The sequence below is a fragment of the Croceibacterium salegens genome (assembly GCF_009827435.1).
GTDB lineage: Bacteria > Pseudomonadota > Alphaproteobacteria > Sphingomonadales > Sphingomonadaceae > Croceibacterium_B > Croceibacterium_B salegens.
On the sequence record NZ_WTYM01000033.1, the window covers coordinates 1 to 55,287 of the forward strand.

The following is a 55,287-nucleotide window of genomic DNA, read 5'->3' on the forward strand; positions in this document are numbered from 1 at the left end:
GCCCACCACTCGTTCGCCGCTGAATTCGACCGTAACAAGCCGATCAAGCTGGAAGGCTCGGTCGTGAAGTTCGAGTGGGTCAACCCCCACTCGTGGATCCACATCAAGCTTCCCAACGGCCAGGTCTGGCGCGTTGAGGGCGGTGCCCCGTCGGCTCTGCTGCGTCGCGGCTGGAACAGGAACTCGCTGCCGGCCGGCACCAAGATCATCGTCCAGGCCTTCCAGGCCCGCGACGGCGATACCCGCGCCAGCGCCGCGGAAATCAGCTTCCCCGACGGCCGCGAGCTCTCGCTCGGCAACCCGACGACCGAAGCGGTCGCCGCCGCCGCCAAGCGCGCCGAAGGCAATTAGGTACCCCCCGCCAGGCCCGCACAGGGCCTGACGAAAAGAAGGCCCGCGAGTTCGCGCTCGCGGGCCTTTCTTCGTGCGCCGAGGCATGTCAGGTAGCGGTACTAGAGGAGACCAGACGCCATGACCTTCGACGATCCCGACGTGCAGGCAGTGTTTGCCGAATATGCCGCGAGGCACGAGGCCGATGGCGTGAAGGCACGCGAGCTTGGCGCGGAAATGTTCGCCCGGCGCGACGAGTTCCTGCTGCCGGTCGGCGAAGAGGCGGCATGGCTGCTCCACGCCCTGATCGTCGCCCGCGCACCGAAGCGGATCTGCGAACTCGGCACGTCCTACGGCTATTCGACGCTGTTCCTCGCCGACGCAGCGCGGCAGGTCGGAGCCGAGGTCGTGACGATGGATCTTGCCGACTACAAGCAGGCCCATGCCCGCACCCAGCTCGAACGCGCCGGCCTCGCCGACAATGTCGACTTCCGCTGCGGCGATGCCATCGAACTGCTGGCGCAGGACGACGGCCCGTGGGACTTCGTCCTGCTCGATATCTGGAAGGACCTCTACGTCCCGTGCTTCGAGGCGGTCTATCCCAGGTTGTCGGAAGAGGCAGTGGTCTGCACCGACAACATGATCAGCCCCGAAGCCGCCCGCCCCAACGCCCGCGAACTCCGCGCGGCCATCGCTGCCAAAGGAGACCTGCAGACGGCGCTTCTGCCGGTCGGACAGGGCATCGAACTGACGGTGAAATGGAGCGCGGGGAACGCGAGCCTGTAGAAGCGAAATCAGCCGGCCGCGAGCCGCCCCTCGGGCGGCAGCACGTCCGATTCCTTGCTCCCTTCGGGCGGCTTGCGAGCGCTGAACCCGAAGCCTATCCGGACCTCGTTGGCAGTGAGCGCCTTGCTGTAGAGCCAGCCTTGGGCGTTCTCGCATCCAAGATCGGCCAGGTGGTTGCGGATTTCCGCATTCTCGACGCCCTCGACCGTGATCGGCAACTTGAGTCCCTTGCCCAGCGTCGCCACAGCCTTGACCAGCGCATTGCTCGTCCCGCCCTCTTCGAGCGAGAGGATGAACTGGTGATCGATCTTGATGCGATCGAAGGGAAGCGCCTGAAGTTGCGTGAGCGACAGGTAACCCTTGCCGAAATCGTCGACGGCGATGCCGATCCCGACGTTCTTCAGGCTGGTGACGGTCGCCATGGCTGCATCGAGATCGGTCAGCAGGCACTTTTCGGAAATCTCGAGCTCCAGCCGCGCCGGGGGAAATCCTGTTGCGGTCAGGACCTTGAGAAGGCGCTCCGCGATCATCGGGTCGTTGAATTGCATCGGCGATACGTTGACGGCGATCTTGTAGCTTGACGGCCAGTCCCGGGTGATCTCGAGCGCGTCCTGCATGACCTTCAGCGAGAGATCGGAAATCATGCTGGTGTCTTCGGCAATGGCGATGAACTCGCTCGGTTCGAGCATGCCCTTATCGGGATGCAGCCAGCGCGCCAGCACCTCGAACCCGACCACTTCCTCGCTCCTCAGGTCGAGAATCGGCTGGAAGTAGGGCACGAACTCTCCGCTCCGGATGCCGCGACGAATGTCGGCTTCAAGTTCGTTGCGTTTGACCAGTTCGATCTCCATGTCGGAATCGAAGAACACGAAGCAGTTGCGCCCACGGCGCTTGCCTTCGTACATCGCGATGTCAGCGCGCTTGAGGAGTTCGCCGGGATCCTTGCAATTCTTCGACTGGATGGCGATGCCGATCGAGCCGCCGATAACCGCGACGATGCCCTTCACGCTGACCGGATCGTGCAGCGTCATGACAATCTCTTCGGCCGCATTGGAAAGCGCTTTGCTGGCGATGTCGTCTCCAGCGAAGAAGACGGCGAATTCGTCACCGCCCAGGCGCGCGCAACTTGCATCTGGAGGACAGGCGTTGCGCAGCCGCTTTGCCGCAACCGTGAGCACGGCATCGCCGACCGCATGGCCATAGAGGTCGTTGACGCGCTTGAAGCGATCGAGATCGAGCAGGAACAGCGCGCATGGCAGGCCCGCGGCCTGGCATTCGGCAATGCGTTCGCGGATGTAGCGCCGGTTGAACAGGCCGGTGACCTCGTCGATGTAGGCCAGATCATGCGCCTTGGAGAGCGCGGCGTCGCGTTCGGCGCTGGCCCGCTTGAGCGCAACCGAGCGTTTCCATGAAAACACGATCAGGGCGATGTTGAGCAGGAAGCCGGTTACGTCGTCGGGCCGTATGGCGGACGCAGCATCATTTCCGGCAATGATGAGCGGCAGGATACGCGACCCCGTGTAGGTAAAGACGGCAATCGCAAACAGCGCCACTGTGCCCGTGATCCAGCGACCATCGCTGAACAACCCGACGCGTGGAGCGATTCCTCCAGGTCCCCCGACCATCGCAACCTCCCGCGGTTCTGCATGGGAGGGTTTAGGTTGACGGTGTATATATTCGGTTAAGGGCCTGAAACCAACAGTATTAGTAGCGGTGCATGGGCAAGTATTCGCTCGAATTACCGGATCGCATTAATCTCAAACCGGACGGGATCTCTTCGGACCGACGGCTGAATGCTGCGCTAGCCGACCGGTGCGAGTTCCATGCCCAGATCGCTCGCCAGACCTGGGATCAGCCGGTGCACCTGCGCCGAGATGAAGAACGCGCCGAGCGGGTCTCCGAACATTCCGGCGGTCAGGGGACCGATGGCGCGCAGGGATGGCGCCGCCCTGCCCTGCTCCGAGACAAGACGATTATCCGCATCGGTCACGATGCCGAAGCCGGTCGAGTGCGGGGTCAGCATACCCTTGCGGCGCAAAGCGAAGAGCAGAGGGTTATCGAACTGGCTCGCGCGGTCGAAGCCGGTGCAATTGAGGACCGCATCGAAGGTGACCGTTTCGCGGCTTCCACCTGGCGCTTGCAACGTGGCGAGCAATGCCCCCTCTGCCGTCGGTTCGAGGCCGGCCAGCCGGCTCTTGCGGAATTCCACCTGACCGCGCGCTTCGTGCGCGCGCACCAGGGCGTCGGTCATCGGCGGGGTGCGGAAGCGGTGCGCGTCGTATTGCGCGCGCAAGTGGCGCAGCGCGCGTTGCTTCTCGGCCAGCGGCAGGCGCGGCCAGATGCGCGACAAGGGAAACGCCATCGCGTCGAACGCGGCCTGCCAGCCGAGCCCTTCCGCCGTGGTTTCTGCGGCATGCTTGCGGACGCCGCGAAGGATTGAGAGTGCGCTCAGGTCCTCCGCTGCAAGGTAATCGGGCAAGTCGCTCTCCAGCAGGTCGAGCGGGATGACCGGCGGCGGTGGAAGGTCGGTCAGCGGACTGACGATTCGAGCCGGCTGCGGCTGGGGACGTAAACCGTGGCGCGAGATCGCGGTGATCGTCCCACGATGGCCGCGCCCGAGGAGCGAGGCGATGATGTCGAGCGCTGTCAGACCCGCTCCCACGACCAGCAACCGCGCATCCGGCGCGACATCGGAAGTGCCTGCATGCAGCGGATCGAGGTGGATGCCCGGGTGGCCAGCAACAGCGCCCGTCATCGCCGCCGGATGACGGAAACGTGGATTGCCCGTGGCCAGGATGACCTGCTCGCCGGCCAGCTTGCTACCGTCGTCGAGGACCACGGTCGCGCCCGTACCGTCCATTACGCAATCCACTGCCCTGCCCCGCACGTGGCCGATCCGCGTGCCGTTCGGCATAGCAGCGTGCGCCGCCACCGTGTCGCTCAGATAGCGCCCGTAGTCGCTTCGGCGCGCAAAGACCTCACCGCTGGCGACGCCCGCGCCGGGATCGCTCTTACGCAGGCCCTGCGCATCGAACCAGCGGGTGAAGTGCCATGGATCGGCGACGTCGATCGAATGCGCCAGAGATATGGCGTTGAGCCGGTAGGACGGGTCGGCGGTGTCGTAGGGCAATCCCGGCCCGATCGAGGCAGCCGGCTCGATCACGACGATTTCGAGCGGTCCGGCGATCGTGCGCGCCAGTTGCACGGCTGCCGTTGCGCCGCTGAACCCGCCCCCGACGATGATGATCCGCGGTGCTGCCATCGCCAGCCATGGTTGGCGCAACCGCCGACCTGCTACAAGCCGGGGATGCAAAACGTCGTTGCGGTGGTGGCAATTCCTCCGCATGGTTTACGCGGGGGTGCCAGATGACCGACAATTGTTCAGAAATCCGCGCCGCATGAGCGAGAGCGGCTCGAAAAGAACGGGCCAGCTCGGCCTGATCGCCGCCACCGCCCTCGTCATGGGCAACATGATCGGCTCGGGGGTCTACCTGCTGCCGGCGAGCCTCGCGCCCTACGGCTGGAACGCCATTGGCGGCTGGATCGTGACCATCGGAGGGTCGCTCGTGCTGGCCTGGGTCGTCGCCTGCCTGACGCGGCAGGTGCCTGAAGCGGGCGACCTCGTCGGCTGCATCACCAAAGCCTACGGAAAGCTGACCGCGTTCCTGGTCGGCTGGATCTATCTCGTCACCGTCTGGGTCGGCGTCGTTGCCGTCGCCGTGGCGGCCATTAGCTATCTGTCGAACCTGTTCCCGGGCATCGAGACAGTGCCGTTCGGCCCCGCCATCGGTGCGCTGGTGATCGTCTGGGCGATTACGCTCATCAACCTGCGGGGTGTACGTTCGGCGGGCGATTTCCAGGTGCTGACGCTCGCCATCAAGCTGATCCCACTGGTCATGGTAATCGTCATTGCCGCCGCCCTCCTTGCGGGAGGGAATGCGGAAGTCGCGCCTCTGCAGTCGCACGAAATCTCCTTCTCCGCGATCTCCGGCGCCGCCACGCTGACGCTGTTTGCCCTGCTCGGCTTCGAGGTGGCGGGCGTCGCGGCCGAGCGGGTGCGCAATCCCGAGGTCAACGTCCCGCGGGCGACGATGTGGGGCACCGCACTGACGGGATTGATTTACCTGTTCGTATGTTCCGCCGTCGCCCTGATGCTGCCGCAGGACGTCGCCACCACCTCTGCCGCGCCGCTTGCCACGTTCGTCGAACGCTACTGGAGTGCGGGACCGGCGGCGCTGGTTACCGTGTTCGCGATCGTCAGCTGCTTCGGAGCGATCAACGGCTGGATCCTGATCCAGGGCGAAATGCCACGTGCCATGGCCGAGAAAGGCGAATTGCCCGGTTGGTTCGGGGTGACCGACGCGCAAGGCACGCCGCGCCGCGCACTAGTGACCGGCTCGGTCATCGCCAGCGTCTTCCTCCTGCTCAACGGCAGCCGGTCGATGCACGGGCTGTTCGACTTCTTCCTGCTGCTGACGACCTCCGGGGCGCTGTGGTTCTACCTGGTCATGGCAATGGCGGCGTGGCGGCTGAAGGTCGCGAGGCCATTCGCCGTGGTCGGTGTTGCCTACTCGTTGTGGACGTTGTGGGGCGCCGGGCTCGAGGCCGACCTGTGGAGCTTCGCGCTCATGCTGGCCGGTCTGCCGCTCTACTGGTGGACCCGGCGTGATCAGGCCGCCCGGCCCGCGGCCTAGCTCCCGGGCGCGAGCCGTTCGGCGATATGCGGGTCGCGAAAACGGATTTCGTTCTGCGGGAAGGGAATCTCGATCCCCGCCGCGCCAAACTTCTCCAGCAACGTGAGGTAGAGTTCAGAGCGCACACGTCCCATCTCGCGCACGTCGTCAATGTAGGCGAAGACCCTGAGCGCGAGCGAGCTGGCGCCAAGTTCGGTCACCGTGACGCTCACCGGCGGTTCGGACATCACGTTCTCGTGCGCTTCGGTGACTGCCTTGGCGAGTTCCATCGCCTTGCGCACGTCGCTCTCGTAGGCGATCCCGATCACCAGCTCGACGCGGCCGTTGGTGTCGGCGAAGGTCTTGTTGTGGACGATGCCGGCGATCAGTTCGGAATTGGGCACTATCACGTCGTCGCGCTCGAACGACTTGATGCGCGTGGCGCGCACGGCGATCTTCTCGACCACGCCGCTGACCGAACCGACGGTGATCCAGTCGCCCTTCTTGATCGGCCGTTCGATCAGCAGGATGATCCCGCTGACGAAGTTCGCGACCACCGACTGCAGGCCAAAGCCGATGCCGACCGAGAGCGCGCCGAAGACTATCGCCAGGCTCGACAGGTCGAGGCCCGCAGCGGCAATCGCCACCAGCAGCGAGAGCAGCAAGCCGACATAGCCGACCCCGGTCACCAGCGCGCTGCGCGTGCCTTCGTCGAGGCCGATCTGCGAGAACAGCGTGTACTGCAGGATCCGCTGGGTCCAGTGCGTGATCACGTAGCCGGCCAGGAACACCCCGAAGAAGATCGCCACCGTCTTGAACGAGATCTGCATGTCGCCGATCTGGATGCCGTCGCGCAGGTAGGCCAGCAAGTCGAGCATCTGCGCCGCGCGCACGCCCCAGAATGTGGAAATGAACGGCATCGCGACCAGCAGCAAGGCCACCGCGATCAGGAAATGGGCCACCGGGTGGTTGCGCGGCGTTTCCGGGCGCAGGCGGTCGATGAAGCCATCGCTGAGCTGGCAAAGGCGCCGCCAGGTGATGAGCGTAAAGGCAACGACGGTCAGCGTCTCGATCGTCGGCAGGAGGATCTGCCGCGACAGCGCGATGTATCCGATGCCGCCGGTCACCACCGCAGCTATGCCGGCGAACGCCATGGCCTTTGCCAGCACCGGCACGAACTGCACGTCCTGGTGCGCCTCGGGCAGTTCCAGGCTGCTTTCCGTCCCTTCAGGTGAAATCTCGGGCTGCACGCGCGATGCCTTGAGCACGCTGCCGAGGCGGAACAGGAGGAACGCCATCGCCAGTATCAGCAGGAATGGCGCAACGGACGCCGCGCGATCGCCGTAGGGATTGGTGACCTCGACCAGTTCGAGACCCGCCTCGAGGCTGATCACCACGCCAAGCAGGATGAAAACGACCAGCGCCTTCTGCGCGCCCGAATTGGTGATTTGCAGCTCGCGGATCTGAGGGACATCGGGCGACAGCAGGCTCTGACCCAGCCAGTAGGCGATCACGGTAGGCAGGCCGATCACGAGCATGATCGATGCCGCTAAGTTGGCCATCTCCGGACTTGTCGCCAACGACAACGCAAGCGCAGTCGTGGCGCCGACACCGGCAAGCAGGATTGCCAGCAGGACAATGTCGCGCGCAATCGAATAGCCGAAGACCGCGATCCTCCTTTCGCTCAACTCAAGTCGTCTGCGCACGAACTTGAGCCAGTATCGCTGGACGTAATAGGTCAGCCCGAGACCGACGATCATCGGCACGAATGTCGCCAGCAGTGCGCCGAGGCCGGTCTGCTCTTCACCCGACCGCAAGGCGGCAAGCTTGCTCCCCGTTTCGCCGGCGAAGGAGACCCAGGCCGCAGGGTTAAGCGGAGTCGGTGAGCGAGCGAAGAGCTGGTCCATCTTGAGATCGGAAATCTCGTCGTCGAGCTGCTCGACCTGTATCTGGTAGCGCAAGTAGTCGCGGCGAATTGCGAGACGCGGCGCTTCGAGTCTGCGCAGGCGGGTTTCGAGATCGAGCCGCTCGCTCTCGATCAGCGGGGATTCCGTTTCCCCTTCGGCCGGGCGCGGTCCGAGGTCCTTGATCGACGCATCGAGCACGAGCGCATCGAGGCTGCGCTTCTCGCTCATGACCTTGGTGCTGTCGCGCAGCTTGGCGAGTTCGGCGCGCCTTTTCTCGAGTGCCTCGATCCGCTCGCGAATACGTAGCGCGTCGCTCTTGGATTCTACGGCTGGTGCTGCTGCCGTAGATGCCGGGCCGGGTGCGGCGGCGGCAAGCGGTGCTTGCAGCAGCAGGCCCGTTGCAACCGCCAGCAAGGCGGCCAGCAGGTGTCGGAGCACAGGCTTCGGCTTCAGTTCGGAGAGAATTCGAAAATCCCCCCGTCCAGCTTCAGGGCGAGGAACAGGTGACCGTCACGCATGGTATAGCTCGCCACGTCGGAAAGGCGCGCCGCGAGCATTTCGCCCATGTCGGGCGGTGGGCACAGGGCGCGGGTGACGGCGGCAGGCCCGAACGTCAGCGATCCTCCAGTCGCGCTCGTGTTGCCGACACTGTAGTTGGCCGAGCCGCGGTTGCAGTCGAGTTGCATTGCTGCCCTGCCGTCGGTGCCAAACGCCAGCGTGTAGTCTTTCCCGGCGGCGGGCTTGGTTGCCCCCTGCGCATCGTCCATCGACTGGAAGGAGACGAGCTTCCACGAAGTGCCTGCCAGCCCTTCCGCCGCGCCCCCGTCTGGCGTGGTGGCACACCCTGCGAGGCCGAGCGCGGACACAGCTGCTACGGCAATTGCGAAATGGCGTGTCATGGCACTTCCTTTCATAACGATAGGCTGCGGCCCGTTCAGATTTCCCCCTCGTAGGACTTGGGCGACTGCAATGGCCTGATCCACGTCACCGATTCAACCGTCCAGCGCGGATCGGCTTTCTGAAGCAGCGGGATGATCCCCTTGAGATGGTTGGCGCCATAGGTGATGTAGATCTTGTCATGCGGGTCGCTAACGATCCGCTCCACCAGCTTGCGATTGCGGAAATCGAGAATGATCTTTTCGATCTGGCGCGGATCGCTTCCGCCTTTGGCGATGTTGCTCATCATGTAGCGGCAGACGTAACCGCTGAGTTTCTTCTGGTCGGGCGTCAGCGTTTCGGCGACGTTGACAGCTCCCACTTCGGTGCTGCCGGCCTCGGCCTCCGCGGCGCGTTCCTTCGCGTATCCGGCGGCAAAGGTCGGATCGGTCTTCATCAGCCGCTCGAATTCATTCTGCATATCGAGCGTATCGACATCAGCCGCCACATGTCGGTCGGGATGCTCCTTCATGTCCTTCTGCAGCATGCCGAAGTAATCTAGCTGGAACTGCAGGCCGCAGGTCTCGCCCAACATCTTGTAGTTGGCCGAAAGGTCGCCCCCGCCCGCAAGGTTGTCGGAGAACCACTTGTCGCCGGCCGGGTTTGGCTGGACACCCTCGTAGTAGAGCACATAGCCGTCCGATAGCGCCTGCTCGGCATCGTAGACCACCTGCTTGTAGAACGGCTCGGACCCGATGTGCATCATGCCCTGGTAGACGACCGTCTTCTCGCCGTTCGTCAGCACAGCGCGCGGCAGCAGCGCGGGATCGGTCTCGGCCTTGACGGCCATAAAGTAGATCGGCGCCGCGCAAAGGATGCACAGCACGCAGAACGTGGCGAGCGCGAACTTGAGCCAATCGTGCAGGAAGCCGTGCACCGGCCCGGCAAAACGCCGGTAGAGCCAGGCGAAAGCGGCGCCGAGGAGAACCGCCAGCACTATCGCCAGCACAACCAGCACGGCGGTTGCGTCGAACATCACTGGCAAGGCCAGCAGGCAGCCGATGATCAACAGGGCCCAGAGGATTGCGGCAATCCGTATCTTCCACAGCGTTGCCTCAGGCAAAGCTGCCACCTGCGCTCCCGATCCGGCCATAGAGACACTCCCCAAGAGTTGTGGCAGTGTGCACCGCGCCCGGGCACCTGGCAATATTCCAAAAGGTTGCCTCTGCCGGAAGCTGCCCTACTCCCAGAACGCCACGCTGCGGCACTCGATGCTTTCGCGGATGTTCGCAGCGGCAAAGCTCGGGTCGATGAAGGCGGTGTGCGGGCAGCGCCAGGTCTTGGAGTGGTCGCTGTCGTGGAACTTGAACAGCAGCGCGTCGTCGGCCTGCATGTTCGAGAAGTACCACCAGCGCATCGCCGGATTGTGGCTGAAGATCGAGGCGGCGAGCATCTTGTCCTCGCCCTCGACCGGTTTCTGCGCGTCTTCCTCGCTCGGGAACTCGTCGACAATGAACAGGGTGTTCGATTTCTCTTCGCCGCCGAAGCTGGTGCGCCCGTCGCAGACCGCCAGTGGCACGTCCTGAGGCGGGGGTGAGAAGGTGCGCCAGAACGAACTGACGAGGAACCGCTTGTAGCCTGAGCCATCGGGGAAGTGCTTCTTGTATGTCGCATCCGCCATCATCCGCGCGGTTGCGGTGTTGGTGTCGACGTGGGCCTCGCCCGCCGGAGGCTGCAGGCCGCCGGAGTGCGTGTAGCCTTCGACCTTCTTGCTGGCGTGCTCGGTCAGGTCGGCCGAGGTGCGGAGCATCCAGCCCCGCGCGACGACCTTGTCGGCGCCGGTCAAGCGCTTGACCGCCGCCTCGACCTCGCTTTCGTAGAGCCGCTCGACCATCTCCTTGTCGTGGAAGTCGGTGACCGCCGTCGGGCACCTGGCGATGCGGAACCCATGGACGTCGAGTTCGAAGTGGTCGCGCATCGGCATCCCGTCGCGCACCGTGACCTCGTGGTCGGAATAGGTCCCGGTGTTCATCTCCTTGCCCGCGCTGACGTAGCGGCGAGTAAGGAAATCACCCGGATCGACGAAGCGGATCATGGTGCGCACCTGGCGCGCAGAGTCCTCGATGTCGTCGTACGGGATCGCGGCGGTGGCCATGGCGGGTCTCTCCGTATCGAACTATTCTATCGTTCGTTACGATTGTGCATTGGGCAAGCGCGTTGCGCAAGCGTGCAGGCGCCCCGCTACGCCGGCAGGTCAGCCGGTCACAACACCCACTGGATACGCGTGAGGATCGTGTCACTTTCGCCGGTGAGGCCGTCCCGGTCGAGCCAGGTGTGGCCCCAGGTCACACCGAACTTCCAGCGGGTCGTCGCCCACCAGTTGAGGCCCAGCATGGTCTTCTTGAAGCTGCCGCCGTTGATGCCGTTGTCGTCGAGGTCGACCTGAGAATAGCGGGCGACGAGTTCGGGAGCGCCCCAGCGCCCTTTCGGGATCACCCGCCGGGCATAGCCGACGTTGCGATCGTAAGGACGCGTTTCGCCGGTCAGGACCCAACTGCCGGTGATGTACCAGCCCGTAAACTTGGGATCGCCGTAGAACGGCGAATGTACCTTGGCGAGGATGTATTCGCCGAGGAACGAGACCGGGCCAACGTTGAACAGTGCCTCGCCGCCGAAATGGTTGGCGTTGTCGGCGGCGAAAGTATCGGTATCCACCGCATTGTCACCGGCATTTGTTTCGGCGCGACCCTTGTATCGGATGGTCCCGTCGGCCGCGACGTGCCGGTAGGACAGGCCAATGTGGAAGAACTGGTTCTGGTCAGGCACATCCCATAGCAGGCCGGTGGCGCGGACCGTGTAGTCCCACCCGCGGTCGGTGGTGCTGTTGAAGTCCCACTTGTCCCTGAAGGCGCCGACAGCAATCGTCGCGCGTTTGTCCTCGCCAAGGACCTGGATGATCTTGAAACCGAAATTGCGCGAGACGAAGAACGGATTCAGCACGCGTTCGTTCTGCGGCAGGTTGGCGGAATCGCCGACCATTTCGTAGGAAAAGGTCTCCTTGGTCTTGCCCACCGTCAACTTGGCGTTGGCGCCCAGCGGGAAGGTCAGCGCGGCGTCGGTCAGTTGCCAGTCCTGCGCCGGATCGGAGGCGAAACCCTTGTACTCGCCGCTCACCTGGAAGCTCACACGATATTCCCCGCCAATCGAGCCCGAAACAGTCAAGCGGGCCGAGCGGACCTGGAATTCGTCGTCCTGCACACCGATCTGCGCGATGTTGTTCGCGTCCTGGTGGAAATCGGTCCAGTCGCCGATCCCGACCAGCCCGAACTTGATCTTGATGAACGGCAGCGGCTTGTCCGGATCCGGGGCCTTGTGCGGGGGAAAGTCGGGAATGATGTAGTGCGGCGTCTCGTTGACGGTCGCAACGTCCTTCCCGGTGTGATCGCCTATCGGTTCTTCCAGCGATTCCGTATTCTGCGCCCTGGCGGGAAGCGCGAACGCACAGGCCGTGGCCAGCGCGATGGGAAAGAAGACAGGCTTACGGCAAGCGCGGCTCAGCATGGTCGATGCCCCGACGTGATTTGCGTCTGGATCGTCCCAATCGCTCCGCCACAATATCGGGTGAATTACCGATCCGACCTCAATCCGGCCTTGCCTTATCGCGGGCCGGCGCGAACGGAACGCCCGCGCCGGCCGCGCCGGTCAGGACCTTTTCTCGATGTTGCGCGCGGCGAGCATGAGGCCCTTCGCCTCAAGCTGGGCGGCAGCGTCGGCCAACAAGCCGGTCCGGCATCGGTCGGCCGATTGCAGGTCGCGAACTTCGCTCAGCCGGCCGCAGGCCCTGCTGACGTCGAGATCGATACGCTTGGCCAACTGCCTTGCGCCTTCGGGCGTGGCGACATCGCGTGTGTCAAACTCGATCGGCACGCGCAGGTCCTGTGCCTGGGCGGGAATGGCCGCAGGCGCGCAGGCGAGAGCGGCGACGGTGGCGGAAGTGAAGACAAACTTGGTCATGGGGAAAATCCTGAATTTCGTTTAATCCCTGCTGCATGACCAAAGATAGGCTCCGGACCGCGGCCGACTACGAGCAAATTGGCGTAAATTGGCGCAGAATGTAGCGTTGCACCGGGATCCCGCGACATCGATGAACGCCGGATGACTCTCAGTACCTCTCGCAGGCATTTCCCGATTGCGCCGGCGGGTTCGCCCGGCCATGATTTGGATAAAGTCAAATAGGGGGAGATTCGGGATGAGCGCACTGCCGCCGACCGTCGACGATCGCGAAATCTGGGATGCCTGGCTCAGCATGTTCAAGCTGCCGATCCTCAACACCGCGATCGCGGTGGAGTTGTTCCCGGCCATCTCCGACAAGGGACTGACGACCGAAGACCTGGCGGCACAGCTCAAACTCGACGCGCGGGCGCTGGCCATGTTCCTCGCTGCGCTATGCGACATGGGCTACGTCGAGAAGAGACTGGGCAAATGGCAGGCGACGAGCCTGGCGCGCACCTGGTTCCACCCCGACGGCAAGGGCAACTGGAGCCACTTCTTCGACGCGATGGATCGCAACGAGCACCTGCGCAGCCGACTGCTCGAATCGATCCGCACCGGCAAGCGCCCGGCCAGCGGGACCGACGAACGCCCGGTCGGGTGGGAACAGGGCACGATGCCGCAGGAAGTGGCCGAAAACATCGCCCGCTTCATGCAGGCACACAGCCAGGCCCCCGCTCTCGGCGCCGCGCGCATGCCGGTCTGGGGCGAGGTCACGCACCTGATGGACGTCGGCTGCGGCAGCGGGGTCTACGGCATCGAGATCGCCAAGGCCTGGCCGGACATCGCCGTGACACTGATGGACCTCAAGGAGGTCGCCTTCGAGGCGGGCAAGTACGTCGCCGCGGCCGGTATCGGCGACCGGGTCGGAACGGCGAGCGTCAACATGTTCACCGAGGAATGGCCCGACGGACCGGACGCGCACTTCTTCTCCAACGTGTTCCACGACTGGAGCGACGAGACCTGCGCCGATCTTGCCGCCCGCAGCTTTGCAGCGCTGCCATCGGGCGGTCGGATCTTCCTCAACGAAATCCTGATGAACGACGACTACACCGGCCCGTTCCATGCCGCCGCGTTCAGCCTGCTTATGCTCACCGGCACGCTCGGCAAGCAGTTCAGCCTCGCCGAGTTCAAGGTCATTCTCGAAGGTGCGGGCTTTACCGATGTTTCCGCGCAGCGCACCGGCGGCGGCTATTACTCACTTGTCAGCGCGCGTAAGCCCTAGAGGCATGATTGGGCCAACCGGCGCAAAGACTTACGCTCTGTCGCAAATAGATGTATGCCCATAGGACTGGCGCGACACCGTGGCGTCAACTTGAGCCATGGAGGGGGCTGCGTCCAGCTTGGGGAGTGTTCGTATGCATAGCTTGCGTGGAATGATTTCGTGTGCCTGCGCCGCCGCACTTGTCGTGACGCCCATCTCGGCAACAATCGCCTCAACACCGTCGGGGCTGCGCGATGTCGTCGGCATGCGCGGCAGCAGCGGTGAATCGGAGCTGCAATCCCGGGGTTGGCAGGCAACCGACAAGTGGTCGGAAGCCTCGAACGGCAAGTACGTTTACTGGTGGAACAGCTCGAAGAAGAAGTGCGTGCGTGTTTACACCACCGATGGGCGCTACGCAGCGATTGACGAAGTCGGCAGCAAGGATTGCGGCAAGAACGATGACGGCACGGCCATAGCCGTCGCTGTCGGCGCGGCAGCGCTCATCGGCGCCATCGCCCTCGCCACCAGCGGCGACAAGGACAAGGATCGCTACGACAACAATCGTGGCCACCTCTACAACCAGGGCTACGGTGACGGTTACGCCGGCCGCCGCTACAACGGCAGCGGCAACGAGTACTCCGAGGGCTACGGCGCCGGCATGCGCGCGCGCAACGGCAACGGTTCCTACGGCTATGGCGGCTGGCGTGACCTCGTCGGCCGGTCGAACGACTATGCCGATTCCGAATTGCGCAACCGCGGCTTCCTCTACCAGGGCAAGGACGAGCTCAGTTCGGGCCACGAGCGGATGTACTGGCAGCCGCGCAGCGAGACCTGCCTGCGCGTCCGCACCGAAAGCGGAAACGTCCAGAACATCGACGTCGTCCGCAAGCGCAACTGCCGCTGAGGAACCGACGGTAGGGCGGCGCGGGCGGACAACGCCGCGCCGCCCAATGCAAGGCCCTCACCGCTGGCCTTCGGTTATTCTTCCCCCATCCGCAACGCCGCAATAAACGCCTCCTGCGGGATGGAGACGTTCCCATATTCCCGCATCCGCGCCTTCCCCTTCTTCTGCTTTTCCAACAGCTTCTTCTTGCGCGTGATATCTCCGCCGTAGCACTTGGCGGTCACGTCCTTCCTCAGGGCGGCGATGGTTTCGCGGGCGATGACCTTGCCGCCGATGGCGGCCTGGATCGGGATCTTGAAGAGGTGGCGCGGGATGAGGTCTTTCAGGCGCTCGCACATGCCGCGGCCGCGTTCCTCGGCGACGGAGCGGTGGACGATCAGGCTGAGCGCGTCGACCGGCTCGTTGTTGACGAGGATGTTCATCTTGACGAGGTCGCCCTCGCGCAGGCCGATCTGTTCGTAGTCGAAGCTGGCGTAGCCGCGGCTGATCGATTTCAGGCGGTCGTAGAAGTCGAACACCACCTCGTTCAGCGGCAGCTCGTAGGTCACCTGCGCGCGGCCGCCGACGTAGGTCAGGTCGCGCTGGATGCCGCGGCGGTCCTGGCACAGCTTGAGGATCGCGCCGAGGTATTCGTCGGGGGTGTAGATCGTCGCCTTGATCCACGGTTCCTCGATCGTCTCGATGCGGCTCGGGTCGGGGTAGTCGGCCGGGTTGTGGAGCAGCATCTCGCCGGCGTCCTCGGTGCGGCTGGCGCGCAGCTGGATGCGGTAGACGACGCTCGGCGCGGTGGTGATGAGGTCGAGGTCGTATTCGCGGCTCAGGCGTTCCTGGATGATCTCGAGGTGCAAGAGGCCGAGGAAGCCGCAGCGGAAGCCGAAGCCGAGCGCGGCGCTGGTCTCCATCTCGTAGGAGAAGGAGGCGTCGTTGAGGCGCAGCTTGGCGATGGATTCGCGCAGTTTCTCGAAGTCGGCGGCGTCGACCGGGAAGAGGCCGCAGAACACCACCGGCTGGACTTCCTTGTAGCCCGGCAGCGCCTGGGTGGCGCCGTGCTTGACCGTGGTGATGGTGTCGCCGACGCGGGCCTGTTCGACTTCCTTGATCTGCGCGGTGATGAAGCCGATCTCGCCGGCGGCGATTTCGGCGAGGTCGGCGCGCTTGGGGGTGAAGCAGCCGACGCGGTCGATCAGGTGCTCGGTGCCGCCCTGCATGAACTTGACGTTGAGGCCCTTTTTGATGACCCCGTCGAGGACCCGGACGAGGATGACCACGCCGAGGTAGGGGTCGTACCAGGAATCGACCAGCAGGGCGCGCAGGGGGGCCTCGCGGTCGCCGCTGGGGGGCGGGATTTTCGCGACCACCGCCTCGAGCACGTCCTCGATGCCGATGCCCGACTTGGCGGAGGTGAGCACCGCCTCGCTGGCGTCGATGCCGATGATGTCCTCGATCTCGGCGCGGACCTTGTCGGGTTCGGCGGCGGGGAGGTCGATCTTGTTGATGACGGGGACGATCTCGTGGTCGTGCTCGATGGACTGGTAGACGTTGGCGAGCGTCTGCGCTTCCACGCCCTGCGCCGCGTCGACCACCAGCAATGCGCCCTCGCAGGCGGCGAGGCTGCGCGAGACTTCGTAGGCGAAGTCGACGTGGCCGGGGGTGTCCATGAGGTTGAGCTCGTAGGTCTTCCCGTCGTGCGCGGTGTAGTTGAGGCGGACCGTCTGGGCCTTGATGGTGATGCCGCGTTCGCGCTCAATGTCCATGTTATCAAGGACTTGCTCGCTCATCTCGCGGTCGGTCAGCCCGCCGGTGAACTGGATCAGCCGGTCGGCGAGCGTCGACTTGCCATGGTCGATATGGGCAATGATAGAGAAGTTACGGATCAACGATAGGTCGGTCATGGCGCGCCATTAGCCGCCTCGCCCCGCTCTGTCAGCAGATTGTGCTCAAGTAGCGCACAGCGCGGAAGCACACACAGGAAGGATCAGGCCGCGCGGCTTGCTCCCATTGCGACGTCGACCTGCACGAAGCGGCGGCCTTCGGATCGCTGGCCGCTATGTGAGGCATTGCGGCGTTCGGGCAGCGAATAGTGGCCCGGCGGCAGCGCTGCGAGCGGCATGCCTGCGGCGGCCAGTGCGTAGGGCGAGATGCGGTGTCGCGTGCACAGGCCGTCCGACCCGTCGCTGACCAGCGGAGTTTCGAATTCGACGCCCTGCGTCGCGTCCTGCGAACGGCGCACGCGGCATATCGCGAGCTGGCCTTCGCCGAGGTCGAGCACAAGGTCGGTGCCAACCGGGACTTCGAGCAATCCCTCGATCATCGCCCCAGTGCGCGAGAGATTGCGCAGCACGGCGTCGTAGCGGTGATCCTCGTGGATCACCCCTATGCGGCGGAATACGGTGCGGCGCTGCGAGCGCTGCTTCTCCGGTCCGTTCGCCTGGTAGATGAAGTTGCCGTCACTGAGCTTTTCGAGGACTTCCTCCTGCGGCACGGCCCGCGAAAAGATGAAGCCCTGGATCAATGTTGCGCCGCGCTTCTGGACGAGGGCCAGTTCGTCCATCGCCTCGACGCCTTCAGCGGTGGTCTCCATGTCGAGCGCATTGGCCAGGCTGACGATGGCAGCGATGATCGCCGAATTGGAGTTGTCCGGCTCGGTCGAACCGCGAACGAACGACTGGTCGATCTTGATCTTGTCGAAAGGCGCCTTGCGCAAGTAGCCGAGCGACGAATAGCCAGTGCCGAAATCGTCGAGCGCCAGGCGCACGCCGATCCTCTTAAGCTTGGCGAACATGGCATCTGTTGCCGCGGCATCGCCCATGAAGACACTTTCGGTGATCTCAAGCTCAAGCCGGCTCGGTTTCAAGCCCGACGAGGAAAGCGCGTTTGTGACGAGAGTCGGCAAATTCTCAGTAGAGAACTGCTGCGCCGACACGTTGACCGAGACGGTCAGGTCGCCGGGCCACTGAGAAGAATCCTCGCACGCCTGACGCATGGCCCACTCGCCGAGCGCGATAATCAGGTTGGTTTCCTCGGCGATCGGGATAAACACGGCCGGGCTAATCGAACCGCGCTCGGGATGTTCCCAACGCATCAGCGCTTCGAAACCCTTGACCTTGTGGGTCTTGGCGCAAACCACCGGCTGGTAGTGCATCTTCAGTTCGCCGCGCGACAGCGCGTCGCGCAGGTCTTCCTCGATCTCCCGGCGCTGGTGAGCGATGTCCTTGAGGTCGTTCGAGTAGAACCTGTACTGTCCGCGCCCACCGCCCTTGGCGGCGTAGAGGGCGAGGTCGGCGGCCTTGACTAGTTCGGATGGTTCGATCCCGTCGTAAGGAGCGACGGCTATGCCGACGGAGGTGCCGATGATCGCGCGGCTGCCGTCGAGCGAATAGGGCTGCGAGATCATCTGGATGATCCGGTGAGCTAGGTCGCCGAGATCGCCGCGATCGTCCATGTCGGGCAGGATGATCTGGAATTCATCGCCGCCGAGGCGGCCGATTTCGCCTTTTGTACCGACGATCCTTTCGAGGCGCTGGGCAACCTGCTTAAGCAATTCGTCGCCGGCCGGGTGGCCGAGCGTGTCGTTGACAGCCTTGAACCGGTCGAGGTCGAGCATCAACAGTGCGCACGAACGTTTGGCCACCTTGTAGGCCGTGAGAATGGCGGTAAGCCGCCGCGTCATGCGGTTGCGGTTGGCGAGACCTGTGAGGGAGTCGAATTGCGCCGCGCGGGTGTTGTCGCGCTGGCGTTCGAAATCGGCGGTGATGTCCTTGGCGCCGCCGCGATATCCCAAGAATGTGCCTTGCGGATTCAGATAGGGTTTGCCGGTGATCGTCCACCAGCACGTTTCGCCGCCGGCATCGACTTTAACAATCATGTTGGCGAACTTGGTGCGCGCGCTAAGCAGGAACGGAAGCGGGCGTTCAGCCGCCTCTTCGTCATCGCCGGCTTCGAGCGTGAACAGCGAAGCCAGCGGGCGGCCGATCAGGTCTTCGTGGCTCGCCTGAAAGGTCGCCGCTGCAGGAGGTGAAAGGTAGATCAGCCGGTTCTGGTCGTCGGTGGCCCAGAACCAGCCGATGTTGCCAGCCTCGAATTCGTCGAGGAGCTGCAGGCGGCTGGCTCCATCAGCCATCGCGATCGGCATCAGCGGGCGCTCGGAACCGTCGGCCGAAGCTCCTTCTGGTGAGGAGCTCTTACCGCCGATACCCTTCAGAAATCGACGCATCGCCGTCACTTTCGTAACACCTCCGACCTCCTATCTTGGTGCGCCCGCTTTGTTACCGGTCAGAGGTAACCGTTTTCGCTTAATTTATTGCTAAGTGGTTTCCGCTTTCGCGAGCCGCATACGCTCGCCTTAGGCAGGGCCGAGGGCTGCATGCCGGCCCGGCGTTCGCCGAATCTGGCAAAGCGCCCATTCTTCATGCTCTCGATCGACGTCGCGAATTCGTCCCCCCGCGCGATCGTCCAGCGACGAGCGGACTGTGGCGGTAACACTGGCGCCCTTCGGAAGTTGGATCTGGAGGATCGTCCTCACCGGTACGTTCCACAACCCCTCGAACAGCGCCCCACTGACTGAATTGTTGCGCACGGCGCCATCTTTGTTGCGCACGGTGCCATCTTTAACGTGCCCTTGGTGATCGAGCAGGACGTTGAACAAGGTAGTCTGACGCAGTGCTCGGGCCACGCTCGGCCCCTGCGCGACGGCGACAAGCCTGGTGGCGAGGCGATTTGTCGCTCCCTCGCTGTCGAGCGGCCGCTCGTAGATGCATCTCTGGACGTGACTACTCCCCTGCATGCGGAGGGCGTCGAGTTCGTCGAGCGTCTTGATGCCCTTTAAAGTGGTGTCCATGCCGCGCACCTGAGCAAGGCTCGAAATCGAGGCTATGATCGCGCCGTCTCGGCTACCCGGTTCGGTCGTCCCCCGCACGAAGCTTTGGTTGCTCTTGATCTTGTCGAATGGCGCTGTCTTCAGATAGCCTAGCGAGGAATAACCAGTCCCGAAATCGTCCAGCGCCAGACGCACGTCGATGCCCTTGAGAGCGGCAAACACAGACTCGGTGCCTTCGTCGTCGTTGAGGAACACGCTCTCGGTGATCTCGAACTCGAAGCGCGAAGCGTCGATCTGGGTCTTGGCGATGGCATTGGTGACGATCGCTGAAAGGTTGCGGTAAGCAAACCGCAGCGACGAAACATTGACCGCGCAGCTTACTTCCTCGGGCCAGCGCGCGCGGTCCTTTTAGGCGCTGCGCAAGGCGCAAACGCCCATCAGCTCGATCAACTCGCTGTTCTCTGCAATTGTCACGAACTTGTCGGGCGAAATTCAGCCCTTCTGCGGGTCGTGCCAGCTCATCAGCGCCTCGAAACCAGCATTGGTCTCGGTCAGTTCCGGCACTATCGGCTGTTAATGCATTTCCAGCTCGCCACTGAGGATGCCGTTGCGCAGGCCCCTTTTTGAGTTGCGGCCGCGCCTCGGTTTCGGCGTGGAGTTGCTGCGCATAGAAATGGAACCGACCGCGCCCCCCATCCTTCGCCGCATAGAGCGCGAGGTCGGCGTTTCGGATCAGCTCTTCGCTGGTCGTACCGTCGTTGGGCGAAATCGCGATGCCGACCGATGCGCCGATGATCGCCGTATGGGCCTTCGAGGACATGCTCCATCTCGCGAGCCTTGCCACGCAGGACCATACCCATGATCAATGGACGGACGCCGCCAAGGTAGATCGACAGCGAGATTGCGGTGAGCATCGTCGCGGGGAACCACGGCCAGCTGTTGGGCAGCCATGCCTCGCCGGTCGGAGTTGCCGTCCTCGCCGTGCCGAGGCGCGATCCGTCGGGTACACGGCGCACCTTCTTCCGACGCTCCCTTTCGGGTTTTTCCGAGCGCTTCTTGAGGGTGGGTTGAGGTGCGGATTCAGGACGCGCAGCTTGCTCGGTCTTCGGGGCAGCAGGAGCTGCCTCGCGACGCGCAAGCTGTTTGGACCGGTCCATAGTGCGTTCATGCGCTTTTCGCTTTGAAAAGCGGTCAAGCAGGGGCCTTCGAAAACGGGGAATTTGCATATCGGAGAGCTTGCGGTACCGCGCGGTCTCGATAATCTCGCGCCGGGAGGAGCGACATGCGCCATATCGCGATCATCGGTTCCGGTCCTGCTGGGTACTATACGTCCGAAGCGGCGCAGAAGGCGTTCGGCGACGATGTCAGGATCGACGTGTTCGACCGCCTCCCGGTCCCATACGGCCTGATCCGCACCGGCGTGGCGCCCGACCACCAGTCGATCAAGGGCGTCTCACGGCGCTACGAAAAGACCGCGCTCACCGAAAACGTGCGCTTCGTCGGCAATATCACGATCGGGCAGGACGTGACGGTACCTGAACTGGCCGGGCTCTATGACGCAGTCGTGCTCGCCACGGGAGCGCCGCACGACCGCGATCTCGGCATCCCAGGTGCCGAGCTTGGCAACGTGTTCGGGAGCGCCGCCTTCGTCGGCTGGTACAACGGCCACCCGCAGTTCGCCGCGCTGGCGCCCGATCTTTCGGGATCGACTGCGGTGGTCATCGGCATGGGCAACGTCGCGCTCGACGTGGCGCGGATCCTCGCCAAGACCGAGGCCGAATTCGCCGGTAGCGACATCGTCGGGCATGCGCTTGAAGCGCTGGATACGTCGCGGATCGAGCGGATCGTCATCCTCGGCCGGCGCGGACCGCATCAGATCATGATGACGCCCAAGGAGCTTGGCGAGTTGGGCGAACTCGAACGCGCTGCGCCGCATGTCGAGGCCCACGACCTGCCCGAAGTGGGCGAGGACGCCATTCTCGAACCCGGCCTGCGCAAGTCGGTAACTCTGCTACGAAGTTTCGCAGCGGTGCCCGAAGACATTCGCGCGGAAAAGCGCATCACCATCGAGTTCGACTTCTTCGCCCAACCGGTAGCGTTGCACGGTGAAGGAAAGGTCGAGGCGATCGAGGTCGAGCGAACCGAGGTCGTCGCCGGCCGCGCCACGGGTACCGGCGAAACCTACCGCATCCCCGCCAGCCTCGTGGTTAGCTGTATTGGTTACCGAACCGCTCCGATACCCGACGTCCCGTTCGACGAGCGCGCCGGGCGCTTCGCCAACGACGAAGGCTGCATAATGCCGGGCCTCTACTGCGTCGGCTGGGCCCGGCGCGGGCCGAGCGGGACGATCGGCACCAACCGCCCCGACGGAGCCTCGATCGTCGAAAAGATCGGCGAGGATATTGCTGCTGGCCTGCTCGGCCATGCGGTCAAGACCGGCCGCGAGGGCTTCGACAAGCTCGCTGCGGAACGCGGCCTCGACATCGTCACCTTCCGCGACTGGAAGAAGATCGAGGAAGCCGAAGAAAAGGCCGCGCGAGAGGGCGCGCCGCGGGAGAAGTTCGTCGATATCGAGGCGATGATCAGGGCAAGGGGCTAGGGCGCCGAGCGCACGTCACCCCGGCCTTCCCCGAAAATCACACCCTCATCGGCATCAGCACGTAAAGCGCCGGGCTCTTGTCGCTCTCGCGGATGAGCGTCGGTGCGCCCGGGTCCGCGAGGTGCAGTTCGACGGTATCGCTGTCGAACTGACTGAGGATGTCCTTGAGGTAGTTGGCGTTGAAGCCGATCTCGAAGCCGTCGGACTTGTAGTCGGCCGCAATCTCTTCGGCCGCAGTGCCGTTGTCCGGGCTGGTTACTGAGAGCGTGACCTTGTCCGGCTCGAGCCCCATCTTGACCGCGCGAGTACGCTCAGTGGCGATGGTCGCGACGCGGTCGACTCCCTCGAAGAACGACTTCGGATCGAGCTTGAGGAGCTTGTCGTTACCCGTTGGAATCACTCGAGAATAGTCAGGGAACGTGCCGTCGATCAGTTTGCTGGTCAGGACCACCCCGCCCTCGCCGCCGAGCGTGAAGCGGATCTTGCTCGCCGAGAGGTCGATCTCGACATTCCCATCGAGCGATTCATCGAGCAGCTTGCGCAGTTCGGCGACGGCCTTTCGCGGCACGATCACGTCGGGCATGCCCTCTGCGCCGTCTGGACGCGACAGGGTGAAGCGGGCGAGGCGATGGCCGTCGGTGGCGGCTGCCTTGAGCACCGGCTTGTCCTCGTCCGAGACGTGCAGGAAGATGCCGTTGAGGTAGTAGCGGGTTTCCTCGGTCGAAATGGCGAAGCGCGTGCGGTCGATCAGTTCGGCCAGCACCTTGGCCGGGATCTCGAAGCTGGTCGGCAGGTCGCCTTCGACGATTGTCGGGAAATCGTCGCGCGGCAGGGTCGGCAGCTGGAAGCGACTGCGCCCGGCCTTGACCGCCATGCGGTTGTCCGCGGTCTCGAGGCTGACCTGGCTGCCGTCGGGCAGCTTGCGGGCGATGTCGAACAGCAGGTGCGCCGAAACGGTGATCGCCCCGTCGCTATCGACCGAAACCGCATCGAGGCTCTCGACGACCTGCAGGTCGAGGTCGGTCGCCATGATCTTGACGAGGCCATCCTTTGAAGCCTCGATCAGCACGTTCGAAAGGATCGGGATCGTGTTGCGCCGCTCCACCACCGACTGCACGTGAGACAGGCAGCGTAGCAATTTGGCGCGTTCGATTGTGGCCTTCATCGGTCCGTCTTTAACCCCATTTGCGCCCCCGCGGCCGGATTCGCCCGCGAGCGCCGGAAAACTGTCCGCTTACCCTTAGCGAAAGGGGCTTAGGCGGCAAGGCTGACAGGCCCTCTCAAGGGCGAAACTGGGGATAAAATGCTCGTCCCCGGGGCTACGAGAACATCGCCATGCCGCCGTTGACGTGCAGCACCTGCCCGGTGACGTAGCCCGCCTCCTTGCTGGCGAGGTATGCAACGGCGGCGCCGATGTCCGGCCCCTCGCCCATCCGGCCCATCGGAATGCGGCTGTTGAGGGCTTCCTTCTGTGCATCGGGCAGAACGTCGGTCATCGCCGTGCGGATGAAACCGGGGGCGACGCAGTTGGCCGTGATCCCGCGGCTGGCGACTTCCTGGGCAAAGCTCTTGGTCATGCCGACGAGCCCGGCCTTGGCCGCAGCGTAGTTCATCTGCCCGGGATTGCCGGTCGCGCCGACGACGCTGGTAATGGTGATGATGCGACCGAACCGCGCCTTCATCATCGGCCGGGCGCTGGCACGCATCAGTCGGAAGGCGGCCTCGAGGTTGATCTTCATCACCGCGTCCCATTCCTCGTCCTTCATCCGCATGGCGAGGTTGTCGCGGGTCACCCCGGCGTTGTTCACGAGGATGTCGACCTGGCCAAGCGTATCGACCGCGGCGGGGACCAGCTCTTCGACCTGCTTGGTGTCGGAAAGGTCGCAGGTAATCTCCACATGCGCCCCGGCGTCATGCTTGTAGCTGTCGTTGAGCTCCTCGCGGAAGGAGCGCAGTTTCGAACCGTTCGAGCCCGAGATCGCCAGCCGTGCGCCCTGGCTAGCCAGCGCTTTGGCGATGGAGGACCCAATGCCCCCGCTGGCACCGGTGACGAGTGCGGTCATTCCCGTAAGGTCGAACATCATGCATTCTCCCGCGCGTAGTTTTCGAGATCTTCCATGGTCACGAGGCTGAAGGGCGTGGCTTCGGGATCGATACGCGAGATCATCGGCGCAAGGACCTTGCCGCCGAGTTCCACGTATCGCTGGATCTTCGCCTCACGCATGGCGAGGATGCTCTCGCGCCATCGCACGCGGCCGGTGACCTGCTCGACCAACAGGCTTCGCTCTTCCTCGGCGTCGGTGACCCGGCCCGCGGTGACGTTGCTGTAGATCGGGACGGTGAAGGTATGCGGAGGCATCTCGGCAAGCGCTTCCCGCATTGCCTCTGCAGCCGGTTGCATCAGCGAGGAGTGGAAGGGCGCCGAAACCGCGAGCTTCACGCCGCGCTTGATGCCGAATTCCTTGGCCATGTGAACCGCGCGGTCGATCGCTCCCGCGTGGCCGGAGATGACCACCTGAGTGGGATCGTTGTCGTTGGCGATCTGGCAGACCTCGCCCTGCGCGGCAGCCTCGACCAGCGCGGTGGCCTTTTCGAGGTCGGCTCCCAGCAGGGCGGCCATGGCGCCCTCGCCCACTGGCACCGCATCCTGCATTGACCGCCCGCGCAGTTTCAGGAGGCGCGCGGTTTCGGCGAGGCTGAAGGCACCGATCGCGCACAACGCCGTGTACTCGCCGAGGGAATGGCCCGCGACTCCCGCGCGGCCCTTGCTGATGTCGACACCGAATTCGCCCTCAAGCACGCGGAGCGTCGCGATCGAAGTCGCCATGATCGCCGGTTGCGCGTTCACGGTGAGCATCAGCTCTTCCTCGGGACCCTCGCGCATGAGCAGCGAAAGCTTCTGCGACAGCGCTTCGTCGACCTCCTGGAAAACCTCGCGCGCAAAGCGGCTGTTGTCCGCCAGCTCCACGCCCATGCCGACCCGCTGGCTTCCCTGACCAGGGAAAACGAAAGCAACCATTGTCTGTCTCCTCGCGGCGCGCTTACGAGCGGGATGCGCGCGCCTCAACCCCGAAGGGGACAATCCTGTTGGCAGCATCGTGCCCGATGTCGGCGCGCCCGAGATAGGGAATGCCCGACCGGTCGCACCAGTACTGCGCGATGGCGACCTCGTCGCAGCCGAACGGACGGTCGTTCTTCGGAACTTCGGTGATGCGGCCCAGCCGAATGCCGGCGCAGCCGCGCAGGTGCTGGGTGACGTGGAAAAACAGGCGATCGATGGCGTAGAGGTGCTCGGCGACTTCCTCGACCATTACCACATGACCCGAAAGATCGGGCATCAAGTCGGTGCCGACCAGCATTGCCAGCGTCATCAGGTTGAACGCGACCGTCGGCTGGGCATCGAGCGGTTCGGGCGCTGTTTCCTGACCAGAAAGATACCGTAGCACACGACGTATCGCATCATCGCCGCCTTCACGCCGGACATCGCCCGCAAGTGGGCCGTGAACGGGCGTGCCGATGCGGTCTCGGTAAAGTGCAGAAAGAAGAACCCCGGCATCGGAATAGCCCAGATAGGTCTTGTCCCGCGCCTCATCGCCCAGCCGCGCCATGGCGTCCGCCGCAATCCTCGCTGCTCCATAGCCGCCCATGGCGAACCAGACCGCGTCGTATTGCGCATCGTTCGCAGCATTGACGAACGCCTCAAGCCGCGCGTCGTCGCTACCTGCAAAATGGCCGTCGTGTTCAAAGCACTGCTTGGAAAAACAGAGTTCTGCCCGAGGGAACTCCGCTTCCGCCAAAGCCAGCACGGCATCGGCCCGCTCTCGCAGGATCGGCTTGCCAGGGCATACTAGGGCGATACGGGTCATGCCGGCGCTTCTAGCTGGCTTGTGCGATGCCCGACAACTGCCTAGCGGTTGGGCCGATGACTTCGAACCCCTCCCCCCTCGCCCACCCGTTGTTCTTTTGCGGCATCGGCGGATCCGGGATGCTGCCGCTTGCAATGATCGCCCGCGGCCTTGGCGCTGAAGTCGCCGGTTCGGACCGCAGCCGCGACCAGGGACGCTCACCGGAAAAGTTCGCCTGGCTGGAGAGCAAAGGCATTACCCTGTTCCCGCAGGATGGCAGCGGCGTGGTGTCGGCGGAGCAGGTGCTCGTCGCTTCGGCGGCGATCGAGGATACGGTGCCCGAAGTCGTCAAGGCCAACGAACTCGGTTGCAGCCGGATGACTCGTGCCCAACTGCTTTCCGACCTTTTCAACCGTTCGCAGTGCGGAATCGCCGTGGGCGGGACCAGCGGCAAGTCGACCGTCACCGCGATGCTCGGCTGGATCCTACAGGCCAACGGCTATGGGCCGACCATCATGAACGGCGCCGTGATGAAGAATTTCGCCAGCGACGCTGAACCATTCGCCAGCGCCGTCGTGGGCGATGGAGACGTCTTCGTCTCCGAAGTCGATGAGAGCGACGGCTCCATCGCGCTCTACAAGCCGGCGATTTCGGTCCTGCTTAACGTCAGCCTCGACCATATGCCTATGGAGGAGCTGCGCAGGCTGTTCCGCAACTTCCTGCGCGCGGGTAAGGCCCAGGCAGTCAACTACGATGACGAGGACGCCTACTTCCTTTCGGACGGCATGAAGGACGTCGTATCGTTCGCGATCCACCATCCGGAAGCCCGCTTCACCGTGCTCGAGGAAGGTATCGCATACCGGGCGAACGGCATTTCCGCGTTACTGGTCGATCGCGGCGATGACGACACCGTATTTCCGCTGCGGCTTGGCATGCCCGGGTTGCACAACCTCTCGAACGCCCTTGCCGCGATCGCCGGAGCCGTGGCGGCAGGGGTACCGGTGCACGACGCCTGCTTGGCGCTGTCGACCTTCAAAGGGCTGGCGCGGCGTTTCGACGTGATCGGCACCAGCCCGGGCGGCGTGACAGTGATCGACGACTTCGGCCATAACCCGGAAAAGTGCCGCGCCACGCTGCGCACGCTCAAGGCCCAGCCAGGCCGGGTCATCGCCTTCTTCCAGCCGCATGGTTACGGCCCGCTGCGGCAGATGGGGCATGAACTGGCGAAGACCTTCGCCCGCGAACTCGGGCCGGACGATGTCACCATCCTGTGCGACCCGGTCTACTTCGGCGGGACGGTCGACCGCAGCGAAGGCAGCGAACGGATCATCGACCTCATCAACGAGGGCGGCGGCTGCGCCGAGCACATTCCCGAACGCGCCGCCGTGGCCGATCGCATCGTGGAGATCGCCCGACCGGGCGACCGCGTAGCCGTCATGGGAGCACGTGACGATACGCTGACCACATTCGCGAAGGACCTGCTGGCGCGGCTGGCCTAGTTCTCTTCGGCCGCCTTGTGCGCGCCGATCCTAAGGACCTTGTGCAGGACGAACGCCGCGAAGGCACCCAGTGCGAGGCCGAACAGCGCCGATAGGGCTGCCTGGGTGGTCCATCCGATCACGACGCCGAGCGGACCGGTTGCATGCTCGACCGCCTGCTCGACCCCATGAACGATGCCGGACGGGACATGAAAGCCTAAGTCGTCGAGGCCGTGCAGGAAAATTCCACCGCCGACCCACAGCATCGCCACGGTACCGATGCCTGAAAGAGCGGTCAGTACCTTGGGCATCGCATGGACGAGTCCCCGGCCCAGTTTTTTTGCGCTGGGTGATTCCCGTTCCGCGAGATGCAGCCCGATGTCGTCCATCTTCACGATCAACGCGACCGCGCCGTAGACTGCGAAAGTGATACCGGCACCGACGATGGCGAGGATCAGCGCACGGTTGAGAAGCGGCTGGTCGGCGACGCTGGCGAGCGTAATGGCCATGATCTCGGCCGACAGGATCAGATCGGTACGGATGGCCCCGGCGACGCGTTCCTTCTCGAAGTTGGCCGGGTCATCGATGGGGTCGCCCAGCGTCTCTCCGTGCTTTTCGCCACCGAGCTTCTCGATGATCTTCTCCGCCCCCTCGTACGAGAGGTAGAGCCCGCCCATCATAAGAATCGGGGTGATCGCCCAAGGCAGGAAGGCGCTCAGCAGCAACGCCGCCGGAAGCAGGATGAGGAGCTTGTTCTTCAGGCTGCCGCGGGTGATCTTGGCTATGATCGGCAACTCGCGATCGGGCGTGAAGCCGGTGACGTAGTTCGGCGTCACCGCGGCGTCGTCGATAACCACGCCCGCTGCCTTGGCCCCGGCCCGGCTCGCCGCAACGCCGACGTCGTCGACCGACGCGGCAGCTGCGCGCGCGATGACCGCAACGTCGTCGAGCAGGGCCATGAGACCGCCGGGCATCTAGTTGGCCTTGTAGATGGTGATGACCACGGCCGGCTCCTTTACCGACGGATCGAACCCTAGAGTGCCGATGTACCCACCTTTGCTCAGCCAGCCGTACTTGCCCAGCGGTGCCACGAACACCGGCGAGGTGCGGACCGGAATCGGAGCCTCGCCCGCCTGCGGGCGGCATAGCGCGCCCGAATTGACCACGTTGATGACCACGCCGTCGTCTGTCTTTAGGAAGTAGTCGGCGCGGATCTGGGTGCAGCCGTCGCTGCGGTCGAGTTGCCAGTCCCAGCCCATGGGCAGGATCTCGCCTTTCATCTCCGGCCCTTCGAAGGTCCCGCCGATGATCGGGATGAAGCGCCGTTCGCCCAGCGCGGTCTTGCCGACTTCGGTCGCCGGGCCGAGCTTGACCACGGAGCGGTAGAGCAGTTCGAGACCGGGCTCCGGCGGCGGCGGTGGCGCCTGTTGAGCCGATGCACCCTGCGACAGCGCGCCGGCGGCCGCCGCAACCATAATCAGTGTCCTTGTCATCATGGGTCCTCCGTTCGCGCCGGATAGTTGCAGAAATTCGCTGTCCTACAAGGCCCTGCCTGCGCCATGCCGGTGGAATGAGCACGATGCGGCGATTCTCATCGGCAAACGAAGGCGTGGCCCAAATGTCGCGCTGCAACGGGCGCCAACGGCTTCGTAACTGGCGGGAATCCGCGCTTATGGCTCCTACGCACAAGTCCACAATCAACGCGTTTTTCGTGTATTTAGGCCCGCCACGCCGCTTGCAATGCGGGCGGAAACCTGTATGTGCGCCGCTTCCCCGTCCCCGGGCAGGGAAAGAAGAAAGCCGGAGGGGCCCCGCGATCCGCGCGGACAAGCCAGCGATCGGCATGGATTGAAAGGAACGCTGAGATGGCTCTTTACGAGCACGTCTTTCTCGCGCGCCAGGACCTGAGCCAGGCTCAGGTGGATACCCTGGCCGCAGCCGCTACTGAAACAGTCGAGAAACTCAACGGCAAGGTCACCAAGACGGAGACCTGGGGCCTGAAGAACCTCGCCTACAAGATCGACCGCAACCGCAAGGCCCACTTCGTTCTGCTGAACATCGAAGGCCCCGGCGCGCTGGTCGAGGAACTCGAGCGGCAGAACCGGATCAACGAAGACATCATCCGCTGGCTGACGATCGCCGTCGACGAGCACGAATCCGGCCCGTCGGTGATGATGCGCAAGAACGAGCGCGACCGTAAGCGTCGCAGCGAGCGGGGAGACGACTGATGGCCCGTCCGTTCTTCCGCCGCCGCAAGTCCTGCCCGTTTTCGGCCAAGGACGCCCCCGCAATCGATTACAAGGACGTGCGCCTGCTGCAGGGCTTCATGTCCGAGCGTGGCAAGATCGTGCCGAGCCGCATCACCGCCGTTTCCGCCAAGAAGCAGCGTGAGCTGGCCAAGGCGATCAAGCGCGCGCGCCACCTGGGCTTGCTGCCCTACATCGTGAAGTAAGGGAGGACTGGTCATGGATATCATTCTTCTCGAACGCATCGAGAACCTCGGCACGATCGGCGACGTTGTTTCCGTCAAGGACGGCTACGCCCGCAACTTCCTGCTCCCGCAGAAAAAGGCGCTGCGTGCCAACGAAGCCAACAAGAAGGTCTTCGAAGCCAACCGCGAACGCCTCGAAGCCGAAAACGCCGAGCGTCGCGTCGAGGCTGAAAAGGCCGGCGGCAAGGTCGACGGTGAAACGATCGTGCTGATCCGCGCCGCCTCGAACTCGGGCCAGCTCTACGGTTCGGTCAATGTGCGCGACGTCGCCATTGCCCTCACCGAAAAGGGCCACGCCATCGACAAGCGTCAGGTCATCATGGGCGCGCCGATCAAGACCATCGGCATGTTCGACGTGACCATCCAGCTGCACCCCGAGGTCCGCGTGACCATCAAGGCCAACGTCGCCCGTTCGGACGACGAAGCCGAGCTGCAGAGCCAGGGTGTCGACATCCTCGCCCAGGCCTTCGAGGAAGAGCGTGAGGCCGCCGAGGCCGAAGGCTTCACCGAAGAGGTCGATCCGACCCTCGAGCCGGGGGAAATCCCCGCCGACATGCTCGAAAAGCCCGCCGAGGACGAAGCGGAAGCCTGAGCGCTTCAGCATAGCGAACAAGCGAGGGGCGCGATCCGCAAGGGTCGCGCCCCTTTCTTTTCTGTTGATGCTGCACCGCAAAAAAGCACTTGCGCATCAGCAGTCCGACGATAACTTGTGGATTGGGCAGAGGATTGAACCTTTCACGGAGTTCCATTGCCCATGTCCCCATCGCGTATCCTGCTCAGCGTCGCCGCGTTCGCCCTTCCGATGGCCGCAGCGGCCCAGGAAGCTGCACCCGAGTCCGACTTCGCGACAGACCTCCGCGTGACGATCACGGGGACGGTCAGTTCGTTCGACTGGACCGACCCGCATTGCCAGTTGATGCTCAAGGTGCCGCTGCCAGACGGAGGCGAAATCTCTTGGAACCTCGAACTGGCTCCTCCTGCCGAACTCAAGGCGCGGGGCTGGAAGCCGAGTTCGCTCAAGCCTGGCAACAGGGTCGAACTGGAAATCAACCCGAGCCTCGACGGTACGACAAGCGGTTACGTCCTTGCCGCACGTAAGGAAGGCAAGCCGATCGGGAAGACTGTCGAGGGGTGAGCCCCCTCCGGCACGTTGAATTGTCACAATTCCGGCGTTAACGGCGGTCATGGATTCCACGACCGTCATTGCCGAACTCACGGCCATCTACGATGCCGCCGTCGAGCGCCTCCGCGCCGACATAGTCGCCTACGTAAGGGACGGGACAACCCCGCCCGACGGCCGCCGCAGCGACGGCAGTTACTGCTACCCCGAACTGAAGGTGCATTATTCGGGCGGCTCTCGCGCTTCAGACCGTTCCCGCTCCTTTGCTCGGCTCGAGGAGCCCGGCACTTATGCCACAACGATTACACGCCCCGACCAGTTCGAGGGGTACCTCGCCGAGCAGCTCGATTTGTTGCTCGAAGACTTCGACGTCACGATCGAGATTGGTCGCTCGAATCAGGAAATCCCGTTCCCCTACGTACTCGACGGCCAGCACGGCGCGGACATGGTTGGGGTAAGTCCGAACGAACTTGCGCGGCTATTCCCTACCACCGAACTGGCCCTGATCGGCGACGAGCTGGCGGATTCGATCCTCACGCACGCCCCTGGCGAACCGCTTCCGCTCAGCCTTTTCGACGCCCTGCGGACAGACTTTAGCCTCGCCCGGCTGGCCCATTACACCGGATCGGACCCGCGCGACTTCCAGCGCTTCGTGCTGCTCACCAACTACCACCGCTATATCGACGAATTTGTCGAATGGGGCGGAGAACAGATCGGAGGCGGGACCTATACGGCTCTGACCGGTGCGGGCGGACTCTCGCTCACGGAAAAGACCGCGAATGCCAGCGCCCAGCTCAACGACACGACCTGGCGGCGTCACCAGATGCCGGCCTACCACCTCAAGGCGGCGGACAGGCTCGGCATCACGCTTGTCAATATCGGCGTCGGTCCCTCGAACGCCAAGACAATCACCGACCACCTGGCAGTTTTGCGTCCCGAAGCCTGGCTTATGATTGGCCACTGCGGTGGCCTGCGTTCGAGCCAGAAGATCGGCGACTTCGTGCTCGCGCACGCCTACCTGCGCGACGACCATGTTCTGGACGACGTGCTGCCGCCGGAAATTCCCCTGCCTGCCATCGCCGAGGTCCAGCAGGCGCTCTACGGCGCTGCGGAGGAAGTAAGCGGCGTGCAGGGAGCAGACATCAAGCAGCGCATGCGCACTGGCACCGTCGTCACCACCGACGACCGCAATTGGGAACTGCGCTATACCCTGACGGCACGCCGCCTGAGCCAGAGCCGCGCCGTCGGCATCGAGATGGAAAGCGCCACCGTCGCCGCGCAGGGCTTCCGCTTCCGCGTACCCTACGGCACCCTCCTGTGCGTCTCCGACAAGCCGCTGCACGGCGAGATCAAACTTCCGGGCCAGGCCAACAAGTTCTACGAGGAAGCCATCGCCGCCCACCTGCAGATCGGCATTCGCGCTTGCGAACGTCTGCGCGCCGAGGGTCCGCGCCTGCACAGCCGTAAACTGCGCGCCTTCAACGAGCCGCCTTTCCGCTGAATTTTGTCCCCGCGCTGCCGTCGTTTACCGGAAAGTAACCGCGCGGACCGACTGTCTGCGCATGGCTACACTTCCCCACCAAAACGCCGCCCCGGCTGAACGCCGGTCGGCGCAGCGAGAGGAGGTGCGCCGTCCGGCAACCATGCGGACGTCCTATGCTGTCATTCCCGGGGAGATTCTCGACATCTCGACTGGCGGTGCGCGTTTCGAGGCTCCTAAGGTGCCTGGTCCGATGGTCTCATGCCTGCTCGAATGGGACGACCGGGAAGTCTTTTGCAGGGTCATATGGTCCAAGCACGACGCCTGCGGCGTTGCTTTCGACAGACCGATCCCCGTCGACGCGGTCGGCGAAGCGGTCGAGGAGACGCGCCGCACCGAACCGCCCGCCGCAGTGAACAACATCCCACTCGGGACGCGTCGAAACAGGTTCCGAATGTCAACGTCGGGCGAGGAAACCGGGCAAGACTAACCGGTTCGAGAATCGCAACTTAGTCGTCACTATAAAGCTTGTCGGACACTTCTGCGCCGATGTCGCCGAAGACTTCGAGCTGGGCCTTCAGGTTGCCCATGGTGATGCCTTCATCGAAGATGACGTAGGATTGACTGTATGTGTCGCCGCTCTCCGCCACGTAAAGTTTGGCGGCGGGATACCGATCGTTGAATTCTCGAACGGTGTCGCGCAACTGGTTGGGGGTCATGTTCTCCGGCGGGCTGAAGACGCCGATCAGCACGAGACCTTTGCAGCCGTCCTCACAGGCGCGAAAATAGCTGAACGCCTTGAATCCGTTCTGATAATCGATGGTGTAGAGCGTCGAGCCGTCCGTGCCCTTGTCGGTGCCGTGCTCCACCCCCATCGACTCGAGCGTCGCAACCAATGCCGCCTCGTCAATCGTCTTCAGCAGACGGCTCGTCTGATAGGAAGACTGTGCGGTTGCCGAAGCCAGCGGCAAAGAAGTACCGGCAAGAGCCAACGTGGCAAGAACGTAAAAACGCATCGAAATCGACCCCTCTGTTGTGTCGGTATCGAGCTTGGCGTCCTTGCCGGACCCGCACAAGCGCGGGCGCGCGCGAGCGACAATGATTGCGTCAAGTTTTCCACGTTGAATGTCATCCCGCCGGCGACCCGGGATGAAGCTCAGGCCGCCGGGGACTTGGACTCACCAGCCTTCCGGCTTGCCCTTGTTCTGCTCGTCGAGCCACTTCTTCAGCGGCGCGAAGTATTCGACCATTGCCTTGCCGCTGATCTCGCGCTCGCCAGTGAAGGCCTCGAGCGCATCGGGCCACGGCTTGCTCGCGCCCATGGCCAGCATCTTGTCGAGGTTCTCGCCGACCTTCTTGTTGCCGTAGAAGCTGCAGCGATGCAGCGGGCCCTTCCAACCAGCCTGATCGCAGGCTGCCTTGTAGAACTGGAACTGCAGTACGCGGGCAAGGTAGTAGCGCATGTACGGCGTGTTGGCCGGAATGTGGTACTTGGCGCCCGGGTCGAATGCGCTCGCCGGCCGAGCAACTGGCGGGGTGATGCCCTGGTATTCGCGCTTCAGGCCCACCCAGGCGTCGTTGTAGTGATCCGGCGTAATCGAGCCGTCGAACACGCCCCACCGCCATTTGTCGATGATCAGGCTGAACGGCATGAAGGCGACCTTGTCGAGCGCCTGGCGCAGCAGCAGGCCGATGTCCTTGTCGGCAGCAGGAACCTTCGACTTGTCGAGAAGCCCGATGTCGACAAGGTATTGCGGTGTGATCGACAGCGCGATGAAATCGCCAATCGCCTCGTGGAAACCGTCGTTTGCCCCTTCAAGATAAAGGTAGGGCTGCTTGTTGTAGGCGCGCTGGTAGTAGTTGTGGCCCAGTTCATGATGGATCGTGGTGAAATCGTCCGAATTCACCTTGATGCACATCTTGATGCGCAGGTCGTCGACATTGTTCAGGTCCCACGCGCTGGCGTGGCAGACCACCTCGCGGTCGGCTGGTTTGACGAACATCGAGCGCTCCCAGAACGTTTCCGGCAGCGGGTCGAGGCCGATCGACTTGTAGAAGTTCTCGCCGTAGCGGACCATGTCCAGCGGGCCCTTGCCATTGTCCTTCAGCAGGTCGCCGACTTCATAGCCGATGTCGCCGACACCTTCGGGAGCAACGAGCGGGTAGATGTTGCCCCATTCCTGCGCCCACATATTGCCGAGCAGGTCAGCGCGGATCGGGCCGGTCTTTGGCTGGACGGCATCGCCGTACTTCTCGTTGAGCTTGCTGCGGACGTATGTGTGCAGCGCCATGTAGAGCGGCTTCACGTCCTGCCAGATCCGCTCGGTCATGGCAGCAAACTCTTCCGGCTTCATGTCGTAGTTGGACCGCCATAGCGCCCCGGTGTCGGCATAGCCGAGTTCCTGTGCGCCCTCGTTCATGATGGTCACGAACTGCTCGTATTCGCCCTTCATCGGCGCTCCGACACTGTCGTGCCAAGTCGACCACATCTCCTTGTATTCGTCCGGCGTGTGCGGCTTTCCCATCTCCGCCTCGGCATCGACGCCGGGGATCGGCTTGCCGTCGAGCATGGCCTGTCCCTTGCCGTAGGCGCTGCTCATACTGGTGCCGATATCGTTCAGCTCCTGAGCCGCTCCCGGAGTAGTGGGCGCGGGCTTGGTAATCGACAGGCGTAGCCTGTCGAGCTTTCGCCTCACGTCCGGATCGAGGCCTGGAACATTGGCAAACCTCGCCGCCTCATTAGCGTACCTGACCTGCTTTTCGGTGCCGACGGCACTGGTGCGGGATGACAACGCGTCGGTGTCCACCGTGATGTAGGTGGCGTTCACCCAGTCGGCCTGCGCGGACTCGATCGACCAGTCAAACAAGTCCTTTTCCGCCGCGGCCACGAAATCGGCGGCACCCTTCGGCGTCAGGGGATAGGCCGGCGCAGTAGAACTGTCGTGCGCATTAGCGATCGTCGGCACGCAAATGGAAATGGCAAGCGCCAACGGCCCGGCAAAAGTCCTGAATCTCATGAGTTGTGAACCTTCGTTCAATACTAGTTTCGAATGCGACCGGTCTGCACGACCCGGCAAGGATGTTCAAGCCGTGAGGAAGCGGATCATCTCTTCCGAAAGCGCCGCTTCGGTCACCGAACTCATGTGCGTACCAGGGATTTCGGCGATGGTGGCGTTTGGCAGCGCAGCAGCCAAAGCAGTTGGCGAACCATTGTCGCGATCCTTCTCGCCACACAGCACCAGGGTCGGCATGGTGATTCCGCCGAGTTCGCTTTCGACCGTGTCGTCGACAGCCTGCAACAGCAACCGCGCCGCCACGCGATCGATTTTCTGGGTCTTCATAAACGAGACGGCGAAGAAGGCCGGATCGCCGTGTTTAACCTCGGCAAAGCGGTCGATCGCGTCGATGAAGAAGGCCGACCTCCGGTTCCAGCCAGCTAACCCCTCGAGACCCATGCCGGCGAGCACCAGCCTACGCGGCGCCAGACCTGAGAGGACACAGCGCACCGCTGTCCGCGCGCCGAGCGAAAAGCCGGCAAGATCGAAGTCGCCGAGGTGTAGGTGCGCCACCAGCGCCTTGGCATCGCGGACCAGCACGTCAGACGGATAGGCTGCCGAGTCATACGGCCTGGCACTATGCCCGTGCGCACGCAGGTCGGGCATGATCGCCTCAAACCCTGCCTCGGCCAGCCGCTGGGCGTGACCGAAGCGGATCCAGTTGGTCCGGGCATCGGAAAACAGGCCGTGGAGCAGGAGCAACGGGCGACCCTCGCCCATTCGGTGGAACGCCAGTTCGGTGCCATCGAAACTCGCGAAGGTCTCGTAACCAGCTTCGCTCACTCAGGCACCTGCAGCCCGGCATCCTGCCATTGCTTGACGACGCTGGCTGTCTCGTCGCTGCGCTTGCGGGGCAGTTTCGAGGTATCGAGCCAGCTTTCGTGGATACTCTCCGCTCCGGCATGCGCTACCGGATCGAGGCCATAGGGGTCATCGAGGCTGCCCAGCGTCAAGTCCAGACCGGTACGATTGTTGAACTTGAAACCGAGCGGAGTGCCACAGTCAGGGCAGAATGGCCGCTTGGCAACCGGAGAACTGCCATACCACGAAGGCTCGCCTTGCCATTCGATCGCACCGGTCGGAATCTGCACGAAGCTGGCGGCAAAACCGCCGGTGGCGCGCTGGCACATCCGGCAGTGGCACAGGTATGCCTCCGCGCCTGTCATATCCACGTTGTAGCGAACCTTGCCGCACTGGCAGCCGCCGGATTTTCTGCCGATTTCAGTCATGATTTCTTTCCTAGGTCCGGGCAAGACGTTATGCCACGCGGCCGGAACGGAGAACAAGTGGCGCGGAGGATTGTTTAATTCGCTTCGGCCTACTATCTGGCCGACACGAGTTGCATTTGGAAACCTATGGCTGAAGCCGATCCCAGCATTGTCGAGACCGAAAGCGATACCCAACCCGCTGAAAAGCGTCGCTGGGGACGCCTCCTTGTCATGCTTTCAGTGCCGGTGGCACTGCTCATCGCCGGATTTATCTACTGGCAGGGGCTGCAAGGCAAGGTAAGCACCGATAATGCGTACGTGCAGCAGGACATGGTCGCGGTCAGCGCCGAAGTCGGCGGCAAGATCGTCGAAGTCCTGACCAAGGAAAACGACCAGGTGAACGCAGGCGACCTGCTGTTCCGGATCGACCCCGAACCCTACCAGTTGCAAATCGCCCAGGCGAATGCGGCCATTGCCAGCGCCCAGGCCAACGTCACCGCACTTGCCAATTCGGCCGACCTGTCCGGCGCGGATATCTCCGCCGCCCGAGAGGACATTGCCTTCGCCAAGTCGAAGTTCGAACGCCAACAGGAACTGATGAAGCGCGGCTTCACCACCAAGGCCGACTACGATGCCGCTGAACACGCCGTGGCGCAGGCGCAGGAAGATCTGCGGCAGGCCCAAGCTAATCAGGTCGCTGCCCGCGCCAAGCTTGCCCAAGGCAGCGCCGTGCCGGGCAAGAACCCGCAGATCGCGATCGCCGATGCGCAGAAAGCGAGTGCCGAATTGAGCCTGCGCCGCACCGAAGTGCGCGCACCTGCGAGCGGCCGTGTCGCGCAGGCCGATCGCCTGCAAGTCGGCCAGCAACTTCTGCCGAACCTCCCGGTGCTGACCCTCGTCGAGGAAGACAGCACATACGTCGAGGCCAACTTCAAGGAGACCGATCTTGAGGACATGGCAGTCGGACAGGAAGCCGAGCTGACCTTCGACGCCTATCCGGGCATAAAGCTCAAGGGCCATGTACAGTCGATTGGCGCGGGCACGGGATCGGAATTCTCGGTTCTCCCTGCACAGAACGCGACCGGCAACTGGGTCAAGGTCACGCAGCGAGTACCGGTCCGCATCCAGATCGACGAGAAGAGCGAACGTCCGTTGCTCGCCGGTCTCTCAACTCACGTGACGATCTTCACCGCCGACGGGAAACGCTGAACAATGGCGAGTGCCGCGCCAGCCCGTGGCGGCAGGGCGAGGCCGCAGCTGCTCGAAGACGTCGCGGCCCTGCCCGCGGCGAATACCGGGCTGCTGATCTTCGGCGTGATGCTGGCATCGCTGCTACAGGTTCTCGACATCACCATCGCCAATGTGGCGATTCCGCATATGCAATCGGCGCTCGGGGCCACAGCCGACAGCATCACCTGGGTCCTGACCAGCTATATCATCGCCACTGCTGTAGCGATGCCGATCACCGGCTGGCTGGCCGACCGCGTCGGCGCGCGCAGGCTGTTCATACTCTCAACCGCAGGGTTCATCGCCTCGTCGATGCTATGCGGGCTGGCGCAGAACCTCAGCGAGATGGTGCTGTTCCGCGCTCTCCAAGGCGTATCCGGCGCCTTCATCGGTCCGCTCAGCCAGAGCTTCATGCTCGACTCGACCAGGCCGAGCAAGCACCCGCAGATGATGGCCTTGTGGGGTCTCGGCATCATGATCGGGCCGATTGTCGGACCGGTCCTCGGCGGCTGGCTGACCGAAAACTGGGACTGGCGCTTCGTATTCTTCGTCAACCTGCCGGTCGGAATTCTCGCCCTTGCCCTGCTCGTAACCAACCTGCCTCACCGACCGACGCGGCGTCGGCGTTTCGATGTTGCCGGGTTCTTCTACATCGGCCTGACGATGGCCACGCTACAACTGATGCTCGACCGCGGGCAGCAGCTCGACTGGTTCGATTCGCTGGAGATCTGGGTATACCTGTTCCTCACGATCACAGGCGCATGGCTGGCGATCGTCCACTTCGTCACCGCGAAGGATCCGCTGTTCGAGCGCGAGTTGTTCGCCGACCGCAACTTCGTCGTCGCCGTGCTGTTCATGCTTGTGGTCGGTGTGGTGATGTTCGCGGTGATGGCACTGCTGCCGCCGATGATGCAACGGCTGCTCGGTTACGGCGTGATCGATACCGGGATGGCGCTAATGCCACGCGGCGTAGGCGTTCTCATCTCAATGCAGCTGGCCGGGCTCGCGGTGCGTCACCACGCCGATCCGCGCGTGCTGGTCGGCGGGGGCTTCTTTATCGTCGGCCTGTCGCTGTGGGAAATGGCGCACTGGTCGCTCGACGTCGACTACTCGCACATCTGGTGGACGGGCATCTTCCAGGGGCTGGGGATGGGATTCATCTTCATACCGTTGCAGGCGATCGCCTTCGCGACGCTGGCGCCGCGATTCCGCACTGACGGGTCCAGCCTGCTGAACCTGATGCGCTCGATCGGTTCCTCGATCGGCATATCCGTGACGACGACACTGCTGATCCGCAGCGTCCAGATGAGCCACGAAGACCTTGCCAGCCACGTCACCGCTGCGAGCAGTAGCATGTTCGACGTCTCGGAGATGGATCGCTTCCAGACGGTCGGCGAGGCGGCACTGCAGTTCGGCGACGCGATGGTCAACCGCCAGGCGGCAATGATCGGCTACATCAACGACTTCTCGTTCATGATGTGGCTCAGCTTTGCAGCGATCCCGCTGGTGCTGTTCATGAGCAAGCCGCCGCGGCGGTGAGCCAAGCTATTCCTTAGCTGTCGCGAAGCGCCAGCGCCAGACGAGACCGACATCGTCGTCCTCTCCCCATCCGTCTCGCACAAAGCAGGCCTTTTCGAGCACGCGGGAAGAGGCGGTCAGTTCAGGCAACGTGTGGGCAATCACCGAAGACGCGCCATTGTCGCGTGCAATTGCCAGGAGACCGAGCGTCAATTCCGTGGCGACGCTTTTGCCGGTGAACCCCGGAAAGGTGAGATAGCCGATTTCGACGACGCCGCCGTCACCCGGAGGTTCCTTGAAGCCTCCGAAACCAACCGGTCGGCCGTCGTCCCACGCCACGTAGGCGCACCACGGCTTGACCTGTTCGGCCTCAGCGAGTTGCGCCATCTCGGCGGCGAAATCGCCGGTGATTTCCGGATCGAACAGTTCCGGCTCACCGGCAAAAGGCCGCAGCCGGATGATCGTCAGCCCTTCTTGAGGTGCCGCCGCCCGAGCAACTCGGCGATTTGCACCGCATTCAGCGCCGCGCCCTTGCGCAGGTTATCGGACACGCACCACAGGGTCAGGCCGTTGTCGACCGTCGGGTCCTCGCGCACCCGGCTGACGTAAGTCGCACCATCGCCGGCACATTCGATCGGGGTGACGTATCCGCCGTCCTCGCGCTTATCGACCAGCATTACGCCCGGTGCCTCGCGCAGCACGTCCATGGCTTCGGCGGCGGAGATGTCCTTCTCAAACTCGAGATTGATCGCCTCGGAGTGGCCGACAAACACCGGCACGCGCACGCAGGTGGCATTGACCTTGATCTTGGGGTCGAGGATCTTCTTGGTCTCGACCACCATCTTCCACTCTTCCTTGGTCGAGCCGTCATCCATGAACACGTCGATGTGCGGGATCACGTTGAAGGCGATCTGCTTGGTAAACTTCTTCGGTTCGACCGGGTCGCCGACGAAGATCGCGCGGCTCTGCTCGAACAGTTCGTCCATGCCGGCCTTCCCTGCGCCCGACACCGACTGGTATGTCGAGACGACGCACCGCTTGATCGTCGCGAGGTCGTGAAGCGGCTTCAAGGCCACGACCATCTGCGCGGTCGAGCAGTTGGGGTTGGCGATGATGTTCTTCTTCGAATAGCCGTCGATCGCGTCCGGGTTCACCTCGGGCACGATCAGCGGTACGTCGGGGTCCATGCGGTAGAGCGACGAGTTGTCGATCACAACGCAGCCGGCAGCGGCCGCCTTGGGCGCATATTCCTTGGCCGGGCCCGAACCCGCGGCGAACAGCGCGATGTCGTAGCCGGCGAAGTCGAAGTGCTCGATATTCTTGCACTTGAGCAACTTGCCGGTGTCGCCGAATTCGATCTCGGTGCCGGTCGAACGCGAAGAGGCAATCGCGGTAATCTCGTTGAGCGGAAACTCACGCTCGGCGAGAATCGCGAGCATCTCGCGTCCCACATTCCCCGTCGCACCGACAACAGCTACCCGGTAACCCATCACGCACTCCGCTAGTTCAGTCCGCCGCGGGACCTAACCCCGCGCGGGCGCGCCGCAATGCACAATTGCATGCCCCCGTGCAAGCGAGGCTTTGCCTCAACCGATTCCGGCGAGGTGCAGCGTCAGCAGCAAGGCGGCACTCAGCGAGCCGGTAAGGCCGACCAGCGCGATCCAGCGCTTGCCCGCCTTTCGCAGGATTGCCAGCAGGTTGACCAGCGAGAACACGCCGAGAAAGACCAGGCTGCCTCCCTCGACAAGCTGCTCGATCCCGCCGACCAGCACGAGGATTATCGCTGAGGCGGAAATGACGATGGTCCCGAACCATGGCACGTCGCGTTCGTCGCGGCGGGCGAACAGGGCGGGCATCTCGCCGTCCTGCGCCGCCTGTTCCGCAAGCCGAGCCGTGGCGAAGACCGTGGCATTGATGGCCGAGCCGGCTGAAAAGGTCGCGGCAATCGAAACGGCGATGAAGCCGAACAGGCCCAGCGCGTCGCGCCCCGCTATAGCCAGCGCCACTTCCTTGTTCTCGACGATCGACTGCGCCCCGGCGAGCATTCCCGCGCCGAGTGCGACAAGGATGTAGGTCACCGTCGTCACGAGGATCGCCAGCGGCATGGCCACGGCAATAGTCCGCGGGGCGTCGCGCATTTCCTCGTAATCGTAGCTGAGCAGCTGGAAGCCTTCGTAGGCCATGAACACCACGCCCATGCCGATCAGCGCGTCGTGGAACCCGATGGGCATTTCGTTGTCGAGCACCAGCCGCTCGGGCGCCCAGTGCCACAGCCCGAACCCGGAAAGACCGAGCAGGATCACAAGCTTGCCCCACACCGCGACCTTCTCCAGCACCGTCGCTTCAGTCGCTCCGAGCAGGTTGATCCCGGCAAGCCCGACGATTGCACCGATCCCGGCTAGCAGCGCGGCCCAATGAGGAGCGCCGAACACGAAGGCGGCGTAAGCGCCGAAAGTCACCGCATAGACCGAGACCGTCAACGTATAGCCCGCGACCAGCACCCAGACGATCACCCGCGCCGCCCGCTTCCATCCCATCTCGCGAAGGTAGGCATAGGAGCCGCCCGACTGGTCGATCTGCCGGGTCAGCGCCGAATAGGAATGGCCCGAGGCCAGGGCGACGATCCCGCCGAGCAGGAAACTCGCCCAGGCCCAGTGCCCGGCAACCGAAATGACCACCCCCAGCGTCGAGAATATCCCGCCGCCGATCATCCCGCCGACCGCCATCGCCCATGCCCCGCCGGGCCCGAGCGCGTGCCCGTCCTTGCCTTTGCCGCCTTTCGCGTCGCTAGCAGGCATGAGCGATGATCATTCGGGCGGGGTCACTCCGTGGCTTTTCAGGAAGGACATGATCGTGTGCCACAGGTGCACGCTGATCTTCGGCCCGCCAACCCCGTGCGTCTGCCCGGGATAGAGCATCATTTCGAACGGCACGGCATCGCCCTGCAGTTTGGCGATGAGTTCCGAGCTGTTCTCGAACACGACATTGTCGTCCGAGAGGCCGTGGATCAGGAGCATCGGGTCGGAGATGCGGTCGGCATCCTGCAGCGCATCCGACTTGAGGTAGTCCTGCGGATCGGTCTTGGGCGAGCCCATGTACCGTTCAGTGTAAAACGTGTCGTAGAGTTCCCACTTTGTAACCGGCGCACCGGAAATCCCCACTGCGTAGAAGCCGGGATCGGCCTCGAGCATCTTGAGTGTCATGTAGCCGCCGTAGGACCAGCCGTAGATCGCGATCTTGTCCGGATCGACGAACGGCAGGCCCTTGAGATACTCGCCGCCGGCCTTCTGGTCGGCGACTTCGACACTGCCCATGGCGTGGTAGATCTGCTTTTCGAACGCGACACCGCGGTTCGACGAGCCCCGATTGTCGATCTCGAACCAGATGTAGCCCTGGTCCACGATCGCCTGCTGGAGCGCCCCGCCCCAGCCCTTGCTGACCTGCTGCGAGTGCGGTCCTCCGTAATGCGAAAAGAACACCGGGTAACGCTTGCCCGGCACCATGTCGGGCTTGATCATCTTCCAGTAAAGCGTCGAACCGTCGGGCCCCTTGATCGTGCCGAATTCAGGCTGATGCTGGCCGGCGATGTACGGGTGCCACGGGTGGTTCGTATCGAGCAGGTTCTGCTCGACCCATGCGAGCTGCTTTCCGCTGCCGTCGGCGAGATAGGTCTGCGTCGGCTGAGTCGGCGAAGAGCGCGAGACAAGCAGGCTCTTTCCCTTGCCGTCCATCGTCGCGCCGTTGCTGAACGCGAGGTCGGTCAGCCGCTTGGGCTCGCGCGGCTTGAGGTAGTCGAGCGAATAGACCTGCTGGGCCAGCACCCCGTCCTTGGTCGCGGTGAAGAACAGCGTGTGGCTGTCCTCGTCGACGCCGTCGAGGCCGGTCACGACCCACGCGCCCTTGGTCAACTGCTGCCACTTTCCATTTGCGAAGCGATATAGATGACCAAACCCGTCGCGCTCCGAGCGCCAGACCAGGCTGCCGTCCTTGAGGAAGCGGTACCCGTCGGTGAGGTTGATCCAATGCCCGTCGGCGGCGTGCTCGCTGAACAACACGCTGCTCTTGCCGGTCGCCGGATCGACCTTGAGCATGTCGAGACGGTCCTGAAGCCGGTTGATCCGCTGAACGTAAAGCGTCTTGCCGTCGGGCGCCCAGTCGACCCGGGCGAGGTAGACGTCAGGATCGCTGCCAAGGTCGACCTCGACCTTGCTCGCACCATCGGGGCTCACGACGTAGAGCGCGACATCGACGTTGGGCTGGCCTGCCGCCGGATAGCGCTGGTCGAAGGTCTTCGTGCCACTGGCGCCGATTGCCGCGCGGGTGACCACGCCGACAGGCGATTCGTCAAACCGCTCGACCGCGATGTGGGTCTCATCCGGCGACCACCAGTAACCGTTGCGACGGTCCATCTCTTCCTGGGCGACGAATTCGGCTTCGCCCCAGTGGACCAGGTCGCCCTCGGAAGGCGTGATCGCCTGCGGCTCGCTGGCGAGTCGACCGACGAAAAGCCGGTTGTCGCGCACGAACGAGAGATAAGTGCCTTTCGGGCTCAGCGCCGGGTTCAGCTCGCTGCCTTCGCTTTCGGTCAGGCGCTTCACCGAACCGTCGAGCCCGGCGAGGTAGAGATCGCCGTCCAGCGGGACGAGGATACTCATGCCGTCGGCGTTCCACGAATAGGTGATGATGCCCTTGAGCGAACCTACGCGCGAGCGTTCGCGCTGCATCTTCTCGGCCTCGGACAGTTCGCGGCCGCTACCGATCTTCTTAGAATCGACCAGCATGCTCCATTCGCCGCTGTCGCGGTCGAAGGCCCACAAGTCGTAGCGCTCCTTCTCGTCTTCGCGGTTGCGCAGCACTGTGAGGAAGCGCCCGTCGGGCGACAGCTTGGCCAAACGCGGCACGGGCCCATTCAGCGAAGGACTGGCAAAGACGCGCTCAAAGGTGAGCTGGCCGGGCTGGGCGGTGGACATCGTGGACTGGTTCTCCTGACCGAAGGCGTTAGCCGGAAGGATTGCCAAAGCAAGCGTGGCCGCAAGTGCGCGGTGCCGAACGTTATTCATGGGTTGGAAGCGACTCCGGAAACCAAAAAAAAAGGGCGCCCGTTGCGGGGCGCCCTTTTCGTTACCAATGAAATTGGTTTGAGGAAAGGCCTCAGCCTTCCTTCTGCACCTCGCGGCGCTCGGCGATGCGAGCGCGCTTGCCGGTGCGGCCGCGCAGGTAATAGAGCTTCGCCCGGCGCACCACGCCCTTGCGGACGACGGTGATGCTCTCGACGTTCGGCGAATAGAGCGGGAAAACACGCTCCACGCCTTCGCCAAAGCTCATCTTGCGGACGGTGAAATTGCTGTTGATGCCCCGGTTCGAGCGGGCGATGCACACGCCTTCGAAGTTCTGGACACGGGTACGCTCGCCTTCGACGACGCGCACGCCAACGCGCAGGGTGTCCCCGGCGCGAAATTCGGGAATGTCCTTCCCGAGGTTCTCGATGGCCTCGGCCTCGAGCTGCTGAATCAGGTTCATTGACCCTGGTCCTTCTTTTCTCGCCGCTCGCCAGAGGCAGGTCGGGCCCGAGCACCGATGTGGCGCTCCCAAAGGTCCGGCCTGCGTAACCGTGTATCGTTCTCGCTCATGGCCTTGCGCCATGCCGCGATTTTCGCATGATCCCCCGATCGCAGCACTTCAGGGATCGTGCGCCCTTCCCATTCGACAGGTCGGGTATAGTGCGGATATTCGAGCAGCCCTTCCTCGAAGGATTCCTCGGCCCCGCTGGACGGCGCGCCCATTACGCCGGGAAGCAGGCGAATGCAAGCGTCTAACAGGGCCAGCGCGGCGGTCTCTCCGCCCGAGAGGATTATGTCTCCGAGCGAGACCTCTTCGACGCCCCTGCCCTCGAAGATTCGGTCGTCGAAGCCCTCGAAACGGCCGCACAGAATCGTGACCCCGGGCCCTGTCGCGAGCTTACGCACCCGAGCTTGCGTCAAAGGCTTGCCGCGCGGTGTCATGGCGAGCACCGGACACTCCGGCTGGAGCCAGAGCGCATGGTCGATCGCCGAAGCTAGGACGTCGACCTTGAGCACCATCCCTGCCCCGCCCCCGGCAGGCGTGTCATCGACTGTTCGATGCTTGTCGGTGGCGAAGTCGCGAATCTGCACTGCCGCGCAGCTCCACACGCCTTCCTCCAGCGCACGCCCGGCCAGCGATATGCCCAGAGGCCCGGGAAACATCTCCGGGTAGAGCGTCAAGATGGTGGCAGCGAAGGTCACGTAATCGGTTCCCAGACATCGGGCGGCAGGAACTCGCGATCCGCTGCCAGCTCCTCCTTGAGCCATTCGCGGAATCGCTCGATCTTGCGTACGCCCACGCGGCTTGCCGGGTGGACCAGCCACTGCGCGCTGCCGGGCAGGTAGAGCGTTTCGAACGGTTGCACCAGCCGCCCGCTTTCGAGGTCGGATTTCCAGAAAAGGGGGCTCATCATGGCGATTCCGAAGCCGCCGAGCATCGTGCTTGCTTCCTGTAGCTGGCTGTCGAGCACGACGCCGCGGCGCGGTTCGGGCGGAGTGCCGATCCCGGCGGCGGCGAACCAGTTGGTCCACAGGCTGTCGTTCGGCGCGAGGCGTTCGACCCGGAGCAGGTCCTCGGGTCGGGAAATGCCGTTGGCGGCAAGGAAGTCCGGGGCGCAGATCGGGGCATAGTGCTGGCGAAACAGGAAGTCGCTGCGCAGCCCGTCCCACACGCCTCGCCCCGCGCGCACCGCCGCATCGATCCCGCCAAGCCCGAAATCGACCAGCTCGTTGGACAAGGTGAGGCGCAGCGCAAGGTCTGGATGGCGCAACTGGAAGCGCCCGATGCGCGCGCTGAGCCAGGTTGCGCCGATCGAAGCCGAAGAATCGACTGAGAGAATGTCCTCGTCCTCCTCGCGCAGCGCGTCAAACGCATCGGCGATCGCGTTGAAGCCGCTGGTCAGCGCCGGAAGCAGGCGACGACCACTGTCGGACAGGCGCACCCTTCCCCCGGCGCGGACAAACAGCGGCTTGCCGAGCCGGTCCTCGAGCTGGCGCACCTGGTAACTTATCGCCGCCTGGGTCATCCCCAGCTCTTCCGCCGCGCGCGAGAAATTCTCCAGCCGCCCGGCAGCTTCGAAGGCGCGAATGGCGGATAGTGGCGGCAGGCGGCTCATTCGCTAATCATAAGTAGACCTTATGCTATTGGCTAGCCGTTTTGTTGGCATTCGGAGCCGCGTGGGTGCATTCCTCCACCCGTCAACGAAAGGAACAGGCGATGATGATGGATCAGATGTTCACGCGCCATTGGGCGCTTCTTCACGACGAGTTTACCAAGGATTTGCACCGCGGCGTGGCCAAGGTCTTCCGCACGGCCGCCGACGCTTTCAAGCACCGGCTTGGCATGAACGAGGCTTATGACCACCGAAGACTGCTTTCGGCCCCGGCCAGCAAGTCCATCCTGGCGGGCTTTGCCGCCAGTGCGATGACCGTGGCCCTGTTTGTCGGCGCCTGGGCCGTCTCGGTACCCTCAATAGTCGTTGCATGATGTCCCGCAGGCAACGGCCCCCGCGGCCGACCCGTCCCCAGGCGGCCGCGGGGAGAATTTCGCAGTTCCGTGCGTTTGCCCCGCCATGGACGATTGCATCATCATCGGGGCCGGTCCCGCAGGCCTGACCGCGGCGATCTATCTGGCACGATACCACCTGGCGATCAGGCTGTTCGATTGCGGATCGAGCCGAGCAAGCCAGATACCATGCACACATAACCACGCCGGCTATCCCGAGGGCATCTCCGGCAAGGAGTTGCTCAATCGGATGTACGCGCAGGCGCACAAGTTCGGCGCTATCCGCGAGGAAACCCGCGTCGAGCACCTCGCACTGACCGGGGACCATTTCACCGTTGGATCGGGCGATGGAACCTACACCGCGCGCACCGTCCTCCTCGCCACCGGCGTAACCAACAAGCGCCCCGAAAGCCTGCCCGACGACATTCACGATGCCGCCCTGGCCGCCGGGATGCTGCGCTATTGCCCGGTCTGCGATGGCTACGAGGTAACCGACCGGCGCGTGGCGGTGGTCGGCACGGGCGATCATGGCACCGCAGAAGCGCTGTTCCTGCGCGGCTATACCGCCGACCTGACACTGGTTTCACCCGATGGGGAGCATGACCTCGACGAGGCATGCAGCCGCAAGCTCGACGAAGCCGGTATCGCGCGCATCGCAGGCCCATGCGGCGGTTGGAAGATCGAGGGCCAGCGCCTCGCCTTCGACACCGCGGAAGGGCGCCTTTCCTTCGACAGCGTCTATCCGGCGCTCGGCTCGGTCGTGCGTTCCGAACTCGCAACGGCGGCGGGTGCCGAAACTACGGACGATGGATGCGTCGTTGTCGGAGACCATCTTGAAACCACCGTCCCGGGCCTGTTTGCCGCCGGAGACGTCGTCGTCGGACTCGACCAGATCAGCCACGCTATGGGCCAGGCCGGCGTTGCCGCCACGGCCATCCGCAACCACCTGGCCGAGCAACGACCGCTCCGCCGCTAGGCTGTTTCGGCGAGGTATTCGTCGAGCTTGTCGAAGCTGCCGCCCCAGCCGCCCGCCATGCCAGCCATCTGCTTTGCGAATATGGCGAGCGCTTCGTCGGTGTATTCTATCGGCGTCCAGTGCAGCGTGACCTCGGTTTTGCCGTCTTTCTCGGCGAGGTCGACCTCGGTCAGCAGGGTCGCCGGCCAGTGCTCGAAAAACGGCGGTGTCACCTTGTTGCCGTCGGCATCGCAAATGCTCTGTTCCCACACCACCCGCGTCGGCGGAGTGAACTCCCGCCACAGGCACAAGGCGTGGAGATCCATGGTGTCGGACGTGTTGCGCGCAATCGACGACTTTCCCTCTGCAACCTCGCCCTGCACGATCTCGTAGGTCGATCCCTTCGGGCCGGACCATTGGACCATCTTCTGCGGATCGGCCCAGGCATCGTAGACCCGCTCGATCGGGGCATCGAAGGTGCGGCTAATGACGAAGACGGGCACATCGGGAGCGGTCATTTCGAGTCCTTTTCGGAATCGAGGAATTGTTCGAGCCGGTCGAAGCGGTCGGGCCAGTAGCTTGCCATTTCGGCGAGGAAGCGTTGAGCCTGTTCGGCCCCCTCGGGCCGCAGGCGGCGCGGGCGCGACTGGCCGACGCGCGCAGTCTCGATCAGCCCGGCCTCTTCCAGCACCTTGAGGTGGCGGGAGATCGCCGGCTGGCTGATCGGGAAATTCTCAGCAATGTCACCGACATTGGCCTCGCCCTTTGCCAGCCGGCGCAGGATTGCCCGGCGCGTGGGGTCCGCCAGTGCAGCGAAGGCAAGGTCGAGCAACTCATTCATAGCCCCTTATTTATATAACAATTACGTTATGTAAAGATTTTCATTCTTTCCCGGGCGTTCGTGGTAGTTGGAAACCATGGCACGCCTTGGGGGCACCCACCGAATCGCTGGCCGCACCGTGCACCGAATGGGCTACGGGGCGATGCAGTTGGCTGGGCCCGGCGCATTCGGCCCGCCGCGCGACCGCGACGAGGCAGTGGCGGTGCTTCGCGAAGCGATTTCGCTCGGCATCGATCACATCGACACCAGCGACTATTACGGCCCCTATACGGTCAACCGGCTGATCCGCGAGGCGCTGGACCCCTATCCGGCGAACCTGCTGCTGGTGACCAAGCTCGGCGCCCGGCGCAACGCGGCAGGCGAGTGGCTGCGCTGGAACGCGCCCGACGAACTGGAGCACGGCCTTCGCGACAACATGTGGCGCCTCGGCATCGAGGCCGTCGAGGTCGCCAACCTGCGGCTGATGTTCGGCCACGTCGGTCCGGCCGAGGGAGATATCCGCCCGCTGCTCGAACCGCTGATCGCCTGTCGCGAGAAAGGCATTCTCAAGCACATCGGCATCAGCAATGCCCTGCCCTCGCAGGTCGCCGAAGCGCGGAAGATGACGGAGATCGCCTGCGTGCAGAACGCCTACAACCTCGCCAATCGCGGCGACGACGCGCTGATCGACGAACTTGCCGCGGCGGGCATCCCCTACGTCCCGTTCTTCCCGCTCGGCGGCTTCAACCCGCTGCAGTCCGCAAAGCTCGACCGCGTGGCGGCCGAACTGGGTGCGACGCCGATGCAGGTAGCGCTGGCCTGGCTGCTGCAGCGTTCGCCGAACATCCTGCTGATCCCCGGCACGTCCTCGCTCGCCCACCTTCGCGAAAACATCGCCGCGGCGGAGTTGGAGCTGCCCGCAGATGCGGTGGCGGAACTGGACAAGATCGGGGGCTAGGCCCCAGCCTTCATTCGAACATCGAAGCGTCGAAGATCGCCAGCTTCTCGATCCTGCGAAAGGCCAAGTAAGCGACGGGCCAGCAAGGGATCATCGCGACGACAACTATCATCACGGCGATGCCCAAAATCGTGCCGATGTCTTCGCCACTTTCCGCGAATATCATGATGACGAGGAAGAATGCGGCGACCACGGCGGCACCGCCCAATGCGGCATAGGGAGTCCTGGTTCTTCGCGCCGTGGTCGTCGCAAACATCAGGACAAGCAAAACAGCCGACATCGTTGCCATCGTGGACATCAACAGCCCCATGAACACCACCACGACGGTATCGGAATCCATGCTCACTCCACCGCAAATTCGTTGGCGACGACCACCCGCTCCCCATCCCACTCGGGCACGGCGGCCTCGATCATCGGCACCATGAAGCGCTTTCCGGTCGGGCGTTCAATCTCGAGGATATCGCCCGCGCCGTAGTTTTCGACAGCGACGACCACGCCCAGCGCCTCTCCGGCATCGGATATCGCGACGAGGCCCAGCAGGTCGGCGTGGTAATACTCGCCCTCGCCCAGCGCCGGGAGCGCGCTGCGCGGGACGGTGAGGACGGTACCGCGAAACTGTTCGGCGGCGGTGCGGTCGGGGAGTTCGGCAAAGCGGGCGATCGCCCCGCCCTTGCCGTCGTCGCGCAGTTTCTTAAGTGTCAACGCGCCGTCGTTGAAGCTCTTGTGACGCTTGAGGGCATCGATCCCCTCGCCGAACAGCTTCAGGCGGACTTCGCCCGTCACGCCGTGCGCGCCGGTGACGGCGGCCAGGTTGACGGGCTTGTCCTGTACCAAGGGAGCTTAGCCCTCTGCCTTCTCTTCGCCGGCGTCTTCGGCAACGGCTTCCTCAGCCGGAGCTTCTTCCGCGGCAGGCTCTTCGGCCGGAGCCTCGTCCTGGGCAGCGACTTCCGCGGTGGGAGCTTCCTCAGCCGGAGCTTCCTCAGCCGGAGCTTCCTCAGCCGGAGCTTCGTCCTGGACCGCAACTTCCTCAGCCGGAGCTTCGGCAACGGTTTCCTCAACCGCGGCTTCTTTCGCGACCGGAGCGGCTTCGGCAGCCTTGGCGGCTTCCTCGGCCTCGGCGAGCTTGGCCGCCTTCTCTTCGGCGCGGTCCTTGGCGGCCTGGCCCGGTTCACCCTTCTTCGGGTTGTTGCGGGCGGCGCGCTCCTTGATGCCGGCGGCATCGAGGAAACGGGCGACGCGGTCCGACGGCTGTGCGCCGACGCCGAGCCAGTAACGAGCGCGGTCTTCGTTCAGCACGACGCGCTTGTCGTCATCCTTGGCGAGCAGCGGGTTGTAGACGCCGATCTGTTCGAGATATTTGCCGTCGCGCGCGCTGCGGCTGTCGGCCGCAACGATGCGATAATACGGACGCTTCTTCGCGCCACCGCGCGAAAGCCTCAATGCAATTGCCATTTCACTTCACCTTTCTGAATCAAATACCTGTAAAATCATTTCTTCTTGAGAAGGTCTGCCATGTCGGGCGGGATCTGGCCGCCGGGTAGCCCGGGCATTCCGCCAGCTGCTCCGCCGCCGCCGAGACCGCCCATTCCGCCCATTCCGCCGCTTGCGAAAAGCTGGCCGAGGCCCTTGAGCCCGCCCATCTTGCGGATCTGCTTCATCGCCCGGCCCATTTCCTGGTGCATCTTGAGCAGCTTGTTGACGTCCTGCACTTCGGTGCCCGAACCGGCCGCGACGCGCTTCTTGCGCTTGGCGTTCATCAGTTCGGGACGGGCGCGTTCCTTTGGGGTCATCGAGCCGATGATCGCATCCATGTGGACCAGCACCTTGTCGTCCATGCCCGACTGGGCCATCGCCTGTTTGGCCTTCTTCATGCCGGGCAGCATACCCGCGAGCATGCCCAGCCCGCCCATGTTCTGCATCTGCCGCAGCTGAGTGCGCAGGTCGTTCATGTCGAACTTGCCGGCCATCATGCGCTTGGCGAGCGCTTCGGCCTCTTCTTCCTTGATCGATTCGGCGGCCTTTTCGACCAGCGAGACGACGTCGCCCATACCGAGGATGCGGCCGGCGACGCGATCCGGGCTGAACGCCTCGATCGCGTCGAGTTTCTCGCCGGTACCGGCGAACTTGATCGGCTTGCCGGTGACCGCGCGCATCGAAAGCGCCGCGCCGCCGCGCGCATCGCCGTCCATCCGGGTCAGCACGACACCGGTCAGCGGCACCTCGTCGGAGAACGACTGCGCGACATTGACCGCGTCCTGGCCGGTCAGCGAATCGACCACCAGCAGCACTTCGGCCGGAGTGGCGACGGCAGCCACGGCCTTCATCTCGGCCATCAGCGCTTCGTCGACGTGGAGGCGGCCCGCGGTGTCGAGCAACAGCACGTCGACCGCCTGCAGCTTCGCCGATTCGAGCGCGCGGCGGGCGATATCGACAGGCTGCTGGCCCTGAACGATCGGCAGGGTGGCGACCGAGACCTGCTCGCCGAGGACAGCGAGCTGCTCCTGCGCGGCCGGGCGGTTGACGTCGAGCGACGCCATGAGCGCCTTCTTGCCGTGCTTTTCCTTGATCAGCTTGCCGAGCTTGGCAGTCGTGGTGGTCTTGCCCGAGCCCTGAAGGCCGACCATCATGATCACCGCCGGCGGGCGGACATCGAGGTTGAGCGGCGCAGCGCCTTCACCGCCAAGCATCGCGACGAGCTCATCGTTGACGATCTTGACGACCTGCTGACCGGGGGTGACCGACCTGAGGACGTTCTGGCCGACCGCCTTCTCAGTGACGGCAGCGATGAAATCGCGCGCCACCGGCAGGGCTACGTCGGCCTCGAGCAGCGCGACGCGCACTTCGCGCATCGCTTCGCGCACGTCCTGTTCGTTCAGCGCCCCACGCCCGCGCAGGCGGTCGAAGACCCCGGTCAGGCGATCGGACAGCGTGTCGAACATAGGCTCACGTCACTCCAAACGGCAAAAACGCCGGCGGACGAAACCTCGTCAGCCAGCGGGGCACAAGTCCCTGAAAACTCGTTGAATGGTGGAGCCTAGCGGGATCGAACCGCTGACCTCTACAATGCCATTGTAGCGCTCTCCCAGCTGAGCTAAGGCCCCGTGCCATTCATAAACCGGCCCACCCTGGGAGGTGTGCCGTCCTTGCGGAGGCAGCCCTTTATTGGCTGCCCCCGAATTTCGCAAGTACCTATCTTGCACCTTTTAGCACAAGTTTGCCGCCAGGTCGCGGAAGGCAGAGCGCGGATGCGCCCAGCCGGTCAGGCCGGAAGGCAAGCAGCGTGGTTGCGCTGCGACCGCCGGCCGAAGGTATGAGGAATCAGGAGTCGTCTTCGTCGTCGTCCGACGTCTTGGTAACGCCGAGGTCGTCGTCGCCACCGAGGTCCACGTCGTTGTCCGGCGAATCGTCGTCCTCGTCGATATCTTCCAGTTCTTCGTCGGCCAGGTCGGAATCGGAATCCTCCTCTTCCTTCTTCTTTTCGGCTTCCTCGAACGGGATCGGCTGCTTCGACTTCAGCACCGGTTCCGGATACCACTCGTTGCCGCACTCGATGCAGCTTACGGGTTCGTCCTTCTCCAGGTCGTAAAAGCGCTCACCGCACTTGGGGCAGGTGCGCTTGGAGCCCCATTCTGGCTTGACCATTGTATATCCTCGAAACTGCCCGCGCCTGACGCGGGACTGAAAATCCGTGATGCTTGATGGGTGCCGGGCGCAAGCAAATCAAGGCCCGGAATCAAGAGCGCGCGCGCCTTGCCACAGGGCAAGTGCGCTGTCAAAAGCCCGCGCGCCGTGAACAGCCATGACCCCATAGCCGCGCGACCGCGCCGTTTCGCCCCTTCCGGCCCGCTCAAGGGCCGAATCCGCGTGCCCGGCGACAAGTCGATCAGCCACCGCTCGCTGATGTTCGGCGCGCTCGCCGTGGGCGAAACGCGCGTTTCCGGGCTGCTTGAAGGCGAAGACGTCATGGCCACCGCCGCGGCGCTGCGGGCGATGGGCGCGACGATCGAGAATCAGGGCGACGCCTGGTCGATTCACGGCGTCGGCGTCGGCGGGCTGCTGCAACCGGCGAGGCCGCTCGACATGGGCAACTCGGGCACCTCGACGCGCCTGTTGATGAGCCTCGTAGCCAGTCACCCGATCAGCGCAACCTTCGTCGGCGACGCCAGCCTGTCGAAGCGCCCGATGGGCCGGGTAATCGATCCGCTGTCGCTGATGGGCGCGAATTTCGAGTCGAGCGAAGGCGGCCGCCTGCCGCTTACCGTGCGCGGCATCTCGCCCGCCGTGCCGATCGAATACCGCCTCCCGGTCGCCTCGGCCCAGGTCAAGAGCGCGGTGCTGCTCGCCGGGCTCAACACCTCGGGGATCACCAAGGTCATCGAACCTGTCCCGACGCGCGACCACACCGAACGGATGCTGAGGGGCTTCGGCGCCGAGTTGGAGGTATCCAACGACCTAGGCGAGCGCGTCATCACAATCCGCGGCGAGGCCGATCTCAAGCCGCAGGACATCGTGGTGCCGGGCGACCCCTCGTCCGCCGCCTTCTTCATCGTCGCCGCGCTTGTGGTTCCGGGCAGCGAGCTGACGATCGAGAACGTCGGCATGAACCCGACTCGCGCCGGCCTCGTCGGCGTGCTGCAGGCAATGGGCGGACGGATCGAGGTCACGAACGAGCGCGTGGTCGGTGGTGAGCCGGTCGCCGACCTGGTGGTGAAGCACTCCGAACTTTCGGGCATCGAGGTCAATCCGGTCGTGGTGCCGAGTATGATCGACGAATTCCCGGTCTTCTTCGTCGCCGCCGCATTGGCCAAGGGGCAGACCGTGACCACAGGGCTCGACGAGCTGCGGGTCAAGGAATCCGACCGCCTGACAGCCATGGCCGAGGCGCTGACCGGCGCGGGCGCCCGGGTAGTCGAGCGCGAGGACGGTCTGGTCATCGAAGGCACCGGCGGCGAACCGCTGCGCGGCACCACCGACAGCTGCACCAAGACTCACCTCGACCACCGCATCGCCATGGCCATGGCCGTCGCCGGCCTCGCCAGCCGCGACGGTGTGGAGGTGGACGACACCCGGCCGATTGCGACAAGCTTTCCGGCGTTCGAGGCGCTGCTGGCGGAATGTGCGGGTTGAACCCGCTCGCTCCCCCATTCTTGTCACCCCGGACTTGTTCCGGGGCCGGGCTTCCTGCTGGCCGACGTGACGCAAGAGGACAAAGCACTACCCCGGAACAAGTCGGGGGTGATATTGTGCGGTTTGCGTCGTGAGTTTCGATCTCGCCAACCTGGCTGGCCTGCTCGGCGCGGGACTGATCGTCGTTGCCTACGCTTACAACACGGCCAAGGGCGAGCAGACGAACCCTTTCGTTCAGCACGGCCTCAATTTCGTCGGAGCAAGTCTGCTCATCGCATCACTGCTGGTCCACA

Annotated in this window: 54 protein-coding genes, 1 tRNA gene and 2 pseudogenes (1 of these 57 only partly in view); 20 read left to right on the top strand and 37 right to left on the bottom strand. The window is 63.9% G+C overall.

Annotated elements, in window-relative coordinates:
* Both GRI89_RS06005 and GRI89_RS06010 read left to right on the top strand, forming a co-directional pair.
* On the top strand, positions 1-351 hold a 351-nt coding region (locus GRI89_RS06005; RefSeq protein ID WP_159793063.1), incomplete at its 5' end, for a DUF6152 family protein.
* Between the two features lie 120 nt (positions 352-471).
* Positions 472-1,116: an O-methyltransferase gene (locus GRI89_RS06010; RefSeq protein ID WP_159793227.1), complete on the top strand. Its 645-nt coding sequence runs from the start codon at positions 472-474 to the stop codon at positions 1,114-1,116.
* 8 nt (positions 1,117-1,124) lie between these two features.
* Here GRI89_RS06010 and GRI89_RS06015 read toward each other — a convergent pair whose 3' ends face one another.
* Entirely contained in the window at positions 1,125-2,741 is a 1,617-nt protein-coding gene (locus GRI89_RS06015) for a putative bifunctional diguanylate cyclase/phosphodiesterase (protein ID WP_159793229.1), read from the bottom strand.
* Between the two features lie 176 nt (positions 2,742-2,917).
* Complete coding sequence (locus GRI89_RS06020; protein ID WP_159793231.1) at positions 2,918-4,378, bottom strand: FAD/NAD(P)-binding protein; 1,461 nt, start codon at positions 4,376-4,378, stop codon at positions 2,918-2,920.
* A gap of 136 nt (positions 4,379-4,514) precedes the next feature.
* Between GRI89_RS06020 and GRI89_RS06025 the strand changes: the two genes are divergently transcribed.
* Positions 4,515-5,810: an APC family permease gene (locus GRI89_RS06025; RefSeq protein ID WP_159793233.1), complete on the top strand. Its 1,296-nt coding sequence runs from the start codon at positions 4,515-4,517 to the stop codon at positions 5,808-5,810.
* Here GRI89_RS06025 and GRI89_RS06030 read toward each other — a convergent pair.
* The 6 genes from GRI89_RS06030 to GRI89_RS06055 form a co-directional block, all read right to left on the bottom strand.
* The gene (locus GRI89_RS06030; RefSeq protein ID WP_159793235.1) at positions 5,807-8,134 is read right to left on the bottom strand and encodes a mechanosensitive ion channel domain-containing protein; all 2,328 of its coding nucleotides are present in this window, start codon (positions 8,132-8,134) and stop codon (positions 5,807-5,809) included. The genes GRI89_RS06025 and GRI89_RS06030 overlap by 4 nt on opposite strands.
* An 11-nt stretch (positions 8,135-8,145) precedes the next feature.
* Positions 8,146-8,595, bottom strand: a complete 450-nt coding sequence (locus GRI89_RS06035) for an META domain-containing protein (RefSeq protein WP_159793237.1) — start codon at positions 8,593-8,595, stop codon at positions 8,146-8,148.
* Between the two features lie 35 nt (positions 8,596-8,630).
* The gene (locus GRI89_RS06040) at positions 8,631-9,725 is read right to left on the bottom strand and encodes a hypothetical protein (protein ID WP_159793239.1); all 1,095 of its coding nucleotides are present in this window, start codon (positions 9,723-9,725) and stop codon (positions 8,631-8,633) included.
* 87 nt (positions 9,726-9,812) lie between these two features.
* Positions 9,813-10,727 carry a CmcJ/NvfI family oxidoreductase gene (locus tag GRI89_RS06045; protein ID WP_159793241.1) on the bottom strand — a complete coding sequence of 305 codons (915 nt, stop codon included), beginning with the start codon at positions 10,725-10,727 and terminating at the stop codon, positions 9,813-9,815.
* Positions 10,728-10,834: 107 nt separating this feature from the next.
* The gene (locus GRI89_RS06050) at positions 10,835-12,133 is read right to left on the bottom strand and encodes an OprO/OprP family phosphate-selective porin (protein ID WP_159793243.1); all 1,299 of its coding nucleotides are present in this window, start codon (positions 12,131-12,133) and stop codon (positions 10,835-10,837) included.
* Positions 12,134-12,274: 141 nt separating this feature from the next.
* The gene (locus GRI89_RS06055) at positions 12,275-12,586 is read right to left on the bottom strand and encodes a UrcA family protein (protein WP_159793245.1); all 312 of its coding nucleotides are present in this window, start codon (positions 12,584-12,586) and stop codon (positions 12,275-12,277) included.
* Positions 12,587-12,821: 235 nt separating this feature from the next.
* On the opposite strand from GRI89_RS06055, the gene GRI89_RS06060 reads away from it, so the two are divergent.
* Both GRI89_RS06060 and GRI89_RS06065 read left to right on the top strand, forming a co-directional pair.
* The gene (locus GRI89_RS06060; protein WP_159793247.1) at positions 12,822-13,847 is read left to right on the top strand and encodes a methyltransferase; all 1,026 of its coding nucleotides are present in this window, start codon (positions 12,822-12,824) and stop codon (positions 13,845-13,847) included.
* 151 nt (positions 13,848-13,998) lie between these two features.
* Positions 13,999-14,730 (top strand): hypothetical protein, encoded by a 732-nt coding sequence (locus GRI89_RS06065; RefSeq protein ID WP_235912832.1) that lies wholly within the window; start codon positions 13,999-14,001, stop codon positions 14,728-14,730.
* Positions 14,731-14,804: 74 nt separating this feature from the next.
* Here GRI89_RS06065 and lepA read toward each other — a convergent pair whose 3' ends face one another.
* From lepA to GRI89_RS17955, 4 genes and pseudogenes are all read right to left on the bottom strand, one after another.
* Positions 14,805-16,622, bottom strand: coding sequence for a translation elongation factor 4 (lepA, locus tag GRI89_RS06070; protein ID WP_159793251.1), 1,818 nt, complete (start codon positions 16,620-16,622; stop codon positions 14,805-14,807).
* Positions 16,623-16,705: 83 nt separating this feature from the next.
* Positions 16,706-18,943 carry an EAL domain-containing protein gene (locus GRI89_RS06075; protein ID WP_235912833.1) on the bottom strand — a complete coding sequence of 746 codons (2,238 nt, stop codon included), beginning with the start codon at positions 18,941-18,943 and terminating at the stop codon, positions 16,706-16,708.
* Positions 18,944-19,072: 129 nt separating this feature from the next.
* On the bottom strand, positions 19,073-19,900 hold the full coding sequence (locus GRI89_RS17950) for an EAL domain-containing protein (protein ID WP_235912863.1): 828 nt from the start codon (positions 19,898-19,900) through the stop codon (positions 19,073-19,075).
* 388 nt (positions 19,901-20,288) lie between these two features.
* Positions 20,289-20,366 (bottom strand): annotated as a pseudogene (locus GRI89_RS17955) (hypothetical protein); the annotation flags it as partial.
* Between the two features lie 462 nt (positions 20,367-20,828).
* Here GRI89_RS17955 and GRI89_RS06085 point away from each other — a divergent pair.
* Positions 20,829-22,145 carry an FAD-dependent oxidoreductase gene (locus GRI89_RS06085; RefSeq protein ID WP_159793253.1) on the top strand — a complete coding sequence of 439 codons (1,317 nt, stop codon included), beginning with the start codon at positions 20,829-20,831 and terminating at the stop codon, positions 22,143-22,145.
* A gap of 37 nt (positions 22,146-22,182) precedes the next feature.
* Here the strand turns inward: GRI89_RS06085 and dnaN are convergent, their stop codons facing one another.
* The 4 genes from dnaN to GRI89_RS06105 all read right to left on the bottom strand — a co-directional run bounded on the left by dnaN (position 22,183) and on the right by GRI89_RS06105 (position 26,011).
* The gene (gene dnaN / locus GRI89_RS06090) at positions 22,183-23,310 is read right to left on the bottom strand and encodes a DNA polymerase III subunit beta (RefSeq protein WP_159793255.1); all 1,128 of its coding nucleotides are present in this window, start codon (positions 23,308-23,310) and stop codon (positions 22,183-22,185) included.
* A 154-nt stretch (positions 23,311-23,464) separates the two neighbouring features.
* Positions 23,465-24,226: a 3-oxoacyl-[acyl-carrier-protein] reductase gene (gene fabG / locus GRI89_RS06095; RefSeq protein ID WP_159793809.1), complete on the bottom strand. Its 762-nt coding sequence runs from the start codon at positions 24,224-24,226 to the stop codon at positions 23,465-23,467.
* Positions 24,226-25,164, bottom strand: coding sequence for an ACP S-malonyltransferase (gene fabD, locus GRI89_RS06100; RefSeq protein ID WP_159793257.1), 939 nt, complete (start codon positions 25,162-25,164; stop codon positions 24,226-24,228). Before fabD ends, fabG begins: the two co-directional genes overlap by 1 nt.
* Before the next feature lie 22 nt (positions 25,165-25,186).
* Entirely contained in the window at positions 25,187-26,011 is an 825-nt protein-coding gene (locus tag GRI89_RS06105) for an LD-carboxypeptidase (RefSeq protein ID WP_159793259.1), read from the bottom strand.
* 56 nt (positions 26,012-26,067) lie between these two features.
* On the opposite strand from GRI89_RS06105, the gene GRI89_RS06110 reads away from it, so the two are divergent.
* On the top strand, positions 26,068-27,489 hold the full coding sequence (locus GRI89_RS06110; RefSeq protein WP_159793261.1) for a glutamate ligase domain-containing protein: 1,422 nt from the start codon (positions 26,068-26,070) through the stop codon (positions 27,487-27,489).
* Here GRI89_RS06110 and GRI89_RS06115 read toward each other — a convergent pair.
* On the bottom strand, positions 27,486-28,442 hold the full coding sequence (locus GRI89_RS06115) for a DUF808 domain-containing protein (protein ID WP_159793263.1): 957 nt from the start codon (positions 28,440-28,442) through the stop codon (positions 27,486-27,488). The genes GRI89_RS06110 and GRI89_RS06115 overlap by 4 nt on opposite strands.
* Entirely contained in the window at positions 28,443-28,943 is a 501-nt protein-coding gene (locus GRI89_RS06120; protein ID WP_235912835.1) for a DUF3237 domain-containing protein, read from the bottom strand.
* Between the two features lie 390 nt (positions 28,944-29,333).
* Between GRI89_RS06120 and rpsF the strand changes: the two genes are divergently transcribed.
* The 6 genes from rpsF to GRI89_RS06150 all read left to right on the top strand — a co-directional run bounded on the left by rpsF (position 29,334) and on the right by GRI89_RS06150 (position 33,049).
* Complete coding sequence (gene rpsF / locus GRI89_RS06125; protein WP_159793266.1) at positions 29,334-29,696, top strand: 30S ribosomal protein S6; 363 nt, start codon at positions 29,334-29,336, stop codon at positions 29,694-29,696.
* Complete coding sequence (gene rpsR, locus GRI89_RS06130) at positions 29,696-29,920, top strand: 30S ribosomal protein S18 (protein ID WP_159793268.1); 225 nt, start codon at positions 29,696-29,698, stop codon at positions 29,918-29,920. The genes rpsF and rpsR overlap by 1 nt, the downstream gene beginning before the upstream one ends.
* Before the next feature lie 13 nt (positions 29,921-29,933).
* Positions 29,934-30,551, top strand: coding sequence for a 50S ribosomal protein L9 (gene rplI, locus GRI89_RS06135; protein WP_159793270.1), 618 nt, complete (start codon positions 29,934-29,936; stop codon positions 30,549-30,551).
* A gap of 162 nt (positions 30,552-30,713) precedes the next feature.
* A complete protein-coding gene (locus GRI89_RS06140; RefSeq protein ID WP_159793272.1) occupies positions 30,714-31,094 on the top strand; it encodes a DUF6152 family protein in 381 nt (126 codons plus the stop codon).
* A 49-nt stretch (positions 31,095-31,143) separates the two neighbouring features.
* Complete coding sequence (locus tag GRI89_RS06145) at positions 31,144-32,580, top strand: AMP nucleosidase (RefSeq protein ID WP_159793274.1); 1,437 nt, start codon at positions 31,144-31,146, stop codon at positions 32,578-32,580.
* A gap of 61 nt (positions 32,581-32,641) precedes the next feature.
* Positions 32,642-33,049, top strand: coding sequence for a PilZ domain-containing protein (locus GRI89_RS06150; RefSeq protein ID WP_159793276.1), 408 nt, complete (start codon positions 32,642-32,644; stop codon positions 33,047-33,049).
* 19 nt (positions 33,050-33,068) lie between these two features.
* Here GRI89_RS06150 and GRI89_RS06155 read toward each other — a convergent pair whose 3' ends face one another.
* From GRI89_RS06155 to GRI89_RS06170, 4 genes are all read right to left on the bottom strand, one after another.
* Positions 33,069-33,635, bottom strand: coding sequence for a YbjN domain-containing protein (locus GRI89_RS06155; protein ID WP_159793277.1), 567 nt, complete (start codon positions 33,633-33,635; stop codon positions 33,069-33,071).
* A gap of 102 nt (positions 33,636-33,737) precedes the next feature.
* Positions 33,738-35,576 carry a M2 family metallopeptidase gene (locus GRI89_RS06160; protein ID WP_159793279.1) on the bottom strand — a complete coding sequence of 613 codons (1,839 nt, stop codon included), beginning with the start codon at positions 35,574-35,576 and terminating at the stop codon, positions 33,738-33,740.
* A gap of 66 nt (positions 35,577-35,642) precedes the next feature.
* A complete protein-coding gene (locus GRI89_RS06165) occupies positions 35,643-36,398 on the bottom strand; it encodes an alpha/beta fold hydrolase (protein WP_407924967.1) in 756 nt (251 codons plus the stop codon).
* Positions 36,395-36,844, bottom strand: coding sequence for a GFA family protein (locus GRI89_RS06170; RefSeq protein ID WP_159793281.1), 450 nt, complete (start codon positions 36,842-36,844; stop codon positions 36,395-36,397). Before GRI89_RS06170 ends, GRI89_RS06165 begins: the two co-directional genes overlap by 4 nt.
* A 225-nt stretch (positions 36,845-37,069) precedes the next feature.
* Here GRI89_RS06170 and GRI89_RS06175 point away from each other — a divergent pair, with 225 nt between their 5' ends.
* On the top strand, positions 37,070-38,032 hold the full coding sequence (locus GRI89_RS06175) for an HlyD family secretion protein (RefSeq protein ID WP_328598113.1): 963 nt from the start codon (positions 37,070-37,072) through the stop codon (positions 38,030-38,032).
* A 3-nt stretch (positions 38,033-38,035) separates the two neighbouring features.
* Positions 38,036-39,589 (top strand): DHA2 family efflux MFS transporter permease subunit, encoded by a 1,554-nt coding sequence (locus tag GRI89_RS06180; RefSeq protein ID WP_159793284.1) that lies wholly within the window; start codon positions 38,036-38,038, stop codon positions 39,587-39,589.
* Between the two features lie 6 nt (positions 39,590-39,595).
* Here the strand turns inward: GRI89_RS06180 and GRI89_RS06185 are convergent, their stop codons facing one another.
* The 7 genes from GRI89_RS06185 to GRI89_RS06215 form a co-directional block, all read right to left on the bottom strand.
* Positions 39,596-40,036, bottom strand: a complete 441-nt coding sequence (locus tag GRI89_RS06185; RefSeq protein ID WP_328598146.1) for a GNAT family N-acetyltransferase — start codon at positions 40,034-40,036, stop codon at positions 39,596-39,598.
* Positions 40,033-41,058, bottom strand: a complete 1,026-nt coding sequence (locus GRI89_RS06190; protein ID WP_159793288.1) for an aspartate-semialdehyde dehydrogenase — start codon at positions 41,056-41,058, stop codon at positions 40,033-40,035. Before GRI89_RS06190 ends, GRI89_RS06185 begins: the two co-directional genes overlap by 4 nt.
* A 96-nt stretch (positions 41,059-41,154) precedes the next feature.
* Entirely contained in the window at positions 41,155-42,366 is a 1,212-nt protein-coding gene (locus GRI89_RS06195; RefSeq protein ID WP_159793290.1) for an APC family permease, read from the bottom strand.
* Positions 42,367-42,375: 9 nt separating this feature from the next.
* Positions 42,376-44,628 carry a S9 family peptidase gene (locus tag GRI89_RS06200; protein ID WP_201290876.1) on the bottom strand — a complete coding sequence of 751 codons (2,253 nt, stop codon included), beginning with the start codon at positions 44,626-44,628 and terminating at the stop codon, positions 42,376-42,378.
* Between the two features lie 91 nt (positions 44,629-44,719).
* A complete protein-coding gene (gene rplS / locus GRI89_RS06205) occupies positions 44,720-45,088 on the bottom strand; it encodes a 50S ribosomal protein L19 (RefSeq protein WP_159793292.1) in 369 nt (122 codons plus the stop codon).
* Positions 45,085-45,831: a tRNA (guanosine(37)-N1)-methyltransferase TrmD gene (gene trmD, locus GRI89_RS06210; RefSeq protein ID WP_328598114.1), complete on the bottom strand. Its 747-nt coding sequence runs from the start codon at positions 45,829-45,831 to the stop codon at positions 45,085-45,087. Before trmD ends, rplS begins: the two co-directional genes overlap by 4 nt.
* Positions 45,828-46,745, bottom strand: coding sequence for a LysR substrate-binding domain-containing protein (locus GRI89_RS06215; protein ID WP_159793296.1), 918 nt, complete (start codon positions 46,743-46,745; stop codon positions 45,828-45,830). Before GRI89_RS06215 ends, trmD begins: the two co-directional genes overlap by 4 nt.
* Positions 46,746-46,846: 101 nt before the next feature.
* Between GRI89_RS06215 and GRI89_RS06220 the strand changes: the two genes are divergently transcribed.
* A complete protein-coding gene (locus GRI89_RS06220; RefSeq protein ID WP_159793298.1) occupies positions 46,847-47,116 on the top strand; it encodes a hypothetical protein in 270 nt (89 codons plus the stop codon).
* Positions 47,117-47,201: 85 nt separating this feature from the next.
* Positions 47,202-48,110 carry an NAD(P)/FAD-dependent oxidoreductase gene (locus GRI89_RS06225; RefSeq protein ID WP_159793300.1) on the top strand — a complete coding sequence of 303 codons (909 nt, stop codon included), beginning with the start codon at positions 47,202-47,204 and terminating at the stop codon, positions 48,108-48,110.
* On the opposite strand, the gene GRI89_RS06230 is transcribed toward GRI89_RS06225, so the two are convergent.
* A complete protein-coding gene (locus tag GRI89_RS06230; RefSeq protein ID WP_159793302.1) occupies positions 48,107-48,607 on the bottom strand; it encodes an SRPBCC family protein in 501 nt (166 codons plus the stop codon). The genes GRI89_RS06225 and GRI89_RS06230 overlap by 4 nt on opposite strands.
* Positions 48,604-48,930 (bottom strand): ArsR/SmtB family transcription factor, encoded by a 327-nt coding sequence (locus GRI89_RS06235; RefSeq protein WP_159793304.1) that lies wholly within the window; start codon positions 48,928-48,930, stop codon positions 48,604-48,606. The genes GRI89_RS06230 and GRI89_RS06235 overlap by 4 nt, the downstream gene beginning before the upstream one ends.
* 76 nt (positions 48,931-49,006) lie before the next feature.
* Here GRI89_RS06235 and GRI89_RS06240 point away from each other — a divergent pair, with 76 nt between their 5' ends.
* The gene (locus tag GRI89_RS06240) at positions 49,007-49,867 is read left to right on the top strand and encodes an oxidoreductase (RefSeq protein WP_159793306.1); all 861 of its coding nucleotides are present in this window, start codon (positions 49,007-49,009) and stop codon (positions 49,865-49,867) included.
* A 10-nt stretch (positions 49,868-49,877) separates the two neighbouring features.
* Here GRI89_RS06240 and GRI89_RS06245 read toward each other — a convergent pair whose 3' ends face one another.
* From GRI89_RS06245 to GRI89_RS06270, 6 genes and pseudogenes are all read right to left on the bottom strand, one after another.
* The gene (locus GRI89_RS06245) at positions 49,878-50,207 is read right to left on the bottom strand and encodes a hypothetical protein (RefSeq protein ID WP_159793308.1); all 330 of its coding nucleotides are present in this window, start codon (positions 50,205-50,207) and stop codon (positions 49,878-49,880) included.
* A 2-nt stretch (positions 50,208-50,209) separates the two neighbouring features.
* Positions 50,210-50,701 (bottom strand): ribosome maturation factor RimM, encoded by a 492-nt coding sequence (gene rimM / locus GRI89_RS06250; protein WP_159793310.1) that lies wholly within the window; start codon positions 50,699-50,701, stop codon positions 50,210-50,212.
* 162 nt (positions 50,702-50,863) lie between these two features.
* Positions 50,864-51,319 (bottom strand): annotated as a pseudogene (gene rpsP / locus GRI89_RS06255) (30S ribosomal protein S16); the annotation flags it as partial.
* Positions 51,320-51,354: 35 nt separating this feature from the next.
* Positions 51,355-52,806 (bottom strand): signal recognition particle protein, encoded by a 1,452-nt coding sequence (gene ffh, locus GRI89_RS06260; protein ID WP_159793314.1) that lies wholly within the window; start codon positions 52,804-52,806, stop codon positions 51,355-51,357.
* Positions 52,807-52,892: 86 nt separating this feature from the next.
* Positions 52,893-52,968: transfer RNA gene (locus tag GRI89_RS06265), tRNA-Ala, on the bottom strand.
* Positions 52,969-53,185: 217 nt separating this feature from the next.
* Positions 53,186-53,509, bottom strand: a complete 324-nt coding sequence (locus tag GRI89_RS06270) for a TIGR02300 family protein (RefSeq protein ID WP_159793316.1) — start codon at positions 53,507-53,509, stop codon at positions 53,186-53,188.
* Positions 53,510-53,656: 147 nt separating this feature from the next.
* Here GRI89_RS06270 and aroA point away from each other — a divergent pair, with 147 nt between their 5' ends.
* Positions 53,657-54,994 carry a 3-phosphoshikimate 1-carboxyvinyltransferase gene (aroA, locus tag GRI89_RS06275; RefSeq protein ID WP_328598115.1) on the top strand — a complete coding sequence of 446 codons (1,338 nt, stop codon included), beginning with the start codon at positions 53,657-53,659 and terminating at the stop codon, positions 54,992-54,994.
* A gap of 130 nt (positions 54,995-55,124) precedes the next feature.
* A protein-coding gene (locus GRI89_RS18245; RefSeq protein WP_328598116.1) for a CBU_0592 family membrane protein crosses the window boundary here: on the top strand, positions 55,125-55,287 show its beginning. It continues 182 nt past the right edge of the window; only the first 163 of its 345 coding nucleotides appear in the window; the start codon lies at positions 55,125-55,127; the stop codon falls past the right edge of the window.

What these genes read in the sequence shown, in the direction of transcription:
- GRI89_RS06010 (WP_159793227.1), top strand. Translation starts at nt 472, where the DNA reads ATGACCTTCGACGATCCCGACGTGCAGGCAGTGTTTGCCGAATATGCC.
- GRI89_RS06015 (WP_159793229.1), bottom strand. Translation starts at nt 2,741, where the DNA reads ATGGTCGGGGGACCTGGAGGAATCGCTCCACGCGTCGGGTTGTTCAGC.
- GRI89_RS06020 (WP_159793231.1), bottom strand. Translation starts at nt 4,378, where the DNA reads ATGGCAGCACCGCGGATCATCATCGTCGGGGGCGGGTTCAGCGGCGCA.
- GRI89_RS06025 (WP_159793233.1), top strand. Translation starts at nt 4,515, where the DNA reads ATGAGCGAGAGCGGCTCGAAAAGAACGGGCCAGCTCGGCCTGATCGCC.
- GRI89_RS06035 (WP_159793237.1), bottom strand. Translation starts at nt 8,595, where the DNA reads ATGACACGCCATTTCGCAATTGCCGTAGCAGCTGTGTCCGCGCTCGGC.
- GRI89_RS06040 (WP_159793239.1), bottom strand. Translation starts at nt 9,725, where the DNA reads ATGGCCGGATCGGGAGCGCAGGTGGCAGCTTTGCCTGAGGCAACGCTG.
- GRI89_RS06045 (WP_159793241.1), bottom strand. Translation starts at nt 10,727, where the DNA reads ATGGCCACCGCCGCGATCCCGTACGACGACATCGAGGACTCTGCGCGC.
- GRI89_RS06050 (WP_159793243.1), bottom strand. Translation starts at nt 12,133, where the DNA reads ATGCTGAGCCGCGCTTGCCGTAAGCCTGTCTTCTTTCCCATCGCGCTG.
- GRI89_RS06055 (WP_159793245.1), bottom strand. Translation starts at nt 12,586, where the DNA reads ATGACCAAGTTTGTCTTCACTTCCGCCACCGTCGCCGCTCTCGCCTGC.
- GRI89_RS06060 (WP_159793247.1), top strand. Translation starts at nt 12,822, where the DNA reads ATGAGCGCACTGCCGCCGACCGTCGACGATCGCGAAATCTGGGATGCC.
- GRI89_RS06065 (WP_235912832.1), top strand. Translation starts at nt 13,999, where the DNA reads ATGATTTCGTGTGCCTGCGCCGCCGCACTTGTCGTGACGCCCATCTCG.
- lepA (WP_159793251.1), bottom strand. Translation starts at nt 16,622, where the DNA reads ATGACCGACCTATCGTTGATCCGTAACTTCTCTATCATTGCCCATATC.
- GRI89_RS06075 (WP_235912833.1), bottom strand. Translation starts at nt 18,943, where the DNA reads ATGCGTCGATTTCTGAAGGGTATCGGCGGTAAGAGCTCCTCACCAGAA.
- GRI89_RS06085 (WP_159793253.1), top strand. Translation starts at nt 20,829, where the DNA reads ATGCGCCATATCGCGATCATCGGTTCCGGTCCTGCTGGGTACTATACG.
- dnaN (WP_159793255.1), bottom strand. Translation starts at nt 23,310, where the DNA reads ATGAAGGCCACAATCGAACGCGCCAAATTGCTACGCTGCCTGTCTCAC.
- fabG (WP_159793809.1), bottom strand. Translation starts at nt 24,226, where the DNA reads ATGTTCGACCTTACGGGAATGACCGCACTCGTCACCGGTGCCAGCGGG.
- fabD (WP_159793257.1), bottom strand. Translation starts at nt 25,164, where the DNA reads ATGGTTGCTTTCGTTTTCCCTGGTCAGGGAAGCCAGCGGGTCGGCATG.
- GRI89_RS06105 (WP_159793259.1), bottom strand. Translation starts at nt 26,011, where the DNA reads ATGACCCGTATCGCCCTAGTATGCCCTGGCAAGCCGATCCTGCGAGAG.
- GRI89_RS06110 (WP_159793261.1), top strand. Translation starts at nt 26,068, where the DNA reads ATGACTTCGAACCCCTCCCCCCTCGCCCACCCGTTGTTCTTTTGCGGC.
- GRI89_RS06115 (WP_159793263.1), bottom strand. Translation starts at nt 28,442, where the DNA reads ATGCCCGGCGGTCTCATGGCCCTGCTCGACGACGTTGCGGTCATCGCG.
- GRI89_RS06120 (WP_235912835.1), bottom strand. Translation starts at nt 28,943, where the DNA reads ATGGTTGCGGCGGCCGCCGGCGCGCTGTCGCAGGGTGCATCGGCTCAA.
- rpsF (WP_159793266.1), top strand. Translation starts at nt 29,334, where the DNA reads ATGGCTCTTTACGAGCACGTCTTTCTCGCGCGCCAGGACCTGAGCCAG.
- rpsR (WP_159793268.1), top strand. Translation starts at nt 29,696, where the DNA reads ATGGCCCGTCCGTTCTTCCGCCGCCGCAAGTCCTGCCCGTTTTCGGCC.
- rplI (WP_159793270.1), top strand. Translation starts at nt 29,934, where the DNA reads ATGGATATCATTCTTCTCGAACGCATCGAGAACCTCGGCACGATCGGC.
- GRI89_RS06140 (WP_159793272.1), top strand. Translation starts at nt 30,714, where the DNA reads ATGTCCCCATCGCGTATCCTGCTCAGCGTCGCCGCGTTCGCCCTTCCG.
- GRI89_RS06145 (WP_159793274.1), top strand. Translation starts at nt 31,144, where the DNA reads ATGGATTCCACGACCGTCATTGCCGAACTCACGGCCATCTACGATGCC.
- GRI89_RS06150 (WP_159793276.1), top strand. Translation starts at nt 32,642, where the DNA reads ATGGCTACACTTCCCCACCAAAACGCCGCCCCGGCTGAACGCCGGTCG.
- GRI89_RS06160 (WP_159793279.1), bottom strand. Translation starts at nt 35,576, where the DNA reads ATGAGATTCAGGACTTTTGCCGGGCCGTTGGCGCTTGCCATTTCCATT.
- GRI89_RS06170 (WP_159793281.1), bottom strand. Translation starts at nt 36,844, where the DNA reads ATGACTGAAATCGGCAGAAAATCCGGCGGCTGCCAGTGCGGCAAGGTT.
- GRI89_RS06180 (WP_159793284.1), top strand. Translation starts at nt 38,036, where the DNA reads ATGGCGAGTGCCGCGCCAGCCCGTGGCGGCAGGGCGAGGCCGCAGCTG.
- GRI89_RS06190 (WP_159793288.1), bottom strand. Translation starts at nt 41,058, where the DNA reads ATGGGTTACCGGGTAGCTGTTGTCGGTGCGACGGGGAATGTGGGACGC.
- GRI89_RS06195 (WP_159793290.1), bottom strand. Translation starts at nt 42,366, where the DNA reads ATGCCTGCTAGCGACGCGAAAGGCGGCAAAGGCAAGGACGGGCACGCG.
- GRI89_RS06200 (WP_201290876.1), bottom strand. Translation starts at nt 44,628, where the DNA reads ATGAATAACGTTCGGCACCGCGCACTTGCGGCCACGCTTGCTTTGGCA.
- rplS (WP_159793292.1), bottom strand. Translation starts at nt 45,088, where the DNA reads ATGAACCTGATTCAGCAGCTCGAGGCCGAGGCCATCGAGAACCTCGGG.
- GRI89_RS06215 (WP_159793296.1), bottom strand. Translation starts at nt 46,745, where the DNA reads ATGAGCCGCCTGCCGCCACTATCCGCCATTCGCGCCTTCGAAGCTGCC.
- GRI89_RS06220 (WP_159793298.1), top strand. Translation starts at nt 46,847, where the DNA reads ATGATGATGGATCAGATGTTCACGCGCCATTGGGCGCTTCTTCACGAC.
- GRI89_RS06225 (WP_159793300.1), top strand. Translation starts at nt 47,202, where the DNA reads ATGGACGATTGCATCATCATCGGGGCCGGTCCCGCAGGCCTGACCGCG.
- GRI89_RS06230 (WP_159793302.1), bottom strand. Translation starts at nt 48,607, where the DNA reads ATGACCGCTCCCGATGTGCCCGTCTTCGTCATTAGCCGCACCTTCGAT.
- GRI89_RS06235 (WP_159793304.1), bottom strand. Translation starts at nt 48,930, where the DNA reads ATGAATGAGTTGCTCGACCTTGCCTTCGCTGCACTGGCGGACCCCACG.
- GRI89_RS06240 (WP_159793306.1), top strand. Translation starts at nt 49,007, where the DNA reads ATGGCACGCCTTGGGGGCACCCACCGAATCGCTGGCCGCACCGTGCAC.
- GRI89_RS06245 (WP_159793308.1), bottom strand. Translation starts at nt 50,207, where the DNA reads ATGGATTCCGATACCGTCGTGGTGGTGTTCATGGGGCTGTTGATGTCC.
- ffh (WP_159793314.1), bottom strand. Translation starts at nt 52,806, where the DNA reads ATGTTCGACACGCTGTCCGATCGCCTGACCGGGGTCTTCGACCGCCTG.
- GRI89_RS06270 (WP_159793316.1), bottom strand. Translation starts at nt 53,509, where the DNA reads ATGGTCAAGCCAGAATGGGGCTCCAAGCGCACCTGCCCCAAGTGCGGT.